At 38.4% G+C, this 43,553-nt stretch carries 48 protein-coding genes and 1 riboswitch; of the genes, 45 read left to right on the forward strand and 3 right to left on the reverse strand.

Features of this window, described 5'->3' with window-relative positions; translation table 11 throughout:
* The first annotated feature begins 170 nt into the window (after nt 1-170).
* Nucleotides 171-301, forward strand: a riboswitch (FMN riboswitch).
* A gap of 96 nt (nt 302-397) precedes the next feature.
* The 10 genes from ribD (at nt 398) to EO125_RS07065 (ending at nt 10,145) form a co-directional block, all read left to right on the forward strand.
* The gene (gene ribD, locus EO125_RS07020; RefSeq protein ID WP_164726475.1) at nt 398-1,528 is read left to right on the forward strand and encodes a bifunctional diaminohydroxyphosphoribosylaminopyrimidine deaminase/5-amino-6-(5-phosphoribosylamino)uracil reductase RibD; all 1,131 of its coding nucleotides are present in this window, start codon (nt 398-400) and stop codon (nt 1,526-1,528) included.
* Nucleotides 1,509-2,162, forward strand: coding sequence for a riboflavin synthase (locus EO125_RS07025; protein ID WP_127148268.1), 654 nt, complete (start codon nt 1,509-1,511; stop codon nt 2,160-2,162). The genes ribD and EO125_RS07025 overlap by 20 nt, the downstream gene beginning before the upstream one ends.
* A gap of 14 nt (nt 2,163-2,176) precedes the next feature.
* Nucleotides 2,177-3,373, forward strand: a complete 1,197-nt coding sequence (locus EO125_RS07030) for a bifunctional 3,4-dihydroxy-2-butanone-4-phosphate synthase/GTP cyclohydrolase II (RefSeq protein WP_127148269.1) — start codon at nt 2,177-2,179, stop codon at nt 3,371-3,373.
* Between the two features lie 70 nt (nt 3,374-3,443).
* Nucleotides 3,444-3,908, forward strand: coding sequence for a 6,7-dimethyl-8-ribityllumazine synthase (ribE, locus tag EO125_RS07035; RefSeq protein ID WP_164726473.1), 465 nt, complete (start codon nt 3,444-3,446; stop codon nt 3,906-3,908).
* A 14-nt stretch (nt 3,909-3,922) separates the two neighbouring features.
* On the forward strand, nt 3,923-4,795 hold the full coding sequence (gene hslO / locus EO125_RS07040) for an Hsp33 family molecular chaperone HslO (protein WP_127148271.1): 873 nt from the start codon (nt 3,923-3,925) through the stop codon (nt 4,793-4,795).
* 28 nt (nt 4,796-4,823) lie between these two features.
* Nucleotides 4,824-5,876 carry an S-methyl-5-thioribose-1-phosphate isomerase gene (gene mtnA, locus EO125_RS07045; RefSeq protein WP_127148272.1) on the forward strand — a complete coding sequence of 351 codons (1,053 nt, stop codon included), beginning with the start codon at nt 4,824-4,826 and terminating at the stop codon, nt 5,874-5,876.
* 9 nt (nt 5,877-5,885) lie between these two features.
* Nucleotides 5,886-7,163, forward strand: a complete 1,278-nt coding sequence (locus EO125_RS07050) for an amidohydrolase (protein ID WP_127148273.1) — start codon at nt 5,886-5,888, stop codon at nt 7,161-7,163.
* Nucleotides 7,164-7,477: 314 nt separating this feature from the next.
* The gene (rpsU, locus tag EO125_RS07055; protein ID WP_009353131.1) at nt 7,478-7,657 is read left to right on the forward strand and encodes a 30S ribosomal protein S21; all 180 of its coding nucleotides are present in this window, start codon (nt 7,478-7,480) and stop codon (nt 7,655-7,657) included.
* Nucleotides 7,658-7,677: 20 nt separating this feature from the next.
* On the forward strand, nt 7,678-8,130 hold the full coding sequence (locus tag EO125_RS07060; RefSeq protein ID WP_127148274.1) for a GatB/YqeY domain-containing protein: 453 nt from the start codon (nt 7,678-7,680) through the stop codon (nt 8,128-8,130).
* A 119-nt stretch (nt 8,131-8,249) separates the two neighbouring features.
* A complete protein-coding gene (locus tag EO125_RS07065) occupies nt 8,250-10,145 on the forward strand; it encodes a glutamine synthetase (RefSeq protein ID WP_127148275.1) in 1,896 nt (631 codons plus the stop codon).
* A 63-nt stretch (nt 10,146-10,208) separates the two neighbouring features.
* On the opposite strand, the gene EO125_RS07070 is transcribed toward EO125_RS07065, so the two are convergent.
* Both EO125_RS07070 and tpx read right to left on the reverse strand, forming a co-directional pair.
* The gene (locus EO125_RS07070) at nt 10,209-10,628 is read right to left on the reverse strand and encodes a phosphate-starvation-inducible protein PsiE (RefSeq protein ID WP_164726474.1); all 420 of its coding nucleotides are present in this window, start codon (nt 10,626-10,628) and stop codon (nt 10,209-10,211) included.
* Between the two features lie 69 nt (nt 10,629-10,697).
* Complete coding sequence (gene tpx / locus EO125_RS07075; RefSeq protein WP_127148276.1) at nt 10,698-11,213, reverse strand: thiol peroxidase; 516 nt, start codon at nt 11,211-11,213, stop codon at nt 10,698-10,700.
* Nucleotides 11,214-11,337: 124 nt separating this feature from the next.
* Between tpx and EO125_RS07080 the strand changes: the two genes are divergently transcribed.
* The 10 genes from EO125_RS07080 to EO125_RS07125 all read left to right on the forward strand — a co-directional run bounded on the left by EO125_RS07080 (nt 11,338) and on the right by EO125_RS07125 (nt 21,820).
* Complete coding sequence (locus EO125_RS07080; protein WP_127148277.1) at nt 11,338-13,074, forward strand: ABC transporter ATP-binding protein; 1,737 nt, start codon at nt 11,338-11,340, stop codon at nt 13,072-13,074.
* The gene (locus EO125_RS07085) at nt 13,064-14,797 is read left to right on the forward strand and encodes an ABC transporter ATP-binding protein (protein ID WP_127148278.1); all 1,734 of its coding nucleotides are present in this window, start codon (nt 13,064-13,066) and stop codon (nt 14,795-14,797) included. The genes EO125_RS07080 and EO125_RS07085 overlap by 11 nt, the downstream gene beginning before the upstream one ends.
* Before the next feature lie 76 nt (nt 14,798-14,873).
* Nucleotides 14,874-15,677, forward strand: a complete 804-nt coding sequence (locus EO125_RS07090; protein WP_127148279.1) for an RNA methyltransferase — start codon at nt 14,874-14,876, stop codon at nt 15,675-15,677.
* 62 nt (nt 15,678-15,739) lie between these two features.
* The gene (locus EO125_RS07095; protein ID WP_127148280.1) at nt 15,740-16,606 is read left to right on the forward strand and encodes a ChbG/HpnK family deacetylase; all 867 of its coding nucleotides are present in this window, start codon (nt 15,740-15,742) and stop codon (nt 16,604-16,606) included.
* Nucleotides 16,603-17,601, forward strand: a complete 999-nt coding sequence (locus EO125_RS07100; RefSeq protein ID WP_127148281.1) for a lysylphosphatidylglycerol synthase transmembrane domain-containing protein — start codon at nt 16,603-16,605, stop codon at nt 17,599-17,601. The genes EO125_RS07095 and EO125_RS07100 overlap by 4 nt, the downstream gene beginning before the upstream one ends.
* Nucleotides 17,602-17,603: 2 nt before the next feature.
* The gene (locus EO125_RS07105) at nt 17,604-18,056 is read left to right on the forward strand and encodes an ACT domain-containing protein (protein WP_206168375.1); all 453 of its coding nucleotides are present in this window, start codon (nt 17,604-17,606) and stop codon (nt 18,054-18,056) included.
* 18 nt (nt 18,057-18,074) lie between these two features.
* Nucleotides 18,075-19,367: a homoserine dehydrogenase gene (locus tag EO125_RS07110; protein WP_127148282.1), complete on the forward strand. Its 1,293-nt coding sequence runs from the start codon at nt 18,075-18,077 to the stop codon at nt 19,365-19,367.
* Between the two features lie 10 nt (nt 19,368-19,377).
* The gene (thrB, locus tag EO125_RS07115; RefSeq protein ID WP_127148283.1) at nt 19,378-20,307 is read left to right on the forward strand and encodes a homoserine kinase; all 930 of its coding nucleotides are present in this window, start codon (nt 19,378-19,380) and stop codon (nt 20,305-20,307) included.
* Between the two features lie 80 nt (nt 20,308-20,387).
* Entirely contained in the window at nt 20,388-21,251 is an 864-nt protein-coding gene (htpX, locus tag EO125_RS07120) for a zinc metalloprotease HtpX (RefSeq protein WP_127148284.1), read from the forward strand.
* Nucleotides 21,252-21,316: 65 nt separating this feature from the next.
* Entirely contained in the window at nt 21,317-21,820 is a 504-nt protein-coding gene (locus EO125_RS07125; RefSeq protein ID WP_127148285.1) for a cob(I)yrinic acid a,c-diamide adenosyltransferase, read from the forward strand.
* 114 nt (nt 21,821-21,934) lie between these two features.
* Here the strand turns inward: EO125_RS07125 and EO125_RS07130 are convergent, their stop codons facing one another.
* Nucleotides 21,935-22,285 (reverse strand): hypothetical protein, encoded by a 351-nt coding sequence (locus EO125_RS07130; RefSeq protein ID WP_127148286.1) that lies wholly within the window; start codon nt 22,283-22,285, stop codon nt 21,935-21,937.
* Between the two features lie 71 nt (nt 22,286-22,356).
* Here EO125_RS07130 and cobU point away from each other — a divergent pair, with 71 nt between their 5' ends.
* From cobU to dapA, 25 genes are all read left to right on the forward strand, one after another.
* Nucleotides 22,357-22,944 (forward strand): bifunctional adenosylcobinamide kinase/adenosylcobinamide-phosphate guanylyltransferase, encoded by a 588-nt coding sequence (cobU, locus tag EO125_RS07135; protein ID WP_127148287.1) that lies wholly within the window; start codon nt 22,357-22,359, stop codon nt 22,942-22,944.
* Nucleotides 22,937-24,457 (forward strand): cobyric acid synthase, encoded by a 1,521-nt coding sequence (locus tag EO125_RS07140; protein ID WP_127148288.1) that lies wholly within the window; start codon nt 22,937-22,939, stop codon nt 24,455-24,457. The genes cobU and EO125_RS07140 overlap by 8 nt, the downstream gene beginning before the upstream one ends.
* A complete protein-coding gene (cbiB, locus tag EO125_RS07145; RefSeq protein WP_127148289.1) occupies nt 24,457-25,434 on the forward strand; it encodes an adenosylcobinamide-phosphate synthase CbiB in 978 nt (325 codons plus the stop codon). Before EO125_RS07140 ends, cbiB begins: the two co-directional genes overlap by 1 nt.
* Before the next feature lie 7 nt (nt 25,435-25,441).
* Nucleotides 25,442-26,179, forward strand: coding sequence for an adenosylcobinamide-GDP ribazoletransferase (gene cobS, locus EO125_RS07150; protein ID WP_127148290.1), 738 nt, complete (start codon nt 25,442-25,444; stop codon nt 26,177-26,179).
* 18 nt (nt 26,180-26,197) lie between these two features.
* Nucleotides 26,198-27,076, forward strand: coding sequence for a GHMP kinase (locus EO125_RS07155; RefSeq protein WP_127148291.1), 879 nt, complete (start codon nt 26,198-26,200; stop codon nt 27,074-27,076).
* Nucleotides 27,077-27,084: 8 nt separating this feature from the next.
* Nucleotides 27,085-28,191 carry a histidinol-phosphate transaminase gene (locus EO125_RS07160; protein ID WP_127148292.1) on the forward strand — a complete coding sequence of 369 codons (1,107 nt, stop codon included), beginning with the start codon at nt 27,085-27,087 and terminating at the stop codon, nt 28,189-28,191.
* Nucleotide 28,192: 1 nt separating this feature from the next.
* Nucleotides 28,193-28,837: a histidine phosphatase family protein gene (locus tag EO125_RS07165; RefSeq protein WP_127148293.1), complete on the forward strand. Its 645-nt coding sequence runs from the start codon at nt 28,193-28,195 to the stop codon at nt 28,835-28,837.
* A complete protein-coding gene (locus EO125_RS07170) occupies nt 28,827-29,552 on the forward strand; it encodes a pseudouridine synthase (RefSeq protein WP_127148294.1) in 726 nt (241 codons plus the stop codon). Before EO125_RS07165 ends, EO125_RS07170 begins: the two co-directional genes overlap by 11 nt.
* Before the next feature lie 74 nt (nt 29,553-29,626).
* Nucleotides 29,627-30,697 carry a Xaa-Pro peptidase family protein gene (locus EO125_RS07175; protein WP_127148295.1) on the forward strand — a complete coding sequence of 357 codons (1,071 nt, stop codon included), beginning with the start codon at nt 29,627-29,629 and terminating at the stop codon, nt 30,695-30,697.
* Nucleotides 30,698-30,711: 14 nt separating this feature from the next.
* Nucleotides 30,712-31,269, forward strand: a complete 558-nt coding sequence (gene efp, locus EO125_RS07180) for an elongation factor P (protein WP_062402805.1) — start codon at nt 30,712-30,714, stop codon at nt 31,267-31,269.
* A gap of 96 nt (nt 31,270-31,365) precedes the next feature.
* Entirely contained in the window at nt 31,366-31,728 is a 363-nt protein-coding gene (locus EO125_RS07185; protein WP_127148296.1) for an Asp23/Gls24 family envelope stress response protein, read from the forward strand.
* 9 nt (nt 31,729-31,737) lie between these two features.
* Complete coding sequence (locus EO125_RS07190; RefSeq protein WP_127148297.1) at nt 31,738-32,118, forward strand: Asp23/Gls24 family envelope stress response protein; 381 nt, start codon at nt 31,738-31,740, stop codon at nt 32,116-32,118.
* A complete protein-coding gene (gene nusB / locus EO125_RS07195; protein ID WP_127148298.1) occupies nt 32,105-32,503 on the forward strand; it encodes a transcription antitermination factor NusB in 399 nt (132 codons plus the stop codon). Before EO125_RS07190 ends, nusB begins: the two co-directional genes overlap by 14 nt.
* 1 nt (nt 32,504) lies before the next feature.
* Nucleotides 32,505-33,497: a metallohydrolase gene (locus EO125_RS07200; RefSeq protein ID WP_127148299.1), complete on the forward strand. Its 993-nt coding sequence runs from the start codon at nt 32,505-32,507 to the stop codon at nt 33,495-33,497.
* Nucleotide 33,498: 1 nt separating this feature from the next.
* Nucleotides 33,499-34,704, forward strand: coding sequence for an exodeoxyribonuclease VII large subunit (gene xseA, locus EO125_RS07205; RefSeq protein ID WP_127148300.1), 1,206 nt, complete (start codon nt 33,499-33,501; stop codon nt 34,702-34,704).
* Entirely contained in the window at nt 34,697-34,906 is a 210-nt protein-coding gene (gene xseB, locus EO125_RS07210) for an exodeoxyribonuclease VII small subunit (RefSeq protein WP_127148301.1), read from the forward strand. The genes xseA and xseB overlap by 8 nt, the downstream gene beginning before the upstream one ends.
* 83 nt (nt 34,907-34,989) lie before the next feature.
* A complete protein-coding gene (locus tag EO125_RS07215) occupies nt 34,990-35,868 on the forward strand; it encodes a polyprenyl synthetase family protein (RefSeq protein ID WP_127148302.1) in 879 nt (292 codons plus the stop codon).
* Nucleotides 35,869-35,877: 9 nt separating this feature from the next.
* Entirely contained in the window at nt 35,878-36,681 is an 804-nt protein-coding gene (locus EO125_RS07220) for a TlyA family RNA methyltransferase (RefSeq protein WP_127148303.1), read from the forward strand.
* A gap of 8 nt (nt 36,682-36,689) precedes the next feature.
* Nucleotides 36,690-37,568 carry an NAD(+)/NADH kinase gene (locus tag EO125_RS07225; protein ID WP_127148304.1) on the forward strand — a complete coding sequence of 293 codons (879 nt, stop codon included), beginning with the start codon at nt 36,690-36,692 and terminating at the stop codon, nt 37,566-37,568.
* Nucleotides 37,565-38,137 (forward strand): L-histidine N(alpha)-methyltransferase, encoded by a 573-nt coding sequence (locus EO125_RS07230; protein ID WP_127148305.1) that lies wholly within the window; start codon nt 37,565-37,567, stop codon nt 38,135-38,137. Before EO125_RS07225 ends, EO125_RS07230 begins: the two co-directional genes overlap by 4 nt.
* 2 nt (nt 38,138-38,139) lie before the next feature.
* Entirely contained in the window at nt 38,140-38,595 is a 456-nt protein-coding gene (gene argR, locus EO125_RS07235) for an arginine repressor (protein ID WP_127148306.1), read from the forward strand.
* Nucleotide 38,596: 1 nt separating this feature from the next.
* Nucleotides 38,597-40,273: a DNA repair protein RecN gene (recN, locus tag EO125_RS07240; RefSeq protein WP_127148307.1), complete on the forward strand. Its 1,677-nt coding sequence runs from the start codon at nt 38,597-38,599 to the stop codon at nt 40,271-40,273.
* A gap of 8 nt (nt 40,274-40,281) precedes the next feature.
* Nucleotides 40,282-41,076, forward strand: coding sequence for a 4-hydroxy-tetrahydrodipicolinate reductase (dapB, locus tag EO125_RS07245; RefSeq protein ID WP_127148308.1), 795 nt, complete (start codon nt 40,282-40,284; stop codon nt 41,074-41,076).
* A gap of 90 nt (nt 41,077-41,166) precedes the next feature.
* Nucleotides 41,167-42,198 (forward strand): aspartate-semialdehyde dehydrogenase, encoded by a 1,032-nt coding sequence (locus EO125_RS07250; protein ID WP_127148309.1) that lies wholly within the window; start codon nt 41,167-41,169, stop codon nt 42,196-42,198.
* 24 nt (nt 42,199-42,222) lie between these two features.
* Nucleotides 42,223-43,107 (forward strand): 4-hydroxy-tetrahydrodipicolinate synthase, encoded by an 885-nt coding sequence (dapA, locus tag EO125_RS07255; protein ID WP_127148310.1) that lies wholly within the window; start codon nt 42,223-42,225, stop codon nt 43,105-43,107.
* The last annotated feature ends 446 nt before the right edge of the window (nt 43,108-43,553 follow it).

A 43,553-nucleotide genomic window follows, 5' to 3' on the forward strand; every position in this document is an offset into this window, starting at 1 on the left:
CCTATCTATATAGATTGTACTATGCTTTGACAAATTCATTTATGTTTATACTATGACAATATCATATGTCGTTCATATATAGTTACTCTGAATGGCAACTTTCATTGCTATATCAAGCAATGTATGATACAATAAACTCATCTTAGGAAATAAGAACAAACATCAAATAATGGAGTCTTTGAGGCAAGGTGCGAGGGAAACCTCAATTCCTGACCGGCGGTATAGTAGTCCGCAAGCTCTTATGAGCAGATCCGGTAATATTCCGGAACCGACAGTAAAGTCTGGATGGGAAAAGACAGTATATTGATAGCGATTATGGAGGCTATCAAATATTTGGAATGCTAAAGGGACTATGAAAATAGTCCCTTTTTTTGTGTAGAGGTGAGCCATGACACATATGACAACTGATGAAAAATATATGGCAAAAGCAATTGAATTAGCAGAAAAAGCGAGAGGGTGTACTTCTCCGAATCCGATGGTAGGGGCTATTATTGTAAAAGATGGTCGCATCATTGGTGAAGGGTATCATCAAAAAGCAGGCGAACCCCATGCAGAGGTATATGCTTTACATCAAGCGGGTATGGATGCTAGAGGCGCTACCTTGTATGTAACACTTGAACCATGTTCACATTATGGGAAAACACCACCTTGTGCTAAACGTGTTATTGCTGCAGGTATCTCAAGGGTTGTCATCGGAATGATCGATCCCAATCCTTTAGTTGCTGGTAAAGGATTAGAGATGCTACGAGAGGCGGGCATAGAAGTCGAGGTTGGTGTATTAGAGCGACAATGTGTGGAAATGAATGAGGCCTTTATTACCTATATTAAAACAGGTAAGCCTTTTGTGATTTTAAAATCAGCCATGTCTATGGATGGAAAGATTGCTACTGCCAGTGGTGAATCAAAATGGATTACTAATGAAGAGGCCCGCGTTGATGGACATCGCATCCGTAAAGAAGTAGACGGCATGTTAGTCGGTGTTGGCACAATCCTAGCAGATGATCCCCTACTAAGTTGTCGCATACCACAGGAAACGGTAGAGAAGCAACCACATTTATATATTCTAGATTCCCAAGGTCGAACGCCACTGGATGCAACAATTTGGACAGTACCGAACCGAGCGATTACTATATTCGTAGGGGAAGACTGTGGATTGGAACAAATGGGCGCTTTCAGTGATAAAGGAGCGGAAGTGATCGTCACACCATCTAATGAAAGAGGTCTAGATTTATCGTTTATTCTAGAAGAGTTAGGTGCCCGTCAATGCATGAGTTTGCTCATTGAAGGTGGTAGCCAAGTTGTGGCGAGCTTTGTGGAAACAAAATCCTTTGATAAATTGGTAACCTACATTGGGAATCGTATTATTGGAGGTATTGGAGCTACACCAGCTGTGGGTGGTTTAGGCTTTTCTAGTTTAGATGAAGCAGTACAGCTAGATATTGATGAAGTGATGGCTGTTGGTGATAATATGAAAATAATTAGTTATCGAAGAGGAAGAGAAGGCGTTTATGTTTACGGGGATCATTGAAGAAATAGGGACCATACAGAGTGTAAAACGTTCCCAAAGCTCGCTTACCCTTGAAATTGCAGGAACTATCATTTTCGATGATTTAAGAATTGGTGATTCCGTAGCGGTCAATGGTGTATGCTTAACAGCCACGAACATAGGAGCCCAAAGATTTACAGCAGATGTGATGCCAGAGTCAGTTAAAATGACATCATTAATAAATCTTTCAGCAGGAAGTAAGGTAAATTTAGAACGAGCTATGGCTGCCAACGGTCGTTTCGGTGGCCACGTAGTGGCAGGGCATGTGGACGGTCAGGGCAAGATTATCGGTAAAGATCATGTAGGTAATTCCATTGTGTTCCGTATCGCTGCCGATGATGCTATTCTACACTATGTTATATACAAAGGGTCTATCACTGTGGATGGAGCTAGTTTGACCGTTTCCAAAGTGGGAACTGGTTGGTTTGAAATTTCCATCATTCCTCATACCATTGGAAACACCATTTTACAATATGCCTCCATAGGGACTACAGTGAATTTAGAAACAGATATTTTCGGTCGTTATATTGAACACTTTATGAAAGGGCCTCAAGAGGTGCCGACTAAAAGTGGAAAGGTAACGATGGATACATTGTTAAGTAACGGCTTTTTATAGAAAGGATGATATACATGTCCTATACATTAAATACTATTGAAGAAGTAATTGAAGATTTGAAAGCAGGTAAACCTGTCATTATTGTAGATGATGAAAGTCGAGAAAACGAAGGTGATTTAGTATTGGCGGCTGAATTTGCCACTCGTGAAAGCATTAATTTTATTATCAAAGAGGCTAGAGGTTTGCTATGCACGCCTATGTTAGAAAAAGACTTGATTCGTCTTGGTATCCATCAAATGGTAGAAAAAAATACAGATAATCATGAAACCGCGTTCACTGTGTCAGTAGACCATGTGGATACTACCACTGGTATCTCTCCAGAAGAACGTGCTGTAACGATGCAAAAACTTATTGATCTAAATTCAAAACCAGAAGATTTTAGACGCCCTGGACACGTATTTCCATTGCGGTATAAAGAAGGTGGAGTATTAGTACGCCAGGGCCATACAGAAGCGTCTATTGACCTTTGTAAACTAGCTGGATTATATCCTGCGGCAGCAATTTGTGAAATTACCAATGATGAAGGCTATATGTCACGTATGGATGATTTATTGGCTTTCAGTAAAAAACATAATTTAAAGATTGCTTCTGTAGAAGCTTTAGTGGAATACAGAAAGCGACACGATAGATTAGTAAGCATTGCAGCAGAAACAAAACTACCTACAAAGTTCGGTGAGTTCCGCATCATTGTGTTTAAAAATGAAGTAGATCACAAAGAACATCTTATGATTGTAAAAGGTGATGTACGTGGAAAATCTGATGTGTTGATGCGTATTCATTCTGAATGCTTAACAGGAGATGTATTTGGTTCTCATCGCTGTGACTGTGGGGAACAATTGGAAAATGCATTGCGCTCTATTGAAGAGCAAGGAGAAGGTATTGTTATCTACATGCGCCAAGAAGGTCGTGGGATTGGATTAACGAATAAAATTAAAGCCTATACACTACAAGATCAAGGGTATGATACAGTGGAAGCAAATGTAAAATTGGGTTTTCCTCCAGATATGCGTGAATACTCCTTAGCAGCACAAATGTTACGAGAATTAGATGTAAAAAGTGTTAAGCTATTAACGAACAATCCAGAAAAAAAAGAGGATTTAGAACGTTGGGGCATTACTGTATCTAAGCGTGTTCCTATCGTTATTAAAGCAAATAGCATTAATGCAAAATATTTAAATACAAAAAAAGAAAAAATGCGTCATATGCTGTAATCATATATGAAAATGACACATAGTATACAGAGTGCTTAGGTCCATATATGTCTAATATGAATAAAGGAGAATGACAATGATTCAAGAAGGTAAATTAATAGGTACAGGTAAGAAATTTGCTATTATCGGTTCCCGTTTTAATGAGTTCATCACATCTAAATTAATCAGCGGTGCGAAAGATGCATTATTGCGTCATGACGTGCAAGATAGTAACATTACTACTATTTGGGTACCAGGTGCTTTTGAAATTCCATTGATTGCACAAAAAGCGGCAAAATCTGGTAAGTATGATGCTGTTATCTGCTTAGGCGCTGTTATCCGTGGTGCTACAACGCATTACGATTATGTATGTAACGAAGTGGCAAAAGGGATTGCTCATGTATCCTTAGAATCTGGTGTCCCTGTTATGTTCGGTGTAGTGACTACTGAGAATATTGAACAAGCTATTGAACGGGCAGGTACAAAAGCAGGCAACAAAGGATTCGATTGCGCTATGGGTGCTATCGAAATGATCAATCTATTGGAATCTATGTAGAAAGAAGGATATCCGTGGATTTTATTAAACGTTATACAACAGCGGAAGGGTTACGTCTATCCATTGCCGTAACTACTGATACCGTAGAAGAGGTGAGAGTTCGCCATGATTTGTGGCCCGTAGCAACAGCCGCATTAGGTCGTACTATGACCGGGGCTATGCTAATGGCTAGTGATTTTAAAAATGATGAAAATGTAAGCATTCGATTGCGTGGTGATGGACCTTTGGGCAGTGTTCACGTCGATGCATTCAGCAATAATACTGTACGAGGATATGTGGACCATCCCCATGTAGATGTGCCACTGTTGCGAGAAGGAAAACTCGATGTGGGGGCTGCTGTAGGACGTAATGGAGAAGTTCAAGTGACTAGGTTTACTAAACTTCGTCAAAACTATACTTCCCAAAGCCCTATTCAAACGGGTGAAGTGGCGGAAGATTTAGCCTATTATCTAGCTATGTCTGAACAAGTGGGATCTGTATTAAGCCTTGGTGTATTAGTAGATCCAGATTATCATACTATCGTGGCAGGTGGCTTTTTAGTACAAGCTTTACCAGATGTGACAAATGATGCATTTGATAAAATTGAAGCAAATCTGAAAACCATTGGACCTGTGACTAATTATTTGAAATCAAATCCTAATGCGGAACATTTAATGGAACGCATTTTGGATGGATTTACTGTACAAGAAGTCTATAGTGAGCATATTCATTTTGCATGTCCTTGTAGTCGAGAACGATTTTTTGATCGATTAGCAAGTTTGCCCTTGCATGATAAACAAGAATTAGCCCAAGATGAAGTAACAGAATTAACTTGTCACTACTGTTATGAAAAATATCACTTTTCTAAGGAAGATATGGAAACCTTATTAATCGAAGAAACACATTAATGCTACTTGTTTCTATGGAGGGAACAGTATGAAAAGTATTGAATGGAATGGATCGGAAGTTATTATCTTAGATCAAACGAAATTACCTACATCTGTGGAATATATACGTTGTACTGACTGGCGGCAAGTGGCTGAAGCTATCAAAATGCTTCGTGTGCGCGGGGCCCCTGCTATTGGTGTATCTGCTGCCTATGGATTAATTCTTGCCTTCCGTGAAAGCTATCATCGTGGTGGTGCTAGTGCAGAGATTTTATCTGAATTTAGAGCTTTTGCGGAAACCTTACGCCAAACTAGACCGACAGCTGTTAATTTAATGTGGGCTATTGATCGAGTATTGCGTGTTGTAGATACTTTCACAGGCGACATTGACGAGTTAGATGCGGTTCTTGTAAAAGAAGCTATCGCCATTGATACTGAAGATGTTGCCTTAAATGAAAGTATGGCAAAACATGGTGCTACCTTATTCCAAGATAAAGAATCTTATCGTATTTTGACACATTGCAATGCAGGAGCTTTGGCTACAGCAGGGATAGGCACCGCATTAGGAGTGATTCGAGAAGTCTACGCACAAGGTAAATTAGATCGTGTGTATGCAGATGAAACAAGACCTTTATTGCAAGGATCTCGACTAACTGCTTTTGAGCTTCACGAAGATGGTATTCCTGTGACATTACAAACAGATAATATGGCTGGTTATGCTATGCAACAGGGTCTTATTGATGCAGTGATTGTGGGGGCTGACCGCATTACTTTAGAAGGTGATGTGGCCAATAAGATTGGCACATATAGTGTTGCCGTATTAGCTAAACATCATAATATTCCATTTTATGTAGCTGCTCCGTATAGTACATTCGATTTCTCTATGGCAAGTGGTAAGGATATTCCTATTGAAATGCGTAATCCTCAAGAGGTATTGCAATTCCAAGGCGTTCCTTCGGCACCGCAAGGCATTGAAGTATTGAATCCGGCTTTTGATGTAACACCTCATGATTTAGTGACCGCTATTATCACAGAAGAAGGTGTGTTACGACCTCCGTTTAACGAAAGTATTCGCAATTTACAAGAAAAGAAAAGGAAATAGGAGTTGAACATGGTTGATGTTGTTATCACACATGTAGATGTGTTACAAGAAAATTCAATTGTAAGAGATAATGCTATTGTCATTGAAAATGGATACATTAAAGAATTTGTTTCTAATGATGCAGTCCCTCAAGCGAAAGAAGTAATTGATGGGAAAGGCATGCTCGCTGCACCGGGTTTAATCAATACGCATACGCATATTGCTATGGGTTTATTGCGCAATTATGCGGACGATTTGGAACTGATGGATTGGCTACAAACTGCCATCTGGCCAGCGGAAGCTAAATTGAATAATCACTTAGTCTATTGGGGTACACAGTTAGGCATTGCAGAAATGTTCCGTTCTGGTACTACTTGTTTTAGTGATATGTATTTCTTTATGGATCAAACGGCTGAGGCTGTTAAAGAAACAGGTATTCGTGCTGTATTATCACGGGGGATGGCTGGTGTAGCGCCTACGGCAGAACAAGCGCTAGTAGAAAGTAAAGAATTATTTAAAACATATCACGGTTATAACCAAGATCAGATTAAGGTGATGCTAGGACCTCATGCACCATATACATGCCCTGATGCGTATTTAGAACGAGTGGTTCAATTAGGTCACGAGTTAGGAGCACAAGTTCATATGCATTTAAGCGAAACTAAAGGAGAAGTAGAAAATGTTATCAAAGCTACTGGTAAAACTCCTATTGCACATATGAATGACTTAGGCTTGTTTGATTTAGGCTGTTTAGCGGCTCATTGTGTTCATGTTACTGATGAAGATATGGATATTATGAAAGAAAAATCTGTTCGTGTTGCACATAATCCACAATCGAATTTGAAATTAGCCAGTGGTATTGCACCGGTGCCAGAAATGCTTGCTAAAGGAATTGTGGTAGGCTTAGGCACAGATGGTTCTGCTAGTAACAATAATGCAGATATGCTAGAAGAAGTACGGTTAGCAGCTATGTTACACAAAGCTCGTTTATACGATCCATTGGCAATACCTGCTCAAATAGCTTGGGAATTGGGAACTGTGATGGGTGCCAAAGCATTAGATTATGATGATCTTGGTGTATTAGATGTAGGATATAGAGCAGATATTGTTCTCTACGATACATCTGGATTGCATTGGCAACCACGGTATAATGACGTAGCCTCTTTAGTCTATGCCGCTAACTCTTCCGATGCTAATACTGTATTAGTAGGTGGTAGAGTAGTGATGAAAGATAAAGAACTTCTCACTATTGATGAAGAAAAATTGCGTTATGAAATACAACAAGCGCAGGCGATCTTTCAAGGGTAATGCTATTTATCAGTATATCGCAGTAATAGTTAAGCCTATGTTATATCTATAGTGTTATATAGAGCCTATTAATTGTCTAACTATTTTAAAGTTTAATAGGGTAGGCATTGATAATTTATGAAACAGACAAGATCAAGACCTATATGTTGATGGTCAGCTGTTCCATTTTGGCATAGAAATGAAATTATAAGATAAATTCCTAGAAACTATAGGGGACTAGGCTTGACAAATATATGTCAACTGCTTATAATATCTGTATGTGCGTATATAAATTACCTGCACTTCCATTATACGTTTTGGAGGGGGGGATATAGATGTCAGAAATTAAAGTCGGTAAAAATGAATCGCTTGAAAGTGCACTTCGTCGTTTTAAACGCTCCTGCCAAAAAGCAGGTGTTTTGTCTGAAGTACGCAAACGCGAACATTACGAAAAACCAAGCGTAAAAAGAAAGAAAAAATCTGAAGCAGCAAGAAAACGCAAATTCAAAGCGTAAGTCAATCTTGGAGGTACAACATGTCCTTAAAAGATCAGCTTAAAACAGATATGAAGGAAGCTATGAAAGCTCGCGAAGCGGGTAAAGTGGCTCTTTCAGTCATTCGCATGGTAAATAGCGCCATAAAAAATACAGAAATCGACAAGAAAATTGAATTAGAAGATTCGGACATTATCGCTATATTAGCGAAAGAGATGAAAATTCGTCAAGATTCTTTAGCTGAGTTTGAGAAAGGTCATCGTGATGACTTAGTTACTCAAGTGAAAGCAGAGATGGAAGTATTAGCCAAATATTTGCCTGCCCAATTAAGTGAAGAAGAAATTCGTCACATTGTGGTAGAAGCGATTTCTACCCTAACTGCACCAATTAAGATGGGTGACCTTATGCCGTTGGTTATGCCAAAGACTAAGGGTTGTGCAGATGGCAAGTTAGTCAATGCGATTGTCAAAGAAGAACTTGCAAAAGTCAACTAATGTGTTGACAGACTTAATTGATTATGTTACTATAATCACATAATATAATACTAAGTCAATGAGGACTCTAAGAAACCTAGTTTCTTGGAGTCTTTTTGTTTATTATGAGGAGGTTTATCATGAGCAAAGAATTATTATATTACATTCCAGCAGGCCAATATGGTAAAGAAGGTGTTCTTGCCTTACTAGAACAACATCCAGAAATTCGTTTTGTATCTTTAGTCGGTGTTGATTTAGCGGGTAATGATACTGATGAAAAAATTCCAATGGAGCAATTCTTTGATGATTATGAATCTTTCTTTGAAGGTCGTGCAGTACAAACAGACGGCTCTTCTGTTGTATTGACAAATATTGCTACGTTGAACAATGCTCGTGTCGATATGTGGGGTGACCCTAGTGTAAACTGGTTTGTTGACTACAACTATGAACATATTGATGAAGCTACAGGCAAACCGACGGGTACACTTCGTATTCCAGCATTCTTGAAACATTGCGATCGTTATGTAGACTCTCGATCTATCTTAAAACGTAGCTGTGAATATGTAAAAGAAGAATTGATGAAATTATTACAAGCGAACCAAGTGAAAGGCATGGAATTTATCGATGCTAATGAAATCGCTGACGTTATCTTTACATCTGCTACAGAATTGGAATTTTGGGTGAAAACACCGTCCAGAAATGTAGATGCAAAAGCGTTATCTGTATCTCAAAAATTACAAGAACAATACTGGCAACGTACACATGGTTCCGTTCGTACTGCATTAGAACAAGCCGTGTCCTTATTGGATAAATATGGTTTACATGCAGAAATGGGTCATAAAGAGGTTGGCGGTGTAAAAGCGAAACTAGATGACGAGGGTAATGTTGACTGGGTATTAGAACAATTAGAAATTGATTGGAAATATACAAATAATCCATTGCAAACTGCAGACAATGAGTTACAAGCTCGTATCATCGTTCGTGAAGTATTCCGTGAAAATGGCTTAGATGTTACTTTCAATGCGAAACCAATCATCGGTGTAGCAGGTTCTGGTGAGCATACGCATTTCGGTGTGATGGTAAAAATGAAAAATGGCAAAGTGTACAACTTGTTCTCCCCAGCTGATTTACGCAAAGAACATGCTAGCCCATTGGCATATGGAGCTATTATGGGGCTATTAAAACACTACGAAGCGATTAACCCATTTATTTCCTCCACAACAGACTCCTTAAACCGCTTAAAACCAGGTTTTGAAGCACCTGTATGTATCGTTACATCCTTGGGTACAGATCCTGCGTTGCCAAGCCGTAACCGTACTATTCTTTGTGGCTTGATTCGCGATGTGGATACACCGATGGCAACGCGTTTTGAATTGCGTTCTCCAAACCCATATACAAACACATACACAGCATTAGCATTGATTTATTTATCTGCTTTCGATGGAATGAAATATGTCATCACATCTGGTAAAACACCAGAAGAGATTTTAGCGGAATTGTCCAAAAAAGAAGGGGAACCAGCTGATTATCTAGAAGCATCCCGTGAATATCGCTCTGAAGTTGACGTATTTGATGATTTCACAGCAGAAGAACGAGATCGTAAATTTGGTAAAGCCCCTGCTACTGTATGGGAAAATATCCAAGGCTATACAAACAATCCTGAAAAAGTAGCCTCCTTAACTTTGGGTGGTGCTTTTGAAAAAGACTTGATGGATTCTTTCATGGCAGGTGTAATCAATCGTTGGAAATTAGAATTAGCGAACCGTATTGTTCCAGCTAATATTCAATTAGTGCGTTCCTTACAAGCCATTCATGATGCAGCAGATGGTTTTGATAGTGCGAACTGGAACAAAGTGAATACTTTGCGCTTATACCTAGCAAAAGATAGCGTAGACAGCAAATCTTTATTCACACGCATCACTGATGCATTGGCGAAAGGCGACTATGATACAGCGTCTGCATTACAAGTAGAAATGAACGAAAAAGTAGTTGAATTAGAAGCTCTATATGCAGAGTATACTCGTAATATTCTATAATAGGTATTTAGTATAAAAAAGGACTGACCACAACATTGTGTTCAGTCCTTTTGCTATGATAATTTATAATCTTTCATTACTATTAGGTTCTTTTCCATATCGCACAACTAAGACCAAACTAATGACTAATGCTAAAATTGCAGATGACCATAGAAATAGATCCATAGAAGATTCGTGAGATACGATGATTAGTCGAATGATAGCTGTGATACCAATGTAGATAAAGTACCGAAGAGGAAAGTGAAAGTTATTTTTAAAATATTTCACCACTAATGATAGAAACTCAAAGAATAGGAAGAAATTAATAATTTCTTCTAAAAATGTAGTATATGCTACATCAGTTGTAAATAAACCTGGTATGAGCGTCACAATATAAAATGCTGTATTTAACACAGCTACGGTTAATACGATACCAATAGAAAATAAAGTGAAGTTTAGAATCCACTGAAAAAATGTAGACACTTGTTGCAAAAAATAATTCATAAGGACCTTTCCAATAAAAAAGGGTGGAGTGACGAATCACTGCACCCTTATGTATTTACTCAGTAACAATTAAACTAAGGCTTTAGTTGCCGCTTCAGCTGCGTCGAAGTTAACAGCAGATGTTACTTCTGGTACATATTCTACATAACGAACTACGTCGTCTTTGTCGATGACAACGATACCACGAGATAATAAGCGTAAGCCTTCAAGAATGAAACCATAATTTTCACCGAAAGAAAGGTCACGGTGGTCAGATAAAGTTTCTACTTGGTCGATACCAGCAGCACCACACCAACGCTTTTGAGCGAATGGTAAGTCTACGGATACAGTCAATACAACAACGTTTTCACCTAATTTAGAAACGTTTTGGTTGAACCAACGAGTTTGCGCATCACATACGCCAGTATCCAAAGATGGTACTACGGAGATAACTTTTACTTTACCTGCGTAATCTGCTAATGTTTTTTCACCCAAACCATTGTCTAATAATGTGAAAGCTGGAGCTTTGTTACCTACTTTAACTTCTTTGCCCAATAAAGCGATTGGGTTACCTGCAAATGTTACTACACCTGTACGTTTTTCCATTGTATGTTCCTCCTTTAATAACGGAATAATATCTTTTGTATATTCATATTATATCATGGTACAATTAGGTTAGTAAATAATCTTTATCGAAAAAAATCGAAATTATCATAAAATGGGGGTACCTATGAAAGGTTTTCACTTATTCCGATACTTTTTTAAAGAACATTCCTATAAATATATTATTGGTATCATTCTACTTCTAACAATTAATGGATTATTGTTGTTAGTGCCTACTTGGATGGGGGAAGCTATCAATACATTATATGTGGGAAAAGATGGAATTTGGCATTATGTTGGCTTGTTTGTACTGCTAGGCATTGTAATTACTGTGTTAAAATTTATCTCTCGTCACATGCTATTAGGATCCATACGTAACTTTGAGTTCTATTTGCGACGTGAGTTATTTCATCATGCTTTACGTATCCCTACTTCCTATTACGATGAGCATGGTCCTGGGAAAGTGATGGCACTCATGACAAATGATGTAACCTCTTTACGTGTATCTTTGGGATTAGGAGTTATGTTATTTGTAGATGCCTTATTCTTTGGGGTCATTGCGTTTTGTATTCTTGTGCAAAAGATGTCCCTATGGTTAGCAGTAGTGACTATTTTGCCGATGCCATTCATCGTATACGGTATGTTGACACTTTCAAAATATCTGAGAAGTCGTCAAAAGAATGCCCAAAGTTCCTATAGTGATGTAACAGAATATGCACAAGAATTATTTTTAGGCATGGCAGTAATTCGTGCCTTTAATAAAGAATACAATAGTTGGAAACGCTTTACAGCGGTGAATGAAAGAAATTATGAAAATAATTTATCTGTAGTTCGCATCGATTCCTTGTTAACGCCCTTGACCTATATGGCACCTTTTGTGTGCTACGCTTTAAATATGTACGTATGTGGACAAGCTATTATCAACGGCGAATTGACGGTAGGTGAGTTTGTGGCTCTTAACGGGTATGTGATGCTTGTCATTGGACCTATTATGGCTATCGGGTCCCTAGCGACAGTCTTGCAAAAGGGCTTAGCCTCCTTAGAACGGATGGAGGAGTTCTTTGCTCTTCCACAGGAAGATATTCAGGAATATGCGAAGATGTTACCACCAGAGACGATTCGTATCAATCAATTATCGTTCACCTATGCATCTAGTAAAGAACCCATTTTAAAAGATATTTCCATGAGTATCCCTCAAGGCTCTTTCATCGGCATAGTAGGGGGCCCTGGATCTGGTAAATCTACCTTGTTTAAGCTATTGCTGGATATTCAACATGCTCCTAAGGGTAGCATTTATTTTGGTGAAAGAGATATCCAAGATATTCCTCTTAGCACCTTGCGCCACAGTATTGCCTATGCACCATCTACGCCATCCTTATTAAGTGTATCGATACGGGATAATATTCAATTTGGATTTGACGCAACCATGAACTCTAAGATGACTATCGAAGAAGCTGCTCAGCGCGCAGGACTCTTTAGAGATTTAGAGGAGCGCATTGAAGGGAATAAGAAAAATGTGACCTTAGAAGAAGGTGGTTCCGATGTATCTGGAGGACAACGTCAACGCATATCCTTGGCTCGCGCCTTTTATAAACAGGCTCGATATTTACTGTTAGACGATGCATTCTCAGCCTTAGATGCTCATAGCTTGCGCCATATCCTAGATACATTGCGCTCCCAAGAAAATCAAACTATACTCTGTATTTCACAGCGCTTAGAAGCCCTTGAGGAGGCGGATTGTATTTATGTGTTCCATGAAGGTCGTATCATAGAGTCGGGCACGCACATTGAATTATTACAACAAGAAGGTATGTATCACCAATTAGTGATGTTACAAAAGCGAGGTACTACTGATGAGAACTAAACAAAAAACAGACTATCATGTGCTCTTGCAATTGTGCACTTTCATCAAACCCTACCTATCTTATATGTGCCTTGGCGTATGTATGCTCGTACTCGTGTTGGGAGTGCAGTTACTACGTCCCGTCATTATGAAAGAATTTATCGATGTGGGTGTGGCTACAAAGGATATGGGGCTCATTACTAACTATGCAGTAGGCTACATCGCATTGATCATCTTTGGTATGATTGCCTTAGGGATAGAAAATTATGCCTTACAAAGTTTTGGTCAGCGTATCATATTCGATATTCGAAATACTATCTTTGAAAACATATTGACCATGAGTCCTCGTGAGTTCACGTCCTATCCAGTAGGTAATTTAGTGACACGAGTGACCAATGATACGGAGTCCATTCGTACCTTATACACAGAAGTGCTAGTGAAAATTAGTAGTAGTATCTTCCAGATTGTGGGGATCCTTGTGTTTATGTTCCTCATCGACACTACATTAGCAACGATTGTACTATGCTTAGTGCCAGTGTTTACAGGTGTTATCTTCGTGTATCGAAAATATGCAAGGAAAGCTTTTCGAGGTGTGCGTAGTAAGGTGGCTGCGTCCAATACATCAGTACAAGAAATGTTAAATGCCATTCTCATGATTAAAACCTATGTTGGGGAAATGATCATGGAAAGAAGTTATGATCGAGTTAGTCGTGAATTTTTGGCAGCTGGTTTATTTGAAGTGAAAACATTTGCCATTTTCCGACCTATTGTAGACGGCTTATTCTTTGTTGCATTAATCGCCATCTTTACGGTGACAGGGTATTTCGATTCCATTACAGAAGCAGGCACAGTGTTCGCTTTTTTACAATATATCAATCGTATCTTTGAACCTATCAAGGAAATTGCTGAAAAATATGGGAATTTACAATCTGCCTTAGCAGGAGCAGAACGTATACTTCCTATGTTACAATCTGAAAGTGGAAAAGTGGAAGCAGATATTGTCATACCAGATGCCTTTGCTACGATTACATCCATCGAGTTTGATCATGTATATTTCTCTTATGACGGGTCTGATAATTATGTATTAAAAGATATTACATGGCACATAGAAGAAGGGGACTTCCTAGGGATTGCGGGACCATCTGGTGGTGGCAAATCGACGATGATGCAATTATTACTAGGCTTTGAAACACCTATCAAAGGAATGATTCGCATCAATGGGGTTAATGTACAAGATATAGATCCTAGAATCATCCGACAATCCTTGGGCTATGTATTCCAAGATTCTCATTTATTTAAAGGCTCTATTGAAGATAATATCTCCTTATTCGATCCATCCATATCTTCAGATATGGTAGAAATGGCAGCTAAGAAAGCTCATTTACATCGCTCTGTAGAACGATTAGATGAAGGATACAAAACACCAGTAGGCTATTTAGGCTCCTTATTGTCACAAGGTCAACGTCAATTGTTGTCATTGGCTAGAACATTGGTGCAAAATAAATCGGTCCTTGTATTCGATGAGGCCACTTCCAATATCGATAGTCATACAGAGGAACTTTTACAACAATCCATTGTAGATATTAAAGGGGAAAAAACGATTATCGCTATTGCTCATCGCTTATCGACCCTACGAGATGCTACGAAAATTATCGTCATTTCCGATGGAGAAATTGCAGAACAAGGAACGATTGAGGAAATATTAGCCAAAAAAGGGGTATTCTATGAATTATGGAATGCCTAGGTGCTTTCAGAAACATAGTTATATAAAAGAAAAGAGCTGTCTATGAGTCAGCCACAGTGTTCAGTAAAGGATAGATATGGAACAGATTACGTCCAAGGATAATAAAAAAATTAAACATGTTTTGCAATTATATAAACGCAAATACAGACAGACCCATAGGGAATATGTAGCGGAAGGGTATCGGACGGTAGTCGATATGATTCCTACCGGCCATGTTCGCTATGTACTTGCAAAAAGTACCAATGGGGTCGAAGAAGGATTACAAGAACTGTGTGAAATGTATCATGTCGATCTATATGTAGTTGACGATAGTTTGTGGAAAGGTATTGATACTACTATTCACGGACAAGGTGTGTTAGCTGTGGTATGCCAAAAAGAATCCCGCATAGAAGATTTCACAGCCCATGCAAATGGACTATATATATTGGTCGATGGTGTACAAGATCCTGGAAATATGGGGACTTTGATTCGAACTGCTGTAGGAGCTGGTGTGAAAGCTATGTTTTTAACACCTAACACGGTGGATGTATATAATGAAAAAACAGTGCGCAGTACTATGAGTGGACTTTGCAAAATTCCCATCTATACGCATGTATCCGACAGCGACTTAGAAAATCTGATAACCAAAGAGGGAATCCATCTATATGGGACAGTCTTAGAAGATAGTGTGTCCTATGAGGTCCCTACCTATGAAGGCCCTACTATGATTGCCCTAGGAAATGAGGCAAATGGTCTTTCTCAAAGCATCTTACGCAGAGTGGAACAGCGTATTTCCATTCCTATGTATGGCCCTATGGAATCATTAAATGTGGCTATAGCTGGTGCTTTGTGCATGTATAAAGTACAAGAACGAAAATTGTGTCTATTCAAAGTAGAATAATTTTGGTAAAATAATAGTACAAATATCCATTTAGTGCGTACAGAAAGTGCAGGAATGTGATTATGAAACGTCTTATTGTCAATGCAGATGATTTTGGTTTACATCCTCTTATTAATGATGGGATTCTAGAAAGTCATCAAAACGGAATTGTTACAAGTACGTCTTTATTAGCCTCTGGGGAGGCCTTTGAGGAAGCGATTCAACTAGCGAAAGCAACGCCGACATTAGGTGTGGGGCTCCACATTTGTTTAGTGGGAGGATTACAACCAGTTTGTGCTCCAAAGGAAATCCCTAGCCTTCTTATTAACGGCAGATTTCCTGAGACTCATACGGAGTTTATGAAACGTCTATTTTCAGGACAAGTGAAAGGGCAAGAACTACGAAAAGAGATTCAAGCTCAATTTGAAAAAGTCATGTCTACTGGAGTACCAATTACTCATGTAGATGGACATCAACATATGCATGTACTACCACAAGTGTTACCTATGATAGCAGAGCAAATGAAGCGGTATGGAATTAGTAAAATTCGTATGCCTGATGAAACACCATTTTTATTTAATGGTGTAGCCTCCATTGGTCGTTGGATTGGTAAGGTCGGTTTGACGGCGATTACACAACATGCCTACACAACGTCTCGTGACCTTGGTTTTTCGTCTCCTCTTTATTTTTGGGGGATGATGAATGGAGGCTACTTGAATGAAAAGGCTCTATTAGGCATACTTTCAAAAGTTGCTGGGAAACGTGGGGTCCATGAAATTATGACACATCCAGGTACATCTAATTCTCAATTAGCTCCACTCTATCCGTGGGGATACCATTGGGATGAGGAGCGATTAGCTATGATGTCTCATGTCGTGAAGGAATATATTGCCGATCAGGGCATTAGTCTCATTCATTATGGGCAATGGGATGATGGAGCACATTCATGAGTACTATGGTAAAGCGTGGTATACTGATTGGACTTTTACTTATCATCGTGTCGGGGATTACTATTTTTTTCACCATCGATATGGAGTCATTAGCTACGCTAGGTACCTTTAATCTATCGTCCTTAGGGCTAGCTGCGTTGGCCCTAACCTTAGGCATGTATTTTGATGGTCTTCGATTACAGCGCTTAGTACGTATGGGAGGATATAGCTTATCCTTAGTAGCTATTTTGCGCGTTATTTTTGGCAATTATTTTATGGCCATGCTTACGCCAGGAGCCAGCGGTGGCGCTGTAGCGCAAGCATTGATTCTTAGATCCTATCAAGTACCGATTGGGAAAGCGGCACCTATTGTGCTAGTGAGGACCGTATTCTCTATCTTATTTTTAATTGTCATGTTGCCTATCATCTTGTTGTCAGAACAAATTGATGTACCTTATATTACTAATTCTCAGCTATTAGGCATTTCCATTTTAGTTGTGATTTTCACATTTGTGGGCATTTATATGCTACAAACTCGTCTTATGAAACAATTTATAACATGGATTTCGAGAGTCATGAAAAAAGGAAATCCCAAGGCATGGCTATTAAAATTAGATGAATGTAATGGAGGACTTAGTTTACTCTATGCGAATCCGATCCAATCTTTGATTGTATTTATTGAATCTGCATTAAGCTTGCTCTGTTTATATGCCATAGCGCCGGCTTTAATGTATGCATTTACAATAGATATTAGTATTGTTGAAATAGTAAATCGAATGATTTTATTAAATTTAATCTTATATTTCGCCCCAACACCGGGAGGCACTGGCATTGCAGAAGGCTTATTTGTCTATCTATTTGCTCCCTTTGTTCCAGTAGGTACAGTGGGATTAGTAGCGGTGGCATGGCGAATTGTAGCAGAATATGTACCATTTTTCATTGGTATGTACTCAGTGTTAACTTTATATGGACAACATATTGCAAGATCCGTATCCACATGTAGTAAAGAGGTGTAGTTATGGCTATGAAAGGCAAAAAAGACAAATTTTATTTAGTGAATGAAGTAATTCTTCCGGAAGCAATTAAAAAAACGATTAAAGTAAAATCTATATTGCAATTAGGGGAAGCAAAAACGATCAATGAAGCCGTTGAAAAAATGGATTTAAGTCGATCTGCGTATTATAAATACAAAGATTATGTATTTCCATTTTATGAACTTTCACAAGGTAAAATCGTATCGATTAATGCATTGATTTCCAATGAATCTGGCATGTTATCCAATATTTTGCGTATTATTGCAGATTATAATGGAAGTGTATTAACAATCAATCAAAATTTACCGCTACAAGGTGTAGCTCACGTAAATATTTCTTTTGAAACAAAGGAATTAACATTACCAGTAGAAGATGTATTGCACGAGGTAAGACAATTAGAGGGAGTTATTAAGGTAGAACTAATTGGTCAAGCCTAGTGCCCAAGGAGATATAGAATGAAGCAAGGCGTAAAGATTGCCCTCTTGGGTTTTGGTACTGTGGGACAAGGTACAGTTGAATTATTAATAAAAAATCTAAATGTCATTCAAAATCGTATCAGTGTCCCGATTACGGTGGACAAAATTTATGTTAGAAATCCAGATAAATATAGTCATGTGATACTGCCTAGTACCGCTACATTTGTAACAGATTATAAAGAGATTTTACAGGACCCATCTGTGGACATTGTGGTGGAAGTTATGGGTGGCACTACCTTTGCCCGCACTTGTATTGAGGAAGCTATTATTGCAGGTAAACATGTGGTGACAGCGAATAAAGATTTATTGGCAGAAGCAGGTCCCTATTTAATGGAACTTGCTACGAAACATCATGTAGATTTGCGATTTGAAGCTAGTGTAGCAGGGGCGATTCCTATTATTCGTGCCTTGTATGATTCCTTTGGTAGTAACCAAATTACGGAAATCATGGGTATTTTAAATGGGACTACGAATTTCATTCTATCGAAAATGAGCGAAGATGGATTAGGCTATGAAGAGGTATTGAAAGAAGCACAAGAATTAGGCTATGCCGAAGCAGATCCTACATCCGATGTGGAAGGCTATGATGCAGCTCGTAAATTAGCCATTTTAGGATCCATCGCTTTCAACAAGCGCATTTTCTTTGAAGATGTAAGCTGTGAAGGGATTACGCAAATTGATGCTAGTGACATTCAATTTGGTAAAGAGTTTGGGTATACTATTAAACTTTTGGGCATCGCTAGAGAAACAAAAAAAGGCTTGTCTTTAAATGTACACCCTGCATTTATTGCCAACACACATCCATTGGCATCAGTGCGTGGCTCTTTTAATGCTGTGTTCTTGCGAGGTAATGGTTTTGATGATGCCATGTTCTATGGTCGTGGTGCTGGTAGCTTACCAACTGGTAGTTCTATCGTCAGCGATATTATGGAAATAGCTCGCAATGTAGCCCAAGGTAAGACTGGGGAAATGAAACAATTCTATTACCCGCAAAAAACAATGTATAGTTCTAGTAAAATTGAGTCTGCTTATTACATTCGTATGACTGTAGATAACTCTACAGGTGTGTTGGCGAAAGTAGCCACAAAGCTTGCGGAACAACGTATTTCAGCTCATTCTGTGATCCAGCGTAAAGCAGATAACGATACGGCTACATTAGCGATCATTACTTCAAAATGTCCTCATGCATATATTCAAAATTTAATCGATTCTTTCAACCATTTACGTGTCGTTAGAGAAGTGGGGAGTGTCATCCGCATCATGGTTGAATAAAGGAGTTTTCATGAAATCTATTACGGTACAAGTACCGGCTACCAGTGCCAATTGTGGACCCGGATTTGATTGTCTAGGAGTAGCACTTAATTTATATAATTTGTTTACTTTTGAGCCTGATGAAGAGGCTACCTCTAATACCTATACCTTTGAGGGATTTGGAGCAGACTTATTAGAACAGGAAGACCACAGCCAAAACCTCGTGGGTATTGCTATGGAGCGAGTGTTTCAAGAAGTCAATGCGACACCAGTCTATGGTCATATCCATTCCAACACACAAATTCCACCATCCAGGGGATTGGGCAGTAGTTCTACTGCCATTGTGGGTGGGTTGCTATTAGCCAATGCCTATTTAAAAGAACCTTTAAACAAGGACCAACTATTACTTATTGCCAATGATATGGAAGGTCATCCAGATAACGTGGCACCAGCTATTATGGGTAATTTAGTTTGTGCCGTAGGCGGTCATGATACAGTATTTCATTCCCACATCGATGTACCTAGCAATTTAACCTTTGCTGTAGTGGTGCCGGAAGTGATTGTAGAAACATCATACGCACGTAGTGTCCTACCGACGGAATTAAGTTATAAAGAAGCCGTTGCCAATGTTGGGTTTGCTACTTTATTCGTAGGGTCTATGATACAAAATCGCATGGATAATTTGTCTGTTGCGTTACAGGATTATCTACACGTACCCTATCGTAAGACATTGATACCGTACTGTGATGATGTATTTACAGCGGCGAAAGAGCATGGTGCTTACGGGTCTACCATAAGTGGATCTGGGTCTACCTTAATTGCCTATTGTTCTCCAGAGCATGCAGTGACCGTGGCAGATGCTATGAGCTCTGTCTTTATGGAACACGATATTGATTGCCGTCGTTTCGTACTCCATGCAGATCGCGAAGGGGCAAAAGTTGTGAAAATTAAATATGAATAGAAAACTTCATGATTCTTTTAAACTTTATATGATATAATCAAGTATATATATTCTAAAAAATATCTAAGTAGGAGGAATACATGAACAATATAAAAACAGCAGCCTTGTTGGCTCTACTCTCTGGATTATTGATGGTCATAGGGCAAGCCGTTGCTGGTCATTCTGGAATGATACTGATGTTTATCATTTCATTGGGTATCAACTTTTACACCTATTGGAATAGTGCCTCTATGGTATTACGTGCCTATGATGCCAAAGAAATTACGGAACAAAATAATCCAAACATCTTTCACATTGTAAAGAAATTAGTTCATAATGCTGGCTTACCGATGCCGAAGGTGTATATTATTGAATCTGAGGTACCTAATGCATTTGCTACAGGACGCGATCCAGAACATGCAGCAGTAGCGGTAACAACAGGGATTATGAATCTATTGACAGATGATGAAATCGAAGGTGTCTTGGCTCATGAGTTATCTCATGTAAAACATAGAGATACATTAATTAGTACTATTGCAGCCAGTATGGCAGGATTTATTGCAATGGTGGCGAATATGTTACAATGGGCAGCTATTTTTGGTGGCCGTGACGATGAGGAAAATTCCAATCCTATCGCCTTGATTGGTACTATCATTTTAGCTCCCTTAGCAGCAAGCTTAATTCAAATGGCTATTTCACGTTCTCGTGAATACTTAGCAGATGAGGAAGGCGCTATGATGAGTGGCAAACCATTGTCCTTAGCCTCTGCGTTAGCCAAAATCGAGCATTATGCTAAGTTCGGTGTGCTGCCTGGTCAGAGTGAAAGCCGAGTATCATCTACAGCACACATGTTTATTATTAATCCTTTAAGTGGAATTTCTTCCACTATGACTCAGTTATTTAGCACGCATCCGTCTACTGAAAGTCGTATTCAACGGTTACGTGAGATAGCGAGTCGCCTATAAAGGTGTGCTATGCACATTAATGTTATAGAAATCGTAAGGTTTCCTAATTGTTAAGGAGGTATACTATGGCAAAAGTGTACACGAAAACAGGTGATGCAGGTTCTACTGGTCTATATACTGGAGAACGTGTAAGCAAAGCATCACAACGTGTTTGTACGTATGGAACGATTGATGAAGCACAAGCCTTTCTTGGAGTAGCCCGTGCGTACTCAGACAAAAAAGCTGTGCAAGACACATTGTTACAACTGGAAAAAGAATTGTGGATGATCATGGCAGATATTTCTAGTTTAGGTCAAGAAGCAACCATTACAGATGAACATGTTGCCAACTTGGAGCACATCATCGACAAATTTGATGAACAATTAGAGCCACTATCTAAATTTATTTTACCTGGTGACAGCAAAACATCAAGTTTCTTACACTTAGGTCGTACCATCGTTCGCCGTGCAGAACGAGACCTATGGAAGTTAGGAGAAACGGAAGAGATTCATATGTCAAATCTTCGCTATTTGAATCGTTTGTCTGACTTGTTATTTATCTTAGCTCGTGTAGAAGACGAAGTACAATAAGCAGTGCATTAAAAAAGAGGTACTCCATAGGGGTACCTCCTTTTAGTATCTCTTAGATTATTTCTATCAAATCTTCTTGGATGTGCTATAATACTATGTATGTAGTTACTGTAATTAATGTTGTACTTCTTGGACATCTACAGTTTTGTTTAGCACATCTTCAGGACTTGGATAGAAGAAATAGATTTGATCAATTTCATTTTTGAATTTTTCACGAATGTGCACGGACAGCAATGTTTCAAACTGAATGATATCGTCTGAGTCCATTACAGCATCCTCCACTAATACAAATAATTGTGGTTCTGCTTTTGGTGCATTCGGTGGCAAACGATCAGGTGAAAGTGGTACATTCACGATGATGCGCACAGAGGCTACATAATTTCCATTTTGATCCTTGATGGCTGCACGATAGGTATGTTCCCATAAGGTTGCCATTAATTGGATGTCTAAGTTTAATAATTCCATAGTTGTCTCCTTTATAATGAACGTATAGTACCTATAATAACTGATAAAGGGCAACTTTGTATAGGGATGTTATGAAAAATCGTATCATATTTTGTACAGGTGGCGCTCGCAGTGGTAAAAGTGAGTTTGCAGAAACACTAGCACTTTCAAAAGAGGGCCAAAAAGGATATATTGCCACAGGGCAAGCCTATGATGAAGAGATGAAGCATCGCATTCATCTGCACCAAGAACGACGTAAAGCTATATGGAATAATTATGAAATTCCTCATACCATCAGTGAACACATTTACACAGTATTGAAAGAATGTTCCGTGGTCTTGGTGGATTGTCTAACTATGTGGACTACTAATTTATTATTACAAGACGGGGAGTTCAGATCCCAAGAGGATATCAATGAACGGGAGAGAGCCATACTTTTAGAAGTACAAGCTGTTTTGGATAGGATTCGTTCCTACGAAGGGGAGCAGGAAAAAACAGTTATTTTTGTGACCAATGAAATTGGATTAGGCATTGTGCCAGAAAATAAACTGGCCCGTATTTTTAGAGATATTATGGGTCGTGTCAATCGTTTAGTGGCTGCAGAAGCAGATGAAGCGTATATGACAATTAGCGGTATGACAATAGATATAAAAGCATTGGAGGTAAGCAACCATGGCTAAAAAAATTATGTTTCAAGGAACAAGTTCGAATGTAGGTAAAAGTATTTTAGCTACAGCAATGTGTCGTATTCTACATAATAAAGGATACAAAACAGTGCCTTTTAAAGCGCAGAATATGGCATTAAACTCCTATGTTACAAAAGCGGGTGATGAAATTGGCCGTGCTCAAGTGGCACAAGCAGAAGCAGCCGGGTTAGAACCGATTGTACAGATGAATCCAGTTCTCTTAAAACCTACGGGCAACCAATCTTCACAAGTGGTGCTCATGGGCAAACCAGTAGGCGTCTATAGTGCTAGAGAATATCACACAAAATACTCCTTATCAGCCTTGGATAAAGTCAAAGAAAGTTTACAATATTTAGATGATAATTTTGATATGATTGTTATTGAAGGTGCTGGTAGCCCTGCAGAAGTCAATTTAAAAGCTAATGATATTGTAAACATGCGTGTTGCCAAGTTAGCAAAGGCTCCTGTTATGCTGATTGCAGATATTGATCGTGGTGGTGCTATTGCCTCTGTTGTAGGCACATTAGAGTTATTGGAGCCTGATGAAAGAGATTTGGTAAAAGGGATTATTATCAACAAATTCCGTGGTGACGTAACCTTGTTGCAACCGGCTTTAGATTTTATTGAGCAAAAGACTGGTAAAAAAGTAGTTGGTGTTGTACCAGCCATAGAAAATCTTGATATTGATGAAGAAGATTCTGTAGCCTTAGAGAGCAAATATAGGGGTGTATCAAAAGAGATTACCATTGCTGTTATGCAAACTCCTAAAATCTCTAATTTCACAGATTTTGATGCCCTTGCCTATGAACCAGATGTATCTGTACGTTTTGTAAAACAAGGGGAACCGATTGGACATCCAGACATGGTTATCTTGCCGGGTTCAAAAAATACACTAGCCGATTTAGCATACTTACAAGAACATGGCTATGATAAGGATATCCATGCCTTAGCAGAAGCTGGTGTTCCAGTGCTAGGCATCTGTGGTGGTAACCAAATGCTAGGGGAAATGCTTTATGATCCAGAAGGGATTGAAGGGGATATTCCTGAACTGAAGGGCTTAGGTTTACTTCCAACAGCGACAACGATGAAAAGTGAAAAATTAACGCACCAAGTTCGTTTCGATGTAAAAGAATTATCCTTCCTAGGAATTAACTATACTGGTGAAGATCTTGTGGGCTATGAAATCCATATGGGAGATACACAGCCAGTAGGATTGGGAGAACGTTGTTTCCACATTCAAAAACGCAGTGATGCCAAGGTCGATGTAATCGACGGCTTTGTCACTAGCAATGGTCAAGTAATGGGGACCTACATTCACGGCATTCTAGATAATGATGGATTACGTCGCTCGATCCTCAATGCATTACGGGCGAAAAAAGGATTAGAACCATTGGATATTGTATTCCGCTACTTTGAACATAAAGAAGCTGCCTATAATCGATTAGCTAAGATTGTAGAGGAACATTTAGATATGGACTACATTAACTCATTATGGGAGCAAGACTAATGGAATGGTTTTTGCACCATCTTGTGTATTTCATTCCCCTAGGAGCCCTAGTAGTGGATACTATGTTTGGGGACCCTAGGAGCAAGTATCATCCAGTGGTATTGATTGGCAATTGTATCTCTTTCTATGAAAGTATTTTGTACAAAAAAAATACCTCTGCGAATCATCAAATCTTGTTAGGCATCTCTACAGTTTTGTTAGTATTAATGTCTGTTATGATTGTCGTAACAGGCTTACTGTTCATAGGTGGCACAATTCATCCAGTGGCCTATTCCATAGTCTCCTTGTTGTGTCTATATATCTCTATCAGTCCACGATGTTTAGCAGAGGCAGGTATAGAAATCGCCAATTTATTACGAAAACAAGATATCCTAGAAGCACGTCGCAAAGTAGGGTGGATTGTAGGCCGTAAAACCAGTGACCTTGATGAAAGTGAAATTACCCGTGCCACTATTGAAACAGTAGCGGAAAATACTGTAGATGGTATTATTTCGCCTCTATTTTGGTTTGTTTTATTAGGACCCTGGGGAGCCATTGGATACCGGGCTATCAATACGATGGATTCCATGTTAGGCTATAAAAATGACCGCTATTTATACTTTGGTCGTTTTGCAGCCCGCTTAGATGATGTAGTCAATTATATTCCAGCTCGACTTACCTTGGTGTTATTCGTAATCGCCGCCTTCCTATGTGGGAAAGACTGGAAACATGCCTTGCGTATAGCAGCTCGTGATTCTGCTAAACATCCGAGTCCCAATGGTGGCTATGCAGAAGCACCAGTGGCAGGGGCTCTACATATTCGTTTAGGTGGTCACAATGTGTACCATGATAAGGTTACATTTCGTGCCTACATGGGAGATCCTATAGAACCGATGGTGGGGCGCCATATTTATCAAACCATATACTTGATGTATACCGTTTCTATATTAGGTGTTCTGTGCACCATGGGTAGTACTTATTTGATTAATCAATGGTAGGTAACATATGAAAGGATTTTTCGTAGGATTACAATTTTTAACACGTTTAAAACTTGTGAATCAAACAGAATGGAAAGTAGAAGACTTCGGGGCATCCGTTACGTATTTCCCCCTTGTAGGGCTTGTCATCGGTGCGTGTATGTGGGCTTTGTACACCTTGGCGAATCCCTATCTTCCTGTATCACTGTTGATGCTCATCTTGGTAATTTTTGAATTTCTATTTACTGGTGGACTTCATGCAGATGGCTTTATGGATACCTGTGATGGCTTATTTTCTGGTCGTGATCGGGAACGTAAATTAGAGATTATGAAAGACAGCCGTGTAGGCAGTAATGGGGTGGTAGGATTTGTCTTTTTAACGCTTTTAAAATGGCAATTACTCGTGAATCTACCAACTGTAGTGGTTCCTTTAGTTCTGATAAGTATGCCTATTTTAAGTCGCTATACAATGGTCATTAGCATTCAAAAGTTTCCGTATGCGAGACCGGAAGGAATTGGCAAATTTTTTGCGGCCAATGCGCCTAAGTATGCCACAGCGGTAGCAACAGTATTGGCATTATTACCAGTGTTCTGCTATGAATGGTTCTATGTGTATTTATTTGCCATTGCCGTATCTGTGAATCTTATCATTAATTCCTATGTGACAAAACATTTGGGCGGTACTACAGGGGATACATACGGGTTTGTATGCGAATTATCGGAGCTTTTCATTATATTGGGAGCTATTATTTTTACTATTCTCTAACTGAAAGGAGGAAGTCATTTGGCATTCTACGTAAGAACACCTGGCACTTGTGGAGAGTTTATTCAAGGCTCTATCAAAGGGCAGCGATTTCTAGTGACATGTCCTATTAATCGCTATTCCTACGCCATTGGTGACGTGCAATATGCACTTCCTCTTTCACCTATATCATTACAGTCAAAGGCCTATCAAGCGTATATAACAGTGCTTGATATTTTGGGAATTGATAGAGCAGCATCAAAGCCTGTATATTTACATTCCGATATCTTACAGGGAAAGGGATTGGCATCCAGTAGCGCCGATATTAGCGTAGTCGCTATGGCAACCGCCAAAAGTCATGGCTACGATCTCTCCATGGAGCAATTAGCGTCTATCTGTTTATCTATTGAGCCTACAGACGCCCCCTTTTATCCTGGCATTGTACAGTTCGATTATTTAAATGGTACTTGTTGTGAATTGTTAGGGACCTGTCCACCCATCCGTATCGTCATGTTTGATGAAGGGGGTACCATTGATACGGTACAATTTAATCATCAGCAGAACTTAGATGCCTTAATCGATGAAAAAGAAGAGTTGATGGTAGAAGCTTTAGCAAAATTTAAAGAGGGTATTCAAAAGCATAATGTAAAACTTATCGGTGAAGCCTCTACCATTAGTTCTTTTGGGAATCAACGGATTTTGCATAAGTCAAATTTATATGCCTTGCATCAAATTGGGGTAGAATGTAACTCTATCGGAACTATTATCGCTCATAGTGGGACTGTACTAGGCTTGTTATTTCCTCCAGATTCACCAAGCATTGTACACTGCTTACAACGAGTAAAACAGGAATTGCCAAATCTTACCTTCATGGATATAGTGGAAACTACAAATGAGGGAATTACTTTCATGGAACGATAAAGGAGCCTATGATGGTGAAAACAATGAATGTACATGGTGGCAACGTACATAAAGCGAGCCGAATATTACAGACTTCCTTAGATCAAATTCTAGATTTTAGTGCCAATATTAATCCATTAGGGATGAGTGCTAAGGGGATAGATGCCGTGAATGACGCATTACACGATGTCATTCATTATCCCGATCCAGATATGACACATCTTTTTTCCATCACTTCTGAACTATGGGATATGCCTAAGGAATGCATTGCCTTTGGGAATGGGGCGGCCGAATTAATTTATGCCATCTGTCGATTACCTGAGATAACAGGGGTCTACGTGCCCGCGCCAGGATTTTCCGAATACAGTCATGGCGCTAAGTCTTGTGGATTACCTATAACAGAATACAAATTGCACTTTGATGCGGAGCTATTTAGATTTTCCTACGATATAGACCACATGCTACAAGACCTAAAGCAAAGTACACACCAACTAGTATATATTGGCAATCCCAATAATCCATGTGGAACATTATGGACAGATCGAGGACCAGAGATATTTGATGTATGCCAAGAGAATGGACATTATCTTGTTTTTGATGAATCTTTCATCGACTTTTTAGGTTCTACCTATTCTATGCGAAACTATGTGAGAGACTACGACAATGTAATCATTGTCCATTCCTTAACTAAGTTTTATGCTGTTCCAGGCTTACGCATTGGTGCCATGATGGCAAATCCTAAGGTCATAGAAACTATCAAAGGATGCATTCCAGCTTGGTCTGTCAATCATTTGGCGCAGGTATACAGTGAACAAGCCCTACAGGATACGGCTTATAGAAAGGAGTCTCTCCGTCTATTAGAAACTGAAAAAGAATGGTTCTATAAGGAACTTTCACAGATAGAAAGTATCCGTATGGTAAAACCTTCTGTGAATTATATATTGGGTCACTTAGATGACAGGTATTCTTTAGAGGATATGATACAATTTTTATATGAACAATCCATTTTGATTCGAGATTGTTCTCACTACACAGGGCTAGGTTCCAATTGGTTCCGAGTGGCTGTGAAGGATAGAGATAAAAACGAAATCCTGATAAACACATTACGTAAGTATATTCAACACAATAGGAGATAGAATGATACAAATTTACTTTGTTCGCCACGGTGAAACCGACTGGAATCACTTAGGTAAACACCAAGGATTTAGCGATATACCATTAAATGAAACGGGGTTAGCTCAAGCAGCTGATGTAGGAGAGGCCCTACGAGATGTGCATTTTGATAGAGCTATCGTTTCAGATTTAGTGCGCGCCAGAGTGACAGGAGAAGAGATCTTAAAAGGTCGATACATTCCTACTACTTTTACCGAAGCATTGCGTGAAATTAACTTCGGTGACTGGGAAAGCTTAACATATTCTGAGATTAATGAACGTTGGCCTGGCCAAATTGAAGCCATCTATGAGGACCCATCAGGAAAACCAATCCCTAATGGAGAAACAGTAGAAATGGTGCAAGAACGTGCTTATACTCGTTTATTAGAAGAGTTAGCGCGTATGGAGGATGGTGAGCGGTTATTGGTAGTTTGTCACGGAGGAACCATACGCACATTATTATGTGCATTAACGGGTATTCCATTGAATTGTTTATGGCGGTTAGCACAGGGGAATACAGCCGTTAGTGTGGTGGATTTCTGGGGTGACCAATCTCCTTATAATCGTATTTGTATATTAAATGATACATCTCATACTCATGTGAGAGAAGGTGGTTACGGTGAGGATTGATAAATTTTTAGCCCATAAGGCTTTTGGTACAAGAAAAGAAGTGCATGATTTAATCAAAAAGGGTCTTGTAAAGGTAAATGATAGTATTGTTAAGAAAAAAGATATGCATATCACTCCCGATGTAGATGTGGTTACGGTTCAAGATCAAGTTGTACAAGCACAATTGGAATATCATATTAAATTTCACAAACCAGCTGGATACGTAACAGCCGTCGAAGATCCTGTAGAACCTACTATTATGGAGTTACTCCCTGAAGAGTTTCAAACTTTGAAAGTATTTCCTGTAGGACGGCTCGATAAAGATACAGAAGGGTTGTTATTATTAACCAATGATGGTCCTTGGGCACACAAGATTATCCATGGTAAAAAGAATATTGGAAAGACCTATTACGTAGAATATAGTGGCACCTTGTCCGACGAAGGTATTCTTCGTATACAAGAAGGTATGCTATTAGGGGATGGTACAGAATGTAAACCAGCACAATTAATTCTTCACAATGATGAGGACGTGATAAGTGAGTCGGGTGAACTTATTCACTCCTGTGAGTTGACGATTTACGAAGGAAAATATCATCTAGTGAAACGTATGATTAGTGCCTGTGGTGGAACAGTAACGTATTTACAACGAATTGCTATTGATAGCATTACACTTGATTCTATTGAAGAAGTGGGAGCTTTTACAGATTTAACAGACGAAGAAAAAGAAATTGTTTAATCGAATCTATTCAATTTGTCATAACTATGCATTATATGGTATCATTAGTTGATGCTTTTTAAGGAGGCGAGACGATGAATGGATTAGTCGCTTTGCAAGCATTCCTAACAGAAGAAACATATGGGGGTGCCATCCTCATAAGCCCTATTAATTTACATTATTTTGCAGGGTTTACAGGGACTACAGGAGTGGCTTTTGTAACACCTAATAAAGCCTATATGATAACGGATAGTCGTTATACAGAACAGGCTAAAGAACAATGTGAAGGGTATGAAGTCATCCAATATGCTGGTGATGTGTATGATACGATTAAGAATATACTAGATTCATCCAACATTGCGCTAACCACATGTTGCTTTGAAGGAAATTATATGAGTGTTGATGCATTTCAAAAAGTTTGTGATACATTAAACGAAACAGAATTTTTATCCTTTGACTTTGCTAGTCTTCGTATGGTAAAACGTGAAGATGAACTACAGTGTTTACGACAAGCCTTTCGCATTGCTGATGAATCATTTGCAGCCATGTTGCCACAACTACAGGTGGGGATGACTGAAAATGAAGCTCGTATTATTTTAGAAACAGAAATGTTAAAACGTGGTTCTAGAGAGCCGTCTTTTACAACTATTGTAGCATCGGGATATCGTTCTAGTATGCCTCATGGGGTAGCTAGTGATAAAGTGATGGAACGAGGCGATTTTGTTACCTTTGACTTTGGTGCTATGTATAGCGGATATCACTCTGATATGACACGAACCATTGTGTTAGGTAAGGCTAGTGATGAACAAAAGAAACTCTATTCTATCGTACTAGAAGCACAAACTCGAGGGGTTGCTTTCATTAAAGAAGGCGTTACCGGTGCTGAAGTAGATGCAGTATGTAGAAATTATATTAAAGAACAAGGTTATGGCTCTAATTTTGGTCATGGTACGGGACATGGTGTTGGTTTAGATATCCATGAATTGCCTGTGGCATCGCCCAAATCAAAAGATGTATTAACTGAGAATATGGTAGTTACTGTAGAACCTGGTATATATATAGCAGGTCATATGGGATTGCGTATTGAAGATACAGTTATAGTTACTAAGGAGGGCTGTGAAAGACTCACAAAAACTCCTAAAGATTTAATAGAACTAGATGTGTAATGGAGGGATTTACAATGATTTCCAGTAATGATTTTCGTCCAGGCGTAACTGTCGAACTTGACGGTAATGTATGGCAAGTAGTTGACTTTCAACATGTTAAACCAGGTAAAGGTGCGGCTTTCGTACGTGCTAAATTAAAAAACCTACAAACAGGTGCTGTAGTAGAACGTACGTTTAATGCTGGTGAAAAAGTGCCAAAAGCTCATGTTGATCGTCGTCGTATGCAATACCTATATGAATCTGATGGAGCATATACTTTCATGGATAATGAAACATATGACCAAATTGAGTTAACAATTGACCAATTAGGTGATGCTAAAAACTTCTTATTAGAAAATATGGAAGTATCCATTATGTTCTTCCAAGGCATTGTAATCGGTATCGACTTGCCTGTAGCTGTTGAGTTACGTGTAGTTGAAACTGACCCTGGTATCCGTGGCGATACTGCAACTGGTGGTAATAAACCTGCTACATTAGAAACAGGTTATGTTGTAAAAGTACCTTTATTCATCGAAGTAGACGATGTATTGCGTGTTGATACACGTACTGGACAATATATTGAACGTGCTTAAACCACAGATTTGATCTTTTAACAACTAGTATAGTATTGTAATTAAAAGCATTTGTTGACCTGTGGTAGGACGACAAATGCTTTTTTTGGTAAATATATGGAAGATAATCGCTTTTTTGAAGGACTGATACAGTTCGATCATTCTGTTTATGAAATGATTGCTACCATGACAGCATTAGAAACTAAAGGTGTTGCGGGTATGAGTACAACATTTGGGGATACAGTCAGTAGCTTATTTGGTAGAAAAAATGCCATGGAAGGTGTAAAAGTACAAGTTTTGGAAGATGGTTCATTACAAGTATCTCTACATATTGCCGTGTATTATGGATATCGGGTTCCAGATATTGCATTACGTTTACAAGAACGAGTGAAAAGTGCTCTTGTATCTATGGCAGATGCTACTGTAAACAATGTTGATATTTATGTGCAAGATATTATTTTTGAAAGTACCATATCATAGGGGATTTGTATGTCAGATCATTTAGAAATAGAAATTACAGATGCCGTTATTTTAGATGTCACAGCAAGAGTATTATCATCATTCGATGAAATTCACTCTATGAGTAAACGATTTTTTGATGGTGTTGTAGATGGTATCTCACAAAAATTAGGGCAAAAAAGTTGGCCTGGAATGAATGTAAAACATAAACGAGATAGCTTTGGAGAGGCTTTTATAGAAATTAATTTATATCTTCGTTTATATTGTGGATCACATCCATTAGAAGTGGCACGACAAATACAACAGCAAGTGCGGCAAGATTTACGAAATATGTTAGACTTATACCGAGTTCGTGTAGATGTACATATCGACGGTTTAGAAAGAAAGGAACCTAATCATGAATCATCGTAGGTTAGCGAGAGTATTTGCATTTGAAACAATTTATGCAGATACATTTTCAGGTGACATAGTTGAGGAGGCGGTGTTAGATACAACTAACATGCAAGGAAAAGCCAATCAATTTGCAGAACAATTAATTGCAGGTGTACGTAGTGAAATAGAACAATTAGATGCAGTTTTACAAGAATTTTCTCCTAAACGTAAAATGGAGCGCTTTCCTAAAGTAGAACTTACTATTTTGCGGATGGCAGCCTGGGAGCTATTACATCCACAAGAGGATACGCCAGCCAAGATTGTCATCAATGAAGCTGTTCTATTAGCAAAAGAGTTTGGTGGAGAGACTTCCTATAAGTACATTAATGCTATTCTTCATAATTTAGCCAAATCGAGACAGTAAGATGGCCTATTATTTAGGAATAGATACAAGCTGTTATACCACATCTTGTGCACTAGTTGACGAAGATGGTAGATTAATACAGGAAGCTAGAAAGTTATTAGACGTACCGCAAGGCAAACGAGGATTGCAACAGTCACAAATGGTATTTCAACATACTCGTGCCTTAGATGAATTGATTCAATCATTAACGTTAGATCAGCCAATTGTAGGTATCGGTGTTAGCGGTTTTCCAAGACGAGAAAAAAATTCTTATATGCCCGCCTTCTTAGTAGGACTCAATACGGCGAAATCACTAGGCCATTGTTTACAAGTTCCTGTACATGTATTTTCTCATCAAGAGAATCATATATGGGCAGCCTTGCGTGAAATTGGTGAAATTCCAGATGGGCCCTTTTTAAGTTTACACCTTTCAGGAGGAACCACAGAATTTGTTCTTTGTGAACGCATTCATAAAAGTGGTTTTAAAGTGCAAATTGTGGGAAGCTCTGATGATATAGCAGGGGGCCAATTGGTGGACCGTCTAGGTGTGTTAATGGGATTACAATTTCCAGCTGGCCCAAATATGGAAACATTGGGACGGCGTATAAAATACAATGTAGATTCGGTGCTCCCTGTATCAGTAAAAGAATCTACCATCAGCTTTGGTGGACCATATAGCGCTGGACGACGATGGTGGGAATCATTACAACATGGACCTATAGATTGGACTGATAGGGAATCATTTAGCACAGAAAAAGATGCACAAATCCTGGCAGCCTCTGTGTTCCATTGTATTGGAAGTTCCCTAGAGAAAGCCTTATCTCATATTTTAACAAAACATAATATTACAACCTTAATTACTGCCGGTGGTGTCATGGCTAATACCTACTTACAAGATCGCTTAGTTCATTGGGGACACCATCATGATTTAGATGTGTTATGTGTATCCTCTAAATATAGTGCAGATAATGCCTCAGGTAATGCCTATGGGGCGAAAGTTGTTGAAGGAGAATAGAATGGATGCTTACTCCGTTGGAGAATTAAATAAAATTATTAAGCAAACCGTAGAGGGAGAATTTCTCTTAAAAAACTGTATTGTAGAAGGCGTTATCTCTAATGTAAAACGTCACAGTACAGGACATTATTATTTTTCTCTCATTGATGATACAGGCTCTATTGATATGGCTATGTGGCGTTCGAAAGTGCAACAACGTGGCTTAGAAGGTGCCCTTGAAAATGGTTTGTTAGTACAAGTACGTGGAAACATTAGTTTTTACGAAAAAACTGGTCGTTTAAGTTTCATTTGTGAAGACATTCGTATTGGTGCCAAAAGTGACTATCAAATTGCCTATGAAAAATTAAAACAAGAACTCTATGCGTTAGGATATTTTGATGAACGGCACAAACAATCTTTGCCACCTGTACCGAGTTGTATTGGTGTTGTTACTTCTGCATCGGGAGCAGTTATACATGATATTTTACATGTAGCATCTCATCGCAATCCATTAGTGACATTTAAAGTATTTAATGTACCTGTACAAGGACCCACTGCAGGCCCTATTATTGCTCGTGGTGTAGCTATGGCAGATGCGGACCCAGATGTAGATCTAATTATTGTTGGTCGTGGTGGTGGTTCTATGGAAGACTTGTGGTGCTTTAATGACAGAGCCTTAATAGAATCCATATTCCACTGTACAACACCGGTTGTATCTGCTGTTGGTCATGAAGTGGATTATACATTATGCGATTTTGTCGCAGATGTAAGAGGGGCTACTCCAAGTCATGCCGCTGAGCTAGCTATCTATCCACTGGTGGACCTACAAGAAGAAGTACAGCAAAAATTAGACTTTATTCACAACACAGTACAGTATCGTATTCAAAAAGAAAAACAACAGTTGTTTTCGATTACCAACCGTAAGATTACTGTACCTGCTATGAACTTGGTCCATCAACAGAAAAATATATTGCAACGCTTTGAACACCTATTACATAGTGCAATACAAAAGAAAACTCAAGATGAATCACGTAAGTTAGCTATACTAGCAACTCAATTAGATAATAAAAATCCATTGTCTAAGGTCATCAAGGGCTTTGCTAAAGTAGATGTTAATGGTGCTCCATTACAAACGATTCAAGATATACAACTTGGCGATAAATTGGATATACATATTCAAGATGGTTCTGTGAAAGCAACTGTACAGGAGGTAACACAACGTGGCTAAATCTATTATAAATTACGAAAAGAAATATACAGCCCTAGAAGAAGTAGTAAAAAAACTAGATGACGAAAGCTTATCTATGCATGAATTGTTAAAAACTTACAAGGAAGGATTAACTCTAGTTAAAGAATGTTCTGATTTATTGCAACTTGTAGAAGAAGAAGTTGAACAAATAATTGAAACTGTACAAGTAGATACGAATTAGGAGACAAAGTACGTTTTTTTAGGTATAATAGAGTTAGAATATTTATACAAAAAATTATTATCTTTCAAAGAATTGAGGATATTATGTTAAAAGAGTACTTGCAACAAAGCAAAGCAGACATTGAAAGTTATTTATCCTCTGTATTAGAATCACCTAATACGGAGTATGCTCGTTTATACGATAGCATGAATTATAGCTTATTGATGGGTGGTAAAAGAATTCGTCCAATTATTACAAAAGCTGTCATTGAATCTTTAGGAGGATCTTGGGAAGCTTATAAAGATGTAGTATGTGCTATTGAATTGATTCATACCTATTCTTTAATTCATGATGATCTACCAGCTATGGATAATGATGATTATCGTCGTGGAAAACTAACTAATCATCGTGTCTATGGCGATGGTATGGCTATTTTAGCTGGAGATGGATTATTAACCTATGCCTTTGAATTAGTTAGCAAACATATAAAATTGTCTGCAGAACAAGTGGTGCAGATCATTCATGTTTTAGCCAAAGGTGCAGGGCCTAGCGGAATGGTAGGTGGTCAAGCTTTTGACCTACAGTCAGAAGGAAAATTCCTACCATTGGATGAATTAATAGTTCTTCACAAAGGTAAAACAGGCGCTTTATTTAGTGCCGCTGTTGAAATTGGTCTGATTATTATGGAGGCCACAACATCCGTAAGAGAGGCCTACCTACGATATGCTGATCATTTAGGTTTATTATTCCAAATTACCGATGACATCTTAGATGTAGTAGGCACGCAAGAAGAATTAGGGAAAACACCTGGCAGTGATGAACGTCAACATAAAGCAACCTATGTATCTATTCTAGGCTTAGATACCGCGAAAGAACGAGCCCAAGAGGTGGCTCATCTAGCATTAACAGCATTGCACGATTCCAATCAAACATCACTTGTTCTTGAAGGTCTAGTCCAATATTTAATGGACCGCACACAGTAGGAGACACCTATGAGTCAAAAAGAACGTCTTGATATACTACTTGTGCAACGTGGTGTATTTGAAAGTAGAGAAAAAGCCAAGGCTGCTATTATGGCGGGACTTATTTTTTCAGGTACACAGCGATTGGATAAAGCTGGCACTAAAGTTTCAGTAGATACACCTTTGGAAGTAAAAGGCAATACCTTACCATATGTGAGCCGTGGTGGCTTAAAGTTGGAAAAAGCTATTGAGTTATATCCCATTGATTTAACGAATGCCGTTATGGTAGATATTGGTGCTTCCACAGGAGGGTTTACAGATTGTGCCTTACAACATGGGGCTGCCAAAGTGTTTGCCATTGATGTAGGATATAATCAATTAGCCTGGAAATTACGGCAAGATCCTAGAGTCATTAACATGGAAAAACAAAATATTCGTACCGTTACACCAGTACAGTTGGGGGAACTTAGCGATTTTATTTCTATTGACGTGGCTTTTATCTCTTTAGATAAGGTGCTTCCAGTAGCGACAACTCTATTGAAGGATACTGGATCTTTGGTAGCTTTAATCAAACCTCAGTTTGAGGCTGGTAAAGAACTAGTCGGTAAAGGTGGAATTGTACGAGAAAAATCAACCCATAGATTAGTCTTAGATCGTATCCTGCATATCGCTAAAGACTGTGGGTTATATTTACATGGACTAACCTATTCTCCCATTAAAGGAATGGAAGGAAATATTGAATTTTTAGGATATTTTACAAAACAAGCAGAGGGTTCCTTAGACATTACTGAAGGGCTTATTACAGCCACAGTAGAGGAGGCTCATCGATTATAGGAGGATCTATGAGAATCGGTTTCTTTCCTAATATGAAAAAAGAGAATATTCGAGATATTTTATCACAAGCAATTACCTATTGCCATACATATGGCATAGAAGTTTATATGCCTAAAGAATTAGAACATCATGATGTATGTGCATTGGGGATAGAAAAATCTCACTTATTACCAAGACCAGAAGTATTTGAACATTTGGATATGGCATTTAGTTTTGGTGGTGATGGTACGATTATTCAATTGGCACGTCAAATCTATCCTTATAATGTACCAATTTGTGGTATTAATTTAGGGGAATTAGGGTTCTTAAACCAAATAGAGCTTGAAAACTTAGAGATGGCTATTGATAGAATTAGTAAAGGAGATTACTACGTAGAAGATCGAATTCATTTGGTTGGTACTCTCCATACACCTGAAGGAGAACGGGTATTGCGTCCAGCTATTAATGATATCGTAGTATCTCGCTCAGAACCGGGTAAAATGGCTCGTATTAATTTGTCGATTAATGGTGGGCATACTCAAATGTATCCTGCTGACGGTTTAATTGTAGCGTGTTCTACTGGCTCTACTGGGTATAACTTATCTGCTGGCGGTCCTATTATGGCACCAGATAATCGGTCTCTTATCGTGACACCTATTGCCCCTCATTTACTGCAAGGCGTATCTTTGGTGCTAAAAGAAAGTGCAAAGATAGATATTACGATGCCAGAGCGTCAGAAAAATCTGCATATTTCTGTAGATGGTACTTTTGATTACGAATTTAGTAATACTGACTCCTTACATATTGAAGCGCATCCACAATATTGTAAATATGTGCGATTTAAAGATCAAAAATTCTTTGCTACTTTGTTTAAAAAGTTGACAGCACGATCTAAGGAGGTACTATGATTCCTCTACACCACAGTGTAGAATTTCAGCATCACCTTTGGTTGGATGTTTTGCCTACAGCTAGAACGATTGTAGATATGACTTGTGGCAATGGACATGACACGGTATATCTATTGTCACATTGTCATAAAAATTCTCATATATATGCCATCGATATCCAAGAAGAAGCACTGAGAAGGACGAAAGAAAAGCTTTTGAAAGAACTTCCGCAGACTATAAAGCAAGTGGATTTCATACTGGGTTCCCATGATAGGGTACTGGAATCACTTCCTGTGTCTACTATCGATGTAATGGTAGGTAATTTAGGATATTTACCGAATGCAGACCATGATATTATGACCCAATCTATATCAACAATTAGAGCTTTATCAAAGGGATTGGCTAAGCTTTCAGTAAACGGATTATGTACCATTGTAGCATATCCAGGAACAGAAACTGGTCGTAAAGAAGCAGAAGACCTAGAAGAATATATAGCGTCTATGAATCAAAAAGAATTTCACTGCAGTATGTGGCGACCATTAAATCAAGCGAATCACCCGCCTATTTTATATATTATTCGTCGGAGGTAATAATGAAACGTTTTCGGTATAACAAGATAAAAGAAATTATTCAAACTAAGGCTATTGAAACACAAGAAGAGTTAGCGCAAGCTTTGGTAGAAGAAGGGATTACTGTTACACAAGCAACGGTATCTCGTGATATTAAGGAATTAATGTTGATTAAGGTTCCTACAGGAGATGGACGCTATCGGTATGCCTTATCTCCTGAAGAAAATATTATGTTATCTAGAACTCGCATCAATCGCTTGTTTCAAGATTCCATTATGCGTATCGACCATGTATTAAATCAAGTTGTGTTGCACACATTGCCTGGTTCTGCCCAATCTGTGGCATTTGCCATTGACCATGCAAAATGGCATGAAGTCATCGGTACCATTGCAGGAGATGATACGATTTTATTGATTTGTAATTCCGTTGAAAGTGTAGAATTGGTGTTAGACCGTATTCAAGACTTAATGAGGGACTAATATGCTAGTACGAATGGGGATTAAAAATTTTGCCCTCATCGAGCATATGCAGTTGGAATTTGCCAAGGGCATTACAATTTTTACTGGGGAAACAGGTTCAGGTAAATCCATATTGATGGATGCCTTTTCCATTCTATTAGGTGAAAGAGCTAGTAGTGAATTTATTCGTCATGAGAAGGACTCTTTTCTCATTGAAGGTGTTTTTGATATTGCTGGAGATACTGTATTACAAGAACTGTTAGTCAATAAAAACATTTTAGTAGAAGAAGATACTTTAATTTTATCCAGAACTTTTAATCGAAACGGTAAATCACAAATTTTGGCTAATGACCAAGTGATTCCATTGAAGGCATTACGTGAAATCGGCACCTATTTAGCAGATATTCATGGTCAATATAGTAACCAACAGCTCTTATTACCAGAAACACATCATATCTATTTAGATTCGTATAATGATGATGCCACGAAGGCTTATGAAAATTACGTAACAGCCTATACTGACTATGCCAGTGCAAAACGACAACTGGAAACATTGCGTGAAGAGTCGGCACAAAGAATACGTGAATTAGATATGTTACGCTTTCAGATTGATGAAATTGAAGAGGCACAATTGCAAACTAATGAAGATACAGCTGTATCGGAAGAGTTAGAACGATTAGATAATTTTGAGCATCTTCAATCAACAATTGCTAGTTGTTATGATGGTATTTATGGTGGCAGAACACCTCTAATTGATGGCTTGAATAGTGTTACTAATGAAGTGACTGATCTTGTTAAATATGATAAAGACATGGAAGAAATAGCTGAGTTATTGCGATCCGCCTATTATCAATTAGAAGAAGCTGCACAAGCTTTAGATCGGTATCGTGATTCCATTAGCTATGACGAAGAGCGATACTTCTATTTACAAGAGAGAGATACACTTATTTACAATTTAAAACGTAAATATGGAGATACCATTGAAAGTATTTTAGCCTTTGAAGAAGCAGCGCAAACTCGACTGGAGCTACTAGAATCTGATGAAAGTGAAGAATCACAGCTAGTGGAATCTGTGGAAACACTAAAGATACAAGCATTACAAGCATTACAGACTCTTACACAGATCCGTCATGCTCATCATAAAGAAATTACCGATGCCTTACAGCAAAATTTAACTCAATTAGGTATGCCAAAGGCAAAGCTAGAATTTGTCATAGAGGGTACTGAAACTTTATCTCCATTAGGAGCTAGCCGCATAGAACTATTATTTTCTGCCAATGCAGGGGAAGCTTTATTACCACTACATAAAGTTGCCTCTGGGGGTGAGTTAGCACGTATTGCCTTAGCTTTTAAAACAGTATTTAATAAAGCAACCCATAAGACCTTAGTGTTTGATGAAATTGATGTAGGCATTAGCGGTGATATAGCTTTACAAGTAGCTAAACAAATTCTTCAATTAAGTTCAGATAATCAGGTGTTCTGTATTACACATCTACCACAAACAGCTAGTGTTGCAAAGCAACACTATCATTTACATAAGGTAGAAGAAGAAGGACGAACAATTTCTAAAGTAACCATTCTTTCAGAAGAGGAACATGTAGCACAGATTGCCCGTATGATGTCAGGACAATCTTTCTCAGATACAGCTATAGAAACAGCTAAAGAAATGATTCAATACTTTCAACAGGAATCATTCTAGGAGGAACAATGAAAGTTTTAGTAAATGGAGCAGCTGGCAAAATGGGCCGTGAGGTTCTAAAAGCTGTTCACAATGATACAGAGTTAACATTAGTGGGCGGGGTAGATCCTACCCATGGTGGTAAAGATGTTAGTGAATTTATAGGTACTAGCCCTTTAGATTGTAAAATATACAGCCAATTAGAAGAAGGTATTGAAGCCGTACACCCAGATGTGATTGTGGACTTTACAACGCCAGCCATTATTTTTGAAAATGCAAAACTTATGTTATCCAAAGGGATTCACGTTGTCATCGGTACCACTGGTCTTACAGAAACACAACGGCAAGAGTTAGATTCCATTGGTAGAGCACATAATGCTAATTGTTTAGTTGCTCCTAATTTCTCACTAGGTGCAGTGATGATGATGAAAACAGCTGCAGAACTAGCTCCCTATTTCCCAGATGTAGAAATCATTGAGTTACATCATAATCATAAATATGATGCACCTTCTGGTACGGCTGTATTGACGGCTAAATTGATTAATGATGCCAAACAAGCAGCCAATGTAAAAGGGGCTGAAGATTTAACTCGTGAGAGTCTACCAGGTGCTCGAGGTGCTAAGGTGGATGATGTGACGATTCACAGTGTCCGTTTACCAGGTTATGTGGCACATCAAGAAGTTATTTTTGGTGGATATGATGAAACGTTGGTGATTCGTCATGATTCATTGAGTCGTTTGTCCTTTATGCCTGGCGTAGTATTAGCTTGTAAAAAAATCAAAGATTTTGCAGGCTTAACCTATGGATTAGAACATTATTTATAATTCTATATTCTATATAATTCTTGCTAAAGAAAAACTTAAATAGTATAATACATATAACTATTCATTAAGTTATAATATGAAGGAGTCACTATGAGAAAACCTCATTTAGCCATATTAGGTGCTACTGGTGCAGTAGGCCAAGAATTTATTACATTAATTGAAGAACGTAAATTTCCTTATGAAAGTATTAAACTGTTAGCATCTGCTCGTTCTGCAGGTAAAGTTTTGACAGTTGATGGTAAAGATTATGTGGTGGAAGAAGCAACACCAGAATCTTTTGATGGTGTAGATATTGCTTTATTTGCAGGTGGTTCTATTTCTAAAACATTGGCTCCAGAAGCTGCTAAACGGGGTGCTATTGTTATCGATAATTCTAGTGCTTTCCGTATGGATCCAGAGGTTCCATTAGTAGTACCTGAAGTTAATCCTGAAGATATTGATACACATAAAGGAATTATTGCTAATCCTAACTGTTCCACTATCATCATGGCACTAGGCTTAAAACCATTGCATGACTTATCCCCTATTAAACGTATTGTTGTGAGCACATACCAAGCTGTATCTGGGGCTGGTAAAGAAGGCATTGAAGAATTAGATTCCCAAGTGGCTCAACATGTAGCAGGGGAAGAGATGGTAGCAAATTTGTTGCCTACAGGCTCTATGGACAAGCATTATCCAATTGCATTTAATTTGATTCCTCAAATTGATGTATTCATGGATAATGGATACTCTAAGGAAGAAATGAAAATGGTATTGGAAACACAAAAGATTTTCCATGATGACACCATTGCTGTAGTACCGACTACTGTACGTGTACCAGTATATCGTTCTCATTCTGAATCTGTCTTAGTAAAAACAGAATCTCCAGTATCTGTAGAAGATTTCAAAGCTGCTTGCGAAAAATTCCCTGGTCTACGTGTGAATGATAACCCAGCAGCACAGGAATATCCAATGCCTTTATACACATCAAATCAAAATGATTGTGAAATCGGCCGTATTCGTAAAGATTTATTTAACGACCATGCTATGAATTTTTGGATTGTAGGAGATCAAATTCGTAAGGGTGCTGCATTAAATGCATTACAAATTGCAGAATACTTAGTAGAACATCAATCTTTCTAATTATACATTTCAGGGGGTGCTAAGATGACAACATTTGGAAATATCTTAACAGCAATGATCACTCCTTTTACTGACGATGGTCATGTAAATTTTCAAGAAGCACTACGTTTAGCCGGATACTTATTAGATAATGGGTCTGATGGCTTAATTGTATGTGGCACTACTGGTGAAAGTCCAAATATTGATGATCGTGATAAACTTGAGCTATTTACATTAATCGCTAAAGAGTATGGTCATCGTGCTACCATTATTGCGAATACAGGTAGTAATTCCACCAAAAAGTCGATGGCTTTAACAAAGGCTGCTAGTCATACTGGAGTTCACGGTGTGATGGCTGTGGTACCGTATTATAATAAACCGAATCAAGAAGGTTGTTATTTACATTTTAAAGCCATTGCAGACAGTACTGATTTACCTGTTATGCTATATAATGTACCTGGACGTACAGGCGGTCGCATAGAACCACAGACAGTGGCTAGATTAGCTAAGGAATGCCCTAATATCACATCTATTAAAGAAGCTACAGGAGATATTAGTATTACTCAACAAATTCGTGCATTACTACCGGGTGATGATTTCATGATTTATTCTGGTGATGATGCATTAGCATTAGATGTAATACAAAATGGGGGAGCTGGAGTTATTTCTGTGGCTGCACATATTGTAGGTAAAGAAATGCAAGAGATGATAGGATTATTCAGACAAGGTAAGGTAAAAGAAGCAAGAGCCATTGAGCTTTCATTAGTGCCAATTTTAAAAGCTATGTTTATTACCACAAATCCTATTCCTGTAAAATATGCAATGAAACAATTAGGTTTTAATACAGGACCATTATTATTGCCATTGTGTGATCCATCTGTAGAAGAAGCGCAGATTATAGATACGGCAATAGAACCATATAAAAGATAATAGAAAAGATAGTAGTCACATCTATGGCTACTATCTTTTACTTTAAAATCTAAATTATGGTTTTTAAGTCCCGTACATAGTATAGTGAAAATTTTTATACTATAACTGTATGTAAGGTGGTGAGGTGTAGAATGAAATCTCTTATAATGAGTCCTGTAGAGGAAACAGATATAGGGGAATTGCAAAAGATTTACGATTATTATGTAAGGTATACATCAATAACCTTTATTGAAGATATGTATTAACATATATAACAAGGAATACTCAAACTAACGATACCAATGAAAGTAGCTGTCATAGTATGGATTGTAATTGTACGCCGAAAATAATAGTTACAAAAAAATATACAAATCAATAGGAGAATAAAAAGGTTCTATAATATATTTTGGGGGGACAGCAAAAGCCACCCCCCAAGGTATATTTTTTTATGCATAAAAATAGGCATA

The sequence above is a fragment of the Veillonella sp. VA139 genome, assembly GCF_003992005.1.
Taxonomy (GTDB): domain Bacteria; phylum Bacillota; class Negativicutes; order Veillonellales; family Veillonellaceae; genus F0422.

Coding starts and splice junctions, on each gene's coding strand:
- ribD (WP_164726475.1), top strand. CDS start 398: ATGACAACTGATGAAAAATATATGGCAAAAGCAATTGAATTAGCAGAA.
- EO125_RS07025 (WP_127148268.1), top strand. CDS start 1,509: ATGTTTACGGGGATCATTGAAGAAATAGGGACCATACAGAGTGTAAAA.
- EO125_RS07030 (WP_127148269.1), top strand. CDS start 2,177: ATGTCCTATACATTAAATACTATTGAAGAAGTAATTGAAGATTTGAAA.
- ribE (WP_164726473.1), top strand. CDS start 3,444: ATGACAATGATTCAAGAAGGTAAATTAATAGGTACAGGTAAGAAATTT.
- mtnA (WP_127148272.1), top strand. CDS start 4,824: ATGAAAAGTATTGAATGGAATGGATCGGAAGTTATTATCTTAGATCAA.
- EO125_RS07050 (WP_127148273.1), top strand. CDS start 5,886: ATGGTTGATGTTGTTATCACACATGTAGATGTGTTACAAGAAAATTCA.
- rpsU (WP_009353131.1), top strand. CDS start 7,478: ATGTCAGAAATTAAAGTCGGTAAAAATGAATCGCTTGAAAGTGCACTT.
- EO125_RS07060 (WP_127148274.1), top strand. CDS start 7,678: ATGTCCTTAAAAGATCAGCTTAAAACAGATATGAAGGAAGCTATGAAA.
- EO125_RS07065 (WP_127148275.1), top strand. CDS start 8,250: ATGAGCAAAGAATTATTATATTACATTCCAGCAGGCCAATATGGTAAA.
- EO125_RS07070 (WP_164726474.1), bottom strand. CDS start 10,628: ATGAATTATTTTTTGCAACAAGTGTCTACATTTTTTCAGTGGATTCTA.
- tpx (WP_127148276.1), bottom strand. CDS start 11,213: ATGGAAAAACGTACAGGTGTAGTAACATTTGCAGGTAACCCAATCGCT.
- EO125_RS07080 (WP_127148277.1), top strand. CDS start 11,338: ATGAAAGGTTTTCACTTATTCCGATACTTTTTTAAAGAACATTCCTAT.
- EO125_RS07085 (WP_127148278.1), top strand. CDS start 13,064: ATGAGAACTAAACAAAAAACAGACTATCATGTGCTCTTGCAATTGTGC.
- EO125_RS07090 (WP_127148279.1), top strand. CDS start 14,874: ATGGAACAGATTACGTCCAAGGATAATAAAAAAATTAAACATGTTTTG.
- EO125_RS07095 (WP_127148280.1), top strand. CDS start 15,740: ATGAAACGTCTTATTGTCAATGCAGATGATTTTGGTTTACATCCTCTT.
- EO125_RS07100 (WP_127148281.1), top strand. CDS start 16,603: ATGAGTACTATGGTAAAGCGTGGTATACTGATTGGACTTTTACTTATC.
- EO125_RS07105 (WP_206168375.1), top strand. CDS start 17,604: ATGGCTATGAAAGGCAAAAAAGACAAATTTTATTTAGTGAATGAAGTA.
- EO125_RS07110 (WP_127148282.1), top strand. CDS start 18,075: ATGAAGCAAGGCGTAAAGATTGCCCTCTTGGGTTTTGGTACTGTGGGA.
- thrB (WP_127148283.1), top strand. CDS start 19,378: ATGAAATCTATTACGGTACAAGTACCGGCTACCAGTGCCAATTGTGGA.
- htpX (WP_127148284.1), top strand. CDS start 20,388: ATGAACAATATAAAAACAGCAGCCTTGTTGGCTCTACTCTCTGGATTA.
- EO125_RS07125 (WP_127148285.1), top strand. CDS start 21,317: ATGGCAAAAGTGTACACGAAAACAGGTGATGCAGGTTCTACTGGTCTA.
- EO125_RS07130 (WP_127148286.1), bottom strand. CDS start 22,285: ATGGAATTATTAAACTTAGACATCCAATTAATGGCAACCTTATGGGAA.
- cobU (WP_127148287.1), top strand. CDS start 22,357: ATGAAAAATCGTATCATATTTTGTACAGGTGGCGCTCGCAGTGGTAAA.
- EO125_RS07140 (WP_127148288.1), top strand. CDS start 22,937: ATGGCTAAAAAAATTATGTTTCAAGGAACAAGTTCGAATGTAGGTAAA.
- cbiB (WP_127148289.1), top strand. CDS start 24,457: ATGGAATGGTTTTTGCACCATCTTGTGTATTTCATTCCCCTAGGAGCC.
- cobS (WP_127148290.1), top strand. CDS start 25,442: ATGAAAGGATTTTTCGTAGGATTACAATTTTTAACACGTTTAAAACTT.
- EO125_RS07160 (WP_127148292.1), top strand. CDS start 27,085: ATGATGGTGAAAACAATGAATGTACATGGTGGCAACGTACATAAAGCG.
- EO125_RS07165 (WP_127148293.1), top strand. CDS start 28,193: ATGATACAAATTTACTTTGTTCGCCACGGTGAAACCGACTGGAATCAC.
- EO125_RS07175 (WP_127148295.1), top strand. CDS start 29,627: ATGAATGGATTAGTCGCTTTGCAAGCATTCCTAACAGAAGAAACATAT.
- efp (WP_062402805.1), top strand. CDS start 30,712: ATGATTTCCAGTAATGATTTTCGTCCAGGCGTAACTGTCGAACTTGAC.
- EO125_RS07185 (WP_127148296.1), top strand. CDS start 31,366: ATGGAAGATAATCGCTTTTTTGAAGGACTGATACAGTTCGATCATTCT.
- EO125_RS07190 (WP_127148297.1), top strand. CDS start 31,738: ATGTCAGATCATTTAGAAATAGAAATTACAGATGCCGTTATTTTAGAT.
- nusB (WP_127148298.1), top strand. CDS start 32,105: ATGAATCATCGTAGGTTAGCGAGAGTATTTGCATTTGAAACAATTTAT.
- EO125_RS07200 (WP_127148299.1), top strand. CDS start 32,505: ATGGCCTATTATTTAGGAATAGATACAAGCTGTTATACCACATCTTGT.
- xseA (WP_127148300.1), top strand. CDS start 33,499: ATGGATGCTTACTCCGTTGGAGAATTAAATAAAATTATTAAGCAAACC.
- EO125_RS07215 (WP_127148302.1), top strand. CDS start 34,990: ATGTTAAAAGAGTACTTGCAACAAAGCAAAGCAGACATTGAAAGTTAT.
- EO125_RS07220 (WP_127148303.1), top strand. CDS start 35,878: ATGAGTCAAAAAGAACGTCTTGATATACTACTTGTGCAACGTGGTGTA.
- EO125_RS07225 (WP_127148304.1), top strand. CDS start 36,690: ATGAGAATCGGTTTCTTTCCTAATATGAAAAAAGAGAATATTCGAGAT.
- EO125_RS07230 (WP_127148305.1), top strand. CDS start 37,565: ATGATTCCTCTACACCACAGTGTAGAATTTCAGCATCACCTTTGGTTG.
- argR (WP_127148306.1), top strand. CDS start 38,140: ATGAAACGTTTTCGGTATAACAAGATAAAAGAAATTATTCAAACTAAG.
- recN (WP_127148307.1), top strand. CDS start 38,597: ATGCTAGTACGAATGGGGATTAAAAATTTTGCCCTCATCGAGCATATG.
- dapB (WP_127148308.1), top strand. CDS start 40,282: ATGAAAGTTTTAGTAAATGGAGCAGCTGGCAAAATGGGCCGTGAGGTT.
- EO125_RS07250 (WP_127148309.1), top strand. CDS start 41,167: ATGAGAAAACCTCATTTAGCCATATTAGGTGCTACTGGTGCAGTAGGC.
- dapA (WP_127148310.1), top strand. CDS start 42,223: ATGACAACATTTGGAAATATCTTAACAGCAATGATCACTCCTTTTACT.